We start from the raw sequence: 57,671 nt of genomic DNA, 5'->3' as shown, positions 1-57,671 counted from the left end.
TGATAATTCATGTGGGGTTTCATCCAATTCATTAAAAGGTAAACTAGAACTCGAAACCGTTTTCCAACCATTTTTTTCGTCAGATTTTATTTGATGGTGTCCCAACCAAGGCTTTTCTGTACTTGCTTTTCGTCCTGCATGCGCTAACTGAATTCCAGGAACACAATTGTATTTTTTAATTTCGGAAGTTAATTTTTGATACACTTCGATATGTTCATCTTTCCAAATTCCTAAATCGCCATACGAAATTCGACCATCTGCAATAACCGCGGTAGCTTCTTGTATAATCGCCGAAACATTGCCAACTGCACGCGAAACATAATGTTGAAAATGCCAATCATTTGGAAAACCATCTTCCGAAGAATATTGACACATTGGCGACATGATAATTCTATTTTTTAATGAAATAGATTCATTTATATTGATTGATTCAAATAATTTGCTCATTACTTGTTTTTTGACTTAATTAATTTGGAATAAAATTCGTGAATTTGATTGATTTCTTAAAACGATTCAGCTTAAAAATTGTTTAAATTCTAATCTTTCAACAAAATTAAAAAAGCTTAGAAATACATGAAATCACAAATAATTTTAACAATTTATTTAAAACTGACAAAAAACATAAATTTAAAAAAATCTAATAATCAATCCGATATCATAGTAAATATCTAAGGTTCAGAATAATTTTTAATAAATCTTTCATTGTTTCTTAGTTTGTTCGTAATTTTACAAAAAAGTGAATTTTGGAAAAGAAAAAGATTGTCATTTTAGGTGCTGGATTTGCCGGACTTAAATTAGCCCGTAAATTAAATAATAACCCACACTTTTCTGTTACACTTATTGACCGTTATAACTATCATCAATTTCAACCTCTTTTTTATCAAGTTGCTACAGCAGGAATAAACGCTAGTGATATTTCGTTTCCTATACGAAAAGTATTTCAAGGAAGTAAAAATGTCAGCGTACGATTAGCTGAAGTAACAGCTATAAAAAAAGAAGCTAATATTGTTGAAACCACAATCGGAGATTTTTCTTACGATTATTTGGTTATTGCCATGGGATGTACCACAAATTTCTTTGGTAATAAGCAAATTGAGGAATTATCATTCCCAATGAAATCCACAAACGAAGCTTTAACGCTAAAAAACAGATTGTTAACAAATTTTGAAAGTGCTTATTCTGCTGAGTCAGAAGAAGAATTAGAAGAAATTTTGAACATTGTTGTTGTTGGTGGTGGACCAACTGGAGTAGAACTTTCTGGTGCAATTGCGCACATGAAAAAACACATTCTACCAAAAGATTATCCAGATTTAGATTTCTCTAAATTGAATATTTATTTGATTGAAGGAAGTTCTAATTTATTAGGACCTATGTCTGATTTAGCTCATAAAAAGTCTCACGAATATTTGACAAATATGGGAGTACATATTTGGACAGAAGGACGAGTTACAGATTATGATGGAAAAACTATTTCCTTAGCTGACGGACGCACAATCAAAACAAAAAATTTAATTTGGTCTGCTGGTGTTACAGGAAATATTCCTGAAGGAGCTGTGTCTCAAGAAGAGTTACAAAGAGGTAACCGTTTTAAGGTAGATCGTACAAGTAAAATTATTGGAACTGATAACATATATGCTATTGGTGACATTTCTTGTATGGAAACACCTAAATATCCTCATGGACATCCTCAATTAGCACGTGTTGCTGGGGATCAAGCTATGAATTTAGCTAAAAATTTCAATAAAATTGGACAAGGTTTATCAGAAGATAAATTAACTTTATTTGAATATCAAGATCCAGGATCTATGGCTACAATAGGAAAACATAAAGCTGTTGTTGACTTACCTAAATTCTCTTTCTCTGGGCGTATGGCATGGTTTACATGGATGTTCTTACACTTAATGTTAATCTTGACTGTTCGCAACAAACTGGCAATTTTCTTTAATTGGGCTCAAAATTATTTTACAAATGATTCATCATTACGTATTATTGTTCGTCCAACGAAAAAAGATTTTAGATTTAATTTGAAAGGTTATCGTCGTTTTCCAAAGAATCGTGATAAAGAAGTAGAAGCTTAATCAAAAAAGTATATCAATAAAAAACTCCGCTAAATATTTAGCGGAGTTTTTTGTATCTATAAATTGAAATTTTATTTTCTTGCCGAAGGTGTTCTCACTCCTGTTTTTACTCTTTCTGTTGATGCAGATTTTGCACTTACAGCATCTTTAGCAGATTTGCTGTATAATTGGATAAAATCAAATAATCCATCAAAATCACCAGTCAATGTTTTATCATTCGAAACTCTCAATGCAAAATTTGTAGATAATAAACTTCTGTTATAAGGGTCAAAATAATTTTTTAGATTAATAGATCCAGAAGAAAAATCTGTATCTAACAAAGCAAACGTTCCAGAATTAAGAACTGGTACATAATTTTGCATAACAGGATCTTCGTAATATTCGATATAATCCAATCCTCTATCGTTATTTTCTGTTACGTAAGTTCCATTAAAACTTAAATCACCTCTTTGGAAAATTTCTAAATACAAATAAGCTCCATTTAATTTACCATTCTTAGGAACTGGATTTGTTGATAATTCTACACTATAATAAAATCCACCATCAGCCTTTTTTATATCTGCAACAACTGCATTTCGAAGCGGAAATGATACACCATCATAATTGATTTGTCCAACATTTACAATTTCAGGTTCATAATAGCCATCATCATTATTCACACAAGACATTAATGAAATACACGAGACAGCCAACATTGCTAAAAATATAATTTTTTTCATAATTTCTAAATTTTCAAACTAATTACTATTGCGGTAATACAAATAGCGTGCTCAAAAATAACAACAACTAGTTTTAGCATAAAAAAAGTGTCACACAATCGTGTAACACTTTGATATTAAATAAAATATTTTTTAACAGAAAATTATCCTTTGATAATGATTTCCATTATTTCTTGCTCTTCTAAAGCTAGTTCCAAATCAACTAAGATACGTCCTGAATGTTCGTCAGCGATAATTTTTTTACGTTGAGCGATATCCATTTGTCTTTGTGGTGGAATTGTAAAGAAAGATCCCGCAGAAGCTCCACGTTGTACAGGAACAACAGCTAAACCATTTTTCACAGAATTTCTGATACGGGTGTAAGCGTCTAATAATCTTTGTTCGATTTTAGCAGAATATTCAGAAGATAATTTCAATAAATTACTTTCTTCTTTTTCTGTATCTTTTACAATTGTATCCAACTCAGCTTGTTTGTGAGATAAATGCTCTTTCATTGAATTTAATTTTGCATTAAATTCTTCAACTTGTGCATTTTTTTGAGAAATTTTAACTGTAAACTCACGAATACGTTTCTCAGATAACTCAATTTCCAAACCTTGATACTCTACTTCTTTCGCTAAAGCATCAAATTCTCTATTGTTACGTACGTTATCTTGTTGTTTCGTGTATTTTTTAATTAAAGCTTCAGCATTTTTGATTGCTTCTTTCTTCAATTTAATTTCTTCATCCAAACCTTTAGTTTCGTCAACTATTTTTTGGATTCTCGTTTCTAATTGTGCAACATCGTCGCTCAAATCTTCAACTTCTAAAGGTAATTCACCTCTTGTATTTCTGATTTCATCTAAACGTGAATCAATTAATTGCAAGTCGTATAACGCGCGAAGTTTTTCTTCTACGCTTAGTTCTTTAATATTTTTTGTTTCAGACATAGTTAACAATAATTAACAGGATTGGTATTAATTCCAGAATTAAAGACCACAAAATTAGTAAATTTTTCTTTAAGATACGAAGTTATTAAGTTTTTTGTAAACTGTTCCGATTCAAAATGCCCAATATCTGCCAAAACAAGCTTATTTTCAGCAGTAAAAAAATCGTGATATTTCAAATCTGCCGTGATATAAATGTCCGCTCCAACCGAAATTGCATTTTTTATTCCAAATGCACCAGAACCTCCAAGTACAGCAACCTTCTTTATTTTTTTGTTTAATAATTTCGAATGACGAATAACGGGTGTATTCATTTGAGTTTTTAGATAATTGAAAAAATCGAGTTCTTCCATTTCATTTTCTAACTCTCCAATCATTCCAATTCCAATATAATTGTTTTGATTATTCAACGAAATAACAGAATATGCAACTTCTTCGTACGGATGATTTTTGAACAAAGCATTCATCACATCACCTTCCAAATGTTGCGGAACCACAACTTCTATTCGCGTTTCGTTTACTGTTTCCAGCTTACCAACTTCTCCAATAAAAGGATTTGCGCCATCAATTGGTCGAAAATTTCCTTTGCCTTCTATCGCAAAACCGCACGAATCGTAATTCCCAATTTTCCCTGCACCCGCTTCATACAACGCAGATTTCAATTGCTCAGCATGTTCTGTTGGAACATAAGTTATCAATTGTTTGATGGTTTGAGACTTTGGAATAAGAATTTTAGTATTCAATAATGATAATTGTTCAGAAATTTTGAAATTAACACCAACTTTCGAATTATCTAAAGCCGTATGCGTTGCATAAATATTAATTCCATTTTTGATCGCCGTCATCACTGCTTTTTCAACATAATTTTTTCCGTTTAATTTCTTTAAACCTGAAAAAATAATTGGGTGAAAACTCACAATCAAATTACAATTTTTCTCAATTGCTTCTTCTACAACTTCTGGTGTTGTGTCCAACGTTATCAAGATTCCTGTTACCTCATCATTGTAATCACCAACAAGCAATCCAACATTGTCAAAATCCTCTGCATACGCCAAAGGCGCTACTTCTTCCATCGCCAAAGCGACATCTTTTATTCGTATCATTTCTCTTTTAAAAGCAATTTTTCTGTAGGCAAATCATTTTCGATACCTTTCCAATACGATTCAAAATTAAACTTTTCTAACAACTTTCTTGAAGCAACATTATCAGGATCGATGACAGCCATTACTTGCAAATCAGGAAATTTTTCTTTTGATTCTGCTAATAAATGTTTGCAAATCATTGATCCAAAACCTTTTCTCCAAAATTCTTTTTTCAATAAATAACCTATTTCAAGTGAATTTTCGATGTGTTTGTTATACACCAATTTACAATCACCTAAAAGTGTGTCGTTTTCGTCATAAACCTTAAAAAAACCAAGGTTTTCGTTAGCGCTACCTTTTTCTAAGATTGATGTAAATTTGTGATTTGCTTGCTCTTCGTTCAGACCTTTACCAGAAATGTATTTCATCACTTCGTCGTCCTGAACAAGCTTGAAAAAGTTATTAAAATCTGTAGGTTTATATTTCTCGAACCGAATTTTCTTCATGAAATTTTGTTAATGCTTTTAATAAATTGATTTGATTAATCGTACGATTTAGATTTTGTTTTGGATAAGAAATCGAATAATAAATATCGTTTTCTAAATAATCTGCCAAAAATCTAACCGCCTGAATATAAATCACAATATACGCAACAAAATCCATATTTTCGATCTCTATTGGTTGTAAATCATATTTTAAATGTTCTAAAAACCCATTTTTAACCGCTTTATAATAATCAGGTTCAAACAATTTTTCAGGATTAGGATCATCTTCTGCTTTCAGATTTGCGTATGTACGAATCATATCTCCAAAATCGCACAAAATATTTCCTGGCATTATTGTATCCCAGTCTATCACAGCAATTGCTTGCGAATGATTATCATTATTAAATAAGAAATTACTGATTTTCGCATCGGCATGAACGACACGTTTTGGGAAATCTATTTCTAAATATTTTTCAACTTGATGCAGATTATCTAAAATATAAGCAACTTCTTCTTTCGTTTCTTCTATACGCTCTGTTGACGCATTTTTCAATGCATTTTTAAAATCATTTACACGTTTATGATAATCTAAAAACCCGACAATTGAAGGATGAATTTCATCAACATTAACATCTAACAAATACGAATGGAATTCACTAATTGTTTTCGCAGCTTCGTATGCTTGTTCCGCAGATTCTACTTTCTCAAAACAAATAGAATTTGGAATAAAAGAAGTCATTCTCCAGATTTCTCCATCTTCTTTTGCTAATAAATTTCCTTGCAAATCTTTTACAATTTCGATTATCGAATTACCATAACTCTTTGCTTTTAGATGACCAGAAATGATGTCAATATTATTCGAAATTACTTCTGGTTGAGGAAAAACATGCGTGTTTATTTTTTGTAAAATATATTTTTTTCCTTCGTACTCAACTTCATAAGTAGAATTAATCCAACCAGAACTGATTGGATTAATTCTAACTTGATCTATATTTTCGAAATAATGTTTTAATATTTTCTCCATTATATTTTATGTCCAAAGTGAATTTGGATATTTTTGATCATTGATTAAATTTTGAATAGAATTTACTACAACTTCTCTGTCTTCTGGATAAGTCATTCCGAACCAATTGTCATCCGATTTTTCTACAATCACTTCCAATTGATCTTCTTTGATCATATCATTTACAACTTTTGGCAAGAAAAATTCTGCTTTCAATTGAGAAGCATTTTCGAGAAGAAATTCCTCAAATTTATCTTCTAATTTTCTAAAAATAGAAGGATGTAAAACGAAGAAATTCATCGAAACAGCCGTATCTCCGTCCAATGGTAAAACGTTATCATCTTCTTCGAAAACAATTTCTTTATTTTCGTTAGAATAGATATTTGTACGCTCTACAACATTCTCCAAATGACCGTTTGTTACAGTACAAACTCCACGAGAAACAGAACCATTTTCGCTAATCGTATTGGCCAATTTGTACGCAACCATACCATAAGTATTTGCTGTAATTTTTTCGTTTTGAACCAATTCATTTGCTTTCTCAAATGCTTTACGACCATAAAAATCGTCTGCATTAATCACAATAAATGGATTGTTTAAATGATTTTTTGTAATCATTAAAGCATGTCCTGTTCCCCAAGGTTTTTCACGTTTTTCTATTGTATCGTAAATTCCTCTCGGAACAGAAGTATATGTCGTTTGAAGAACAAACTCAGCTGAACCTCCATTTTTTTCAATTAAATTTTGAAAATATTTTTTGGTTTCAACATCAAGTTGATCATTAATAATGAATACAAAATGTTTTATTCCGCAAGAAAAAGCATCGAAAATTGAATATTCCATCAACGTCTCTTTACTTGGTCCAATTGGATTAATTTGTTTTTGTCCTTTGTAGCGGCTTCCCATTCCACCTGCTAAAATGACTAATGATAAGGTTTTAGATTCCATAATCTTCTGTACCAAAAACTGGTTTTCTTGTTCTATATTTTCCTCTTGTAAAGTCTGGCATTTCTTGAGAAGCACCATTTCCTTCGATAGATTTTTCACTTAATGGTGTTACTGCATACCAAGTTGCTAAATCGTATACATCGAATGGGAATTCTTTGTTTGCTTTAATACACTCGATAAAATCATTCATTAAGAAGAAATCCATTCCACCATGTCCAGCACCTTCAGCTTGAGCTTCATATTTTTTCCAGTACGGATGATCATACGTTTTTAAATGATCTTCTGAACTTGCCCACTTGTGTGAATGTTTCATTTCATCTTCAAAATAAATAAACCCTTGGCTAAATCCGCCCGAACCGATATCTTGCCAAATACCATCCGTACCTTGTAGACGGAAACCTAAGTTATATGGGCGTTGTAAAGAAGTGTCGTGTGTTAATAAGATGGTTTCTCCATTTTCACACTTTAACATAGTTTGAACGATATCTCCTAATTTAAATTCAACTTTCGCATTTGGATGATCGGCACCGCCATTTTTAACGATATAATCCGTCAATCCCGCTTGTTTAGAAGCCATTGAAGTAATATGTGTAATTCTATTTCCACGGTTAACATCCATCATTGTTCCGATTGGTCCTAATCCATGTGTCGGGTATAATTCTCCATTGCGTTTCACATAATGATTGGTACGCCAAGCAGCTTCAGAGAAACCTTTCTCTCCAAATTCAACGCCACCTCCATAGGCTTTGACACCGTCATTAAATAATACATTTCTCAAATCATGTTGATATCCACCTTGTCCATGCAAAATTTGACCAAACATTCCTTTACGTGCCATGTTCATTACAGCCATAATATCACGACGGTAACATACATTTTCCATCATAAATACTGGGACTTTAGTTTTTTCGTATGTATCTACATAATTCCAGCATTCTTGTAAATTCATTGCTCCACAAACTTCTAAACCAACAATTTTACCAGCATTCATCGCTGCAATGGTTTGTTCTTCATGAAACTCCCAAGGCGTAGAAATAACTACTGCATGTATTTTTTTATCTGAATATAATTTTTTGTAACCATCTAACCCTTTAAAATACGTTACAGGCTTTTTATTATGTTTTGCAAAAATCTTATTACAACGATCTATCATTCGTTGGTCTGGTTCAGCAATTGCAACAACTTCTACATCATTTCTTTTTAACAGCTCATCCAAATGCACCTGTCCTCTCATTCCACAACCAACTAAACCTACTCTCACTTTATCGATTTTTGATGAAAAATCAAACAAAGAGTCAGGTGATACTAATGCGACTGTTGAAGCAGCTGCAGTTGATTTAATAAAATTTCTTCTGTCCATTGTATTTTTATTTGTTTACTTCAAATTTAGAAGATGCAAAATATTAAAAAAAATCAATAAACTACGCTGTGATCAATTAAAATTAATAGCTTTTTGGTGAGTCTTTAAGAAAAACTATAATAAATTCTGTTGTAGTAATATTTTCGTTTTTGGATTTGATTACTGATAATTTTTCATTTAAATCAGCTGTTTCCAGAATTTCAATTACTGCAATTTTCAGATTTGGTCGAAAAAATTTCAAATACCAATAAATTCCACCATAATTTTTCGAATGATAATCTCCATTGTAATGAAGAAAGAGAGCGTTTTCGTTCCAATTATTTAAAATAGATTCTGCCATCGTTGCATCTTTTAATGCTTGTGCCGCTACAAATTGTTTCGCTTTTATACCAGCATGATCTCCCATCATTTTTATCATTTCCGGATAACCAGGTGCTTCATAATCTATCGTAATTGGAAGTCTCGCTAAAAGCAATTTTTCATTTGTTGATATGGTATCCAACGATTCTAAACCATTTTTTGACACATAGGATGCATATTGACGTGTTACATTTGTTGCAATAAAATCTAAATTCTTCTCTTTCGCAAAATCTACTAATGGCTTATAATCCGTTTTATAATTACTCCAAAGTTTTGTGTTTTTCTGAAATTCAATGTCCGAAATAGTACCTTTCAGATAATTTGTTAATTGATTTTGTTGATGTCGTTCAAACATTTCCGCACCAAGAATCAACTGATTTCCTTTTACTTCGTACAACGCTTTTGTTGTCTGCAATTGTAACCAATGATTAACCGCATTATTATGATGTTCACCAAAAAGAACAACATCATATTTCGATAATTCTTTGATCATTTTACCAAAATCAGTTTTTCTTTCGTTCTTATTATAAATTTGATAAACTTTTTTGTCTTGCGCATTTAACTGTATCGAAACAATTATAAATAAGGTGTATAAAATGGTTTTCATATTATTTAAATTAATTCTAAATTGTAACAAATTAACGAAAAACTATACCAATAAAGATAAACAAATTCAACTACGATGAATAAAGTTCTTGAAATAACTCAACTAACTAAAAAATTTGGCAGTTTTACAGCTGTCAACGACGTTACTTTTTCTGTCGAGAAAGGAAACGTGTATGGACTACTTGGACCAAATGGAAGTGGAAAATCGACAACATTAGGAATGATTCTTAACGTAATTAACCCTACAGCAGGCTCTTGGAAATGGTTCGGAAAAGAACCAGACAACGATTCGTTGAAGAAAATTGGTGCTATTATCGAAAGTCCTAAATTTTATCCTTATTTATCAGCTCAAAAAAATCTTGAAATTGTAGCCGATATCAAAGAAGCAAATTATGCGAAGATTGATGAAAAACTTGAATTAGTTGGCTTACTTTCTCGTAAAAAAGATAAATTTCAACAATATTCTTTAGGAATGAAACAACGTTTAGCAATTGCTGCAGCCTTATTAAATGATCCTGAAGTTTTGATTTTAGACGAACCTACCAATGGTTTAGATCCACAAGGAATTATTCAAATTCGTGAGTTGATTATTAAAATTGCACAGCAAGGAACAACTATTATTTTGGCAAGTCATTTATTAGACGAGGTTGAAAAAGTATGTTCGCATGTAGTGGTGCTTAATCAAGGAAAAATGTTGTATGCCGGTTCTGTAGACCAAATGAATTCGAGTTTTGGAAGTATTGAAGTTGCTGCACAAAATATGGAAAGTTTAGAATACACCTTAAAAACTTTCTCTTTTGTTTCGAAAGTAACCAAAGAAAATAACAAACTTTTAGCTGTGCTTGCAGAAGAAAAAGAACCTGCAGAAATTAACAAAATGCTTTATGAACAAGGAATTGTCGTGAATCATTTAGTAAAACGCAAAGAATCTTTAGAGCAACAATTTTTCCAACTTATCCAAAAACAAAATTAACATGATCAGATTATTCAACATAGAATGGAACAAATTATTCTACAACAAAGGAACGAGAATCTTCATCATTTTATATTTCTTGATGATTCTTTTAATGGGAATTACACTACCTAATTTCAAACCAATGATGAATGGAGTTGAAATAGATTTCATTAAACTTGGTGCATTAGAGTTCCCAGTAATTTGGCACAATATCACATGGTTAGTTGCATTCGGAAAATTCTTTTTAGCCATTATTGTTATTAATAATATTACCAATGAATATTCTTTCGGTACATTCAAACAAAACACAATAGACGGTTTATCTAAAACAGAATTTATCAATTCAAAAGTCTTAATGAATGTTGTTATTTCATTGATTTCAACTTTTTTAGTTGGTGTATTGGTTTTTGGATTAGGCTCTTATTTTAGCGAAAAATTTGATTTCGTGAACGGTATTGAGTTTTTAGGTGGATATTTTATTGAAATCTTCGCTTATATCGTATTTGCCATGTTTTTATCATTTTTATTAAAGAAAAGTGCTTTTGCAATTTTATCTTTAATTGTATTAAACATCGTAGAATCTGTTGTAAAAGCTATCGAATTTTTAGTTCGATTTGGAAAACAACCACCAAGTAATCCTGAAGAAATAAAGCTATTATCAAATTATTTACCTTTAAATTCAAACGGAAAAATCATCGATTATCCATCAGTAGATATACAACAAGCCTTGATGAAAAGTAAATTATTTGTTCCAGATTCTATTCAATGGGAATATTTTGGAATCAATGTTTTTTACATCATTTTATTTTTAGGTTTATCTTTATTGATTATTAAAAAAAGAGATTTGTAAATCATTTCTTAACTCAAAAATTCAAAAATCCTATTCAACTCGAATAGGATTTTTTATTTCACTTCGCACTTCCACTTTTTAAGTTGTTTGTTTATCTTTGCAACTATGCAAATGACAAATTTCGAAGAGCTAAAAGTTCTTTTAAAATCAACACCAAAGAAAATTGCAATTCTACCGCACAAAAATCCTGATGGAGATGCGATAGGTTCTACATTGGCGATGTATCATTATTTGAACAAATTGGGACATATATGTAATATTGTATCTCCTAATGATTTTCCGAAGTTCCTAAAATGGATGCCTTCAGCAAAAGATATTGTAATTGCAGATTACCGACCAAAAGTTGCCGAAGCAATTATACATCAAGCTGAGTTGATTTTTATCTTAGATTTTAATACCGTAAAACGAATTGACGACTTAGGAAACTGGGTTGAACGTTCAAAAGCACCAAAAATATTAATCGATCATCACCGCGAACCAGATACATTTGATTTTATGTATTCGGATATCGAAATGCCTGCGACTTGTCAAATGGTTTATAATTTTATCGATACGATGAATGATTTGGATAAAATTGACAAAGGTATTGCTGAATGTATTTATACTGGGATAATGACCGATACAGGTGGATTCCGTTTTCGTAATACATCGGCAGATACGCACAGAATTGTAGCAGAATTGATTGATAAAGGTGTAGAAGTTGACAAAGTGACTTCTTATGTAAACGATTCGCAAACGCAAGGACGTTTAAAATTGTTATCCTTAACCCTAAATAATCTAACTTTTTTACCAGAACATCGTACAGCTTTCATGTTTTTAAAACGTGAAGATTTGTTAGCAAATGGTTTTCAGAAAGGAGATACAGAAGGTTTTGTAAATTATGGTTTGAGTGTAGAGAATTTTATCTTTTCTGTAATTTTTATTGAAGACACACATCATAATTTCATTAAAATTTCGTTACGTTCTAAAGGTGATTTTGATGTGAATGAATTCTCTCGTAAACATTTTAATGGCGGTGGTCATATGAATGCGGCTGGAGGTCGTTCGGATATGAATATGGAAGAAACAATTGCTTATTTCCAATCACTTTTACCAGAATATCAAGAAAAATTAGCTAGTATCGTTATCTAATGAAAAAAGTTATTTTATTCACTTTCGCTGTTTTTGCGTTAATGAGTTGTGATCAAAAAGTGATACAATATCCCGTTTCATATTCTAATGATGATTTTATGAAACGTTCGCAAGAGCGCGGAAAATTATTGCATCAAGAAGAATTGCAATGGTTTGATGATTATATGAAAACATCTGACCTAAAATTTGTTAAAACGAGTTCGGGATTTTGGATTTCGAACAGTGGTCAACGAACAGCTCAAACAGCTAATAATGGAGATTATATCGAATTTGAATACCAAGTAACTGATCTCGAAAACAACATTTTATATTCGTTTCACGATAATAAAGTTCAGAAAATAATTTTAGGAAAAGCTGATATTGTGAGAGGTTTACAAGCTGGTTTACAATTAATTCCTGAAGGTGAAACTGCTAAATTATTGTTACCTTCGTTTTTAGCTTATGGAGGTTATGGCGATACGCAAAAAATTGCGCCAGACTCGCCTATTATTATGGATGTAAAAGTCTTAAAAATTAAAAAACACTAATAAACACAAAGACTGTCAAGTTAAAATGAGAAAAATATTATTAATCTTAACTGTCATCACTACCCTTGTTAGTTGTGGCGTTAAAATTCCAAAATCGATGAGTAAAGAAGAATTTAAAAGTTTAGAAGACGGATTGTATGCAAAAATGACAACAAATCATGGTGCAATGACAATCAAATTATACGAAGAAGAAGCGCCAATGACGGTTGCTAACTTTGTTGGATTAGCAGAAGGTACAAAAGAAAATAAAGCAAAAGCAAAAGGAGTTCCTTTTTATGATGGAATCATTTTTCACCGTGTGATCAAAGATTTCATGATTCAAGGTGGTGATCCAGATGGTATTGGTACAGGTGGACCTGGTTACGATTTCGAAGATGAGTTTGAACCAACTTTAAAACACGACAAAAAAGGTGTTTTATCTATGGCAAATTCAGGACCAGCTACAAACGGTTCTCAATTCTTCATCACAGAAGTTCCTACACCATGGTTAGACGGACGTCACACTATTTTCGGACAAGTTGTAGAAGGTTTAGACGTAGTTGATTCTATTGCAAATGTAGAAAAAACGCCAAGTGATAAACCAGTTGTTCCAGTTGTAATTGAGAAAGTAGAAATCGCTCGTAAAGGTGATAAATATGCTAAATACAACGGAGCTGAAGCATTTGAAGCTGCAAAAGCTAATCACGCAAAAAAACAAGCTGAAGCTGAAGCGAAAGCAAAAGCAGAAAAAGACGCAGAAATTGCTCGTCAAAAGGAATTAGAAGCGAAAGCATTGTCTACTCCATCTGGTTTAAAATACGTTATTTTAGAAGAAGGAAATGGAGCAAAACCAATTCAAGGAGATCCAATCCAAGTACATTATACTTTACGCTTAAACGATGGTGAAAAATTAGATTCATCTTACGATCGCAATCAACCATTAGACGCAACAGTTGGTGTAACAGGATTAATCCAAGGTTGGATGGAAGCATTAACAATGTTCAACAGAGGTTCTAAAGTTTTCTTAATTATCCCTGCAGAATTAGGATATGGTTCAAGAGGTGCTGGAGGTGTTGTTCCACCAAACGCAACTTTATATTTTGATATGGAAGTTTTAGATAAATAATTTATCTATTCAAAATAAGTAGAAAAGCCACTCAAATTGAGTGGCTTTCTTTATTTATTCTCTATAACAGTTTCATTCTCTGCTTCAACTTTCTTCTCGTATTTTTTTCGGATATACTCTGCTACCAATGTCACAGCAATCCCTCCAATTATTCCATAAATAGACCTTTTTCCTAGAAATTTAGCAACGGTTACGCCTGTTGTAGCTGCAGTTGTTAAAAGACCTATTTTAGTTCCTTTCTCTGTGTGATTTTTTGTTAATGCTTCTAAAATTTTCATAGCTTTTTATGTTTAGTTTTATAAATACTAACAATTATCAAACCAATTTTATTTAATAAAATCTTCTACTAATTCTTTTGGACGACCTACTACTCCATTTTTTTCATCTGTTACAATCGGACGTTGAATCAATTTTGGATATTCAACCAAAGCATTCAAAACTTCATCATCAGAAAGTTCTTTTCCTTTAAAATTTGCTTTCCAATCTTCCTCATTTGTACGCACAATATCAATCGGTTTTAAATTTAGTTTAGTCAAAATTTCCTTCAATTCATTCTTCGTTAAAGGTTCTTTCAAATATTCTCTTACTACAAAATCTTTTCCAAATTCTTCTAAAATTTTCATCGCATCTCTACTTTTACCGCAACGCGAATTATGCAAAATCGTGTACATATCGTTATTTTTTAGTAAATTTAACTAAATTAAAGATTATGAAAAAGCTATTTTTATTTATCAGCGTTTCTCTCCTATTCTTTGCTTGTACAACCAATCAATCTACACAAAATTCAGTTCCGAATAAAGATGAAAATTCATTAAAATTCGAACCAAATGAAGATGGTGATTATGATATTGTAGTATTTGATTCTCAATATGATATTTATTTAAAAACAACTGCATTACCCAAAGAACATTATTCAAAAGAATATTACGAACAAAAAAATCGCCAATATGTAATGATTTGGAATCAACGACATATGCAACCAATGACATATAATCCAGATTTGTATGCAGTAAGTATAGATTTAGATCCTTCTATTGACTATGGTTATGATTTTGAATACAAATTATTTAACTTTTTTCGATTTATTGAACATAAATATCGTGTCAGAATTAGATAATATCGTTTATTTTTGCAAGCTAATTTTAGAAAGATGAACGATTTTTCAATCAAAATATACAATCAAATCATTGAAGCAATTCCAGATTTTACAGGGCTTCACAAGAAAGATACCAAATTATTAGAATTTCATATCGAGAATGAATACAAATCGACTTTTGGAGATCTTTATATTCAGACTTCGGATGATGATAAGATTTGGATCAAATCTTCTTTTCCTTTTACAACTTACGAAGTAGATTCTGTGGAGGAACTTTTGTATATTTTGGAAGGTTTGTTGTTCAACCAATTATTCTGGGTAATTAGTTATGATGATGGCGATTGGGACGATACTTTTTTGATGCTGAAAGACCAAGAAATTAAAACAGAAGAAGGTTTTACTTATAAAATTCTTTCTTGGAACGGAAAAGATGATAAAGTGATTAATGCTTAACCTCCTATTTTTATACATTTGCAATTATGTTTAACAACGAATTACTAAAAGACATCCAAAAACGTACACAAGCTTTGCACGAATATTTGGAAATCGAACAAAAAGAAATCGAAGTTCAAAATGAAGAAGAACACGCTGCTTCACCTGAATTTTGGAACAACCCGAAAGAAGCCGAAGCTTTTATGAAAGTTTTACGTGGTAAAAAGAAATGGATCGATGAATACCAAACGATTGCAAATGCAGTAAATGATGTCGAAGTTTTAGTAGAATTTAACCGCGAAGGCGAGGTAAGTGACGAAGAAGTTATGGAACAATATAATGTTGTTGCCAAACTTTTAGAAGATATAGAATTCAAGAATATGCTTTCAGAAGAAGGAGATAATCTTGGTGCAATTCTTCAAATTACTGCGGGAGCTGGAGGTACAGAATCTTGTGATTGGGCTTCTATGTTGATGCGTATGTATTTGATGTGGGCCGAAAAACATGGATATAAAGTAAAAGAATTAAACTATCAAGCGGGTGATGTTGCGGGTGTAAAAACGGTAACATTAGAAGTGGATGGCGAATTTGCTTTCGGTTATCTAAAAGGAGAAAATGGTGTACATCGGTTGGTACGTATTTCGCCTTTTGATAGTAATGCAAAGCGTCACACAAGTTTCGTTTCGGTTTATGTTTCGCCAATTGTGGATGATACAATCGAGATTGAAATCAATCCTGCTGATATCGAATTACAAACGTCTCGTTCTGGAGGAGCTGGAGGGCAAAATGTAAATAAGGTTGAAACGAAAGTTCAGTTAACACACAAACCTACAGGAATTGTGGTTGTTTGTCAGGTTGAACGTTCTCAGTTAGCCAATCGCGAACGTGCAATGGAGATGTTAAAATCTGAATTGTACAAGATTGAGTTAGAGAAAAAAATGGCTGCACGTAATGAGATCGAGGCAAATAAGATGAAAATCGAATGGGGTTCTCAAATTCGTAATTATGTGATGCATCCATACAAATTGGTAAAAGACGTCAGAACAGGAACTGAAACAGGTAATGTGGATGCTGTAATGAACGGTGATATAGACGAATTCTTGAAATCGTTCCTTATGCTAATGGGACAAAAAGAAACGTCAAAATAGTTTTATCCTAAATTTCTTTCATGAAAATATTAATCGGAGGTGCTGGAGAAGTTGGTTTTCATTTGGCTAAATTACTTTCTAATGAAATGAATGACATCGTCATCATGGACATGGACAAGGACAAGTTGTTGATGATCGAAAACTCATTAGATGTAATGGCTTATCGTGGTGATATCACTTCTTTCAAAGCTTTGCGAGAAGTTGGAATTGATGATACAGATATTTTTATATCGGTCACTCATCTTCAAAACACAAACCTTACAAGTGCTTCGATTGCGAAAGATTTAGGGGCAAAACGCACATTAGCTCGAATTTCGAATCCTGAGTTTCTTTACAAAGAAAATCAATTTTGGGTTCAAGGAATGGGAATTGATGCATTAATTAGCCCTGAGAAATTAGCGGCTGATGAAATTTATTCTCTGGTTCAACAATCTGCTTTCAATGCGATGCATCCGTTTGCAAATGGTCAGCTTTTTATGGTTGGAACTGTTTTGGATGCGGATTGTAAAATTTTGGATAAGCAGTACAAAGACATGTATTTGACGACGAAAGGTGGCGAAGACAATCTTTTGATCCCAATTGCAATAATTCGTAGCAACGAACGTGGCGAGTATCAAACCATTATTCCTGAAGCCGAAACTGAATTTAGAATAGATGATCACGTTTATTTTATTGTCAAAAAAGCTGGAATTTTAGAAGTTTATAAAATCCTTGGAAAGAAACAAGAATATTTCAAAAATGTAATTGTTTTGGGAGGAGGAAGTATTGGTGTCAAAGTTGCCAAACTTTTGAAAGATAATAAGCACAACGTTAAGCTATTAGAAATCAACAGAAACAAAGCTTTTGATTTAGCTGATGATTTAAATAACATTTTGATTATCAATGGTGATGGTCGCGATGGAGAATTGTTATTGGAAGAAGGTATTTCTGATTCGGATGCTTTTATCGCTGTGACAGGAAGTTCGGAAACGAATATTATGTCATGTCTTTTAGCAAAATCAAAAGGTGTTAAAAAAACAATTGCTTTGGTCGAAAATATCGATTATATTCATCTTAGTCAAGAAGTTGGAATTAACGCTTTTATAAATAAAAAACTCTTAACCGCAGATAGTATTTTCCGTTATATTCGACAAGGTTCTGTGATGGATGTAACAGGAATTTCTGATTTAGATGCTGAAGTTTTAGAATTTCGTATTCACGAAAATTCCGAAATCGCGTTCAAAAAAGTAAGCGATTTTCCGTTTAAAGAAGGTGCTATTATTGCTGGAATTGTTCGTAGAAATGATGGATTTATTCCAACAAAAGATTTTATTATCGAACCAAAAGATCACGTTGTGGTTTTTAGTCAAGCGAATTTAATTCCAAAAGTGACCAAATATTTTAAATAATGAAATCACTTAACATCAAAGTAATCCTGAATCTTTCGGGTGTTTTATTACTATTAAATGCGCTCTTTATGTTTATTGCAACATGTGTCAGCATTTATTTTAATGATCATCTACTCTACCCTTTTTTAGTTTCGGGGAGTTTAGTGGGATTGTCGGGAGCTGCAATGATGTATTTTACGCGTGACAGAAGAAAACACATCAACAAACGCGAAGGTTATATCGTGGTTTGTGTCGGATGGCTTTTCTTGATTCTTTCGGGGTGTTTACCCTATGTTACCTCGTTAATATTTCTACCAAACGATCATATCATCAATGAGAATTTTAGTTTTGTTAACATTATTTACGAAACCGTTTCTGGTTATACAGCGACTGGGACATCAATTTATGATGATGTAGAAAGTCTCCCAAAAAGTATATTATTTTGGCGAAGTACAACCAATTGGATTGGTGGAATGGGGATTATCGTTTTGACGATTGCAATTTTACCGTTTCTTGGAATTGGTGGTCGACAACTTTTTATGGCAGAAGCACCTGGTATTTACACGGATAAAATTCACCCTCGAATTACAGAAACAGCGAAAAACCTTTGGTTAGTTTACTTAGGCTTAACTGCTTTTTTTGCGATATTACTTTATTTTGGTGGAATGAATTTATTTGATGCTGCAAATCATTCGATGAGTGTGATTGCAACCGCAGGTTTTTCCACTAAAAATGAAGGTTTGATGTATTGGAATAACAATGTTTTTATTCAATATGTATTAATCGTGATGATGTTTTTGGGCGGAACAAACTTCGCTTTAATTTATTTATTGATTAAAGGACAATTCAAAAAAGTATGGAAAAATGAAGAATTCCGTTGGTGGGTTGGTTTACTTGCTGTCGTTACATTTATTGTTTTTGTCGTATTATTTTTCAATATTTACCCTACTTATTCCGTCGAAACCTATTCATGGTTCAATTTCGAACATTCATTTAGAAGCTCATTATTTCACGTTGTATCTATCGCATCTACAACCGCTTTGGCAATGGAAGATTACACAAGTTGGTTAACTGTAACCACACTTATTTTCTTCTCTTTATTCTTTATCGGAGGTTCGGCAGGTTCTACATCTGGAGGAATTACAGTTATTAGACACGTCATATTATTAAAAAATAGTTGGATCGAATTTAAACGTATTTTACATCCAAACGCAATTATTCCAGTTCGTTACAATAATCGTTCGCTGAACCAATCTATCGTTTTCCACGTCATGGCATTCTTTGTCATGTTTATGTTTACATGGATTGTGAGTTCTATTTTGTTTGCGCTTTTGAATTATGGTATAACAATGAGTTTCCAAGATATTTTGGCCTCTTTAACATTAACTGCTTCCACTTTAGGAAACGTAGGTCCGGGAATTGGCGAATTTGGTCCGGGTACCTCAATGAATTCTTTAACGGATAGTGCAAAATTATTATGTTGTTTTTTAATGGTTTTAGGACGATTAGAGCTTTATACAATCTTAATTTTATTTACGCCAGCATTCTGGAAAAATAATTAATGAGACGCTTCTAAAATTACTTTCTGAATGATTTCTTCAGTTTGATCTGGGAAATCTTTCTCAATAATTTTATTCGAATCCACCCAACATTGCAATTGTTGGACATTCAAATCATATGAATAATCAACGCCAATCATTTTTAAAGCTTCGCAATTACATAATTGTTCGTATTGACCTTTGATCGGAATCACAAAAAGCTTCTTTTTAAGATAAATACTTTCGGCAGGCAACTCGAAACCAGCACCGCACAAAACTCCTTTACAGTTTTCGAGCGCTTTTATAAAAAGACGTTCATCAATAGGATAAATTTCAACATTAAATTGACGTATTACCTCTTTCACAAAAGGTGAAAAAACTTTCCATTTTGAGTCTTTAATCAATGATAATTTCTCCATAATTTCGGTTGGATGAAAACTTGGTAAATACGCCAAATAGTAATCTTTTTGTTTTGGATGCAATGCTCTAATTTTATCTCGAATGATTGGTAAAAAAATAGCATCATTATATTCTTCGAAATGAAAACCGTAATGTTTAGAAGTCGGTGCATAATATTTTAAAATCGTCTCGCACGTTTTATTTTTCACTTTTGGCGTTTCATCAAATAAAAGCGAAGCTTGATGACTCAAACCTATAATATTTATCTTTTTCTTTCGAGCTGCATGTGCCGTAATTGGTTCAAAATCATTGATAATCAAATCATATTTTTCAATTGGAAAATGATTCACTTCATTCCAAAAAGATTTAAAACTATTCTCCTTAAAAATTCGTTTATACGAAACTTTTCCTAGCTGATTATAAAATAATGACAATCCTTTATGATGTTTAAATTGAAAACTATCGAGTTGTAATTGTGAATTAGAGCCACTTACAAAAACATCCAAATCTCCGTATTCTTCTAGGATTGGTAACATTTTTTGCGCACGAGCCAAGTGTCCATTTCCCGTTCCTTGTAAAGCATATAAAATTTTCATTTACTTCTTATTGAGAATTGAAACGATCAGTTCATCCAATGAATAATTGAACTCGATTTCTTCTAAATTTTGCATCAAAGTATGTTTGTGTTCTTCAAAATAAAACACTGACCAATTTCCGTCTACACATTCTAAAGCCGATAAATTTTCAATCCAATCGCCCGAATTCATATACACACAAGTTCCTTTATCCGTTTTTACTTTTCGCAATTGTGGCTGATGAATATGTCCACAAACCACGTAATCATATTCATTTTCGATAGCTAATTCGGCAGCAGTTTGTTCAAAATCATTGATATGCTTCACTGCTTTTTTAACTGAGTTTTTAATCTTTTGAGACAACGAATAACGCTCTCTTCCAAAAAACTCTAAACATTTATTGATAAAATAATTCAACTGAATTAATTTATCATAACCCCAACCTCCTAATTTCGCAATCCATTTCGAATGTTGAATTGAGGCATCAAACACATCTCCATGAAAAATCCAAGCGACTTTATCATTTTGTTTCAACATATATTTATCCGTTAAAAGAATATTTCCAAAACGCATTGTGGTAAATTTACGTAACAATTCGTCATGATTTCCTGTTATATAAACGATTGGAATTCCTTGTTCTGAAAGATTTAACAAATAACTAATAATTTGAAGATGCGTTTCTGGGAAATAACTTTTCTTAAAATTCCAAATATCCACAATATCACCATTGAGAATAATTTTTTTTGGATTGATTGACTGTAGATAAGCTAACAGCTCTTGTGCTTTGCAACCAAAAGTTCCTAAATGCACATCCGAAATAACAACAACATCAAGATTACGCTTCATTGATTTTTATTTAAATTTCGAAATCAAATATTACTTGAACATTTTTTTAATCTTATGAAATCTTTATAAATTTGAATTTAAATTGTAAAATTATGAACGAAATGAAATTCAAAACAAATATAAATTGTGATAGTTGTATCAAATCTGTGAAACCTTTTTTAGATGAAGCTGTTGGAGAAAATAACTGGAAGGTCGATACGACTGACGAAAGAAAGGTATTAACTGTAAATACGACTGAGGACGAAGAAGAAATTGTGGAAGCTGTAACCGATGCAGGTTTTAAAATTCAGAAAATAGAGGAATAAAATAAAAAGGGATTCAGTGAAGTACTGAATCCCTTTTTTATTAATTGAAGAATATTAATTCTTATTTTTTAACTACTTTTTGAGTAGCTGTTTTCCCATTAGAAGTTGTTTTAACAATGTAAATTCCTTTTGCTAAAGAAGACACATCAACTGTTTGAACTCCTTTCACTTCAAAAGATTTTACTAATTGTCCGTTCATGTTGTAAACTTCTACAACCGATTTTTCTTTTACATTAAAAGAAGCTGTATTTGTCCATAAAGTATTAGAAACTGCTTTCGTTGAAGTTAAATCATAAACATTCATATTAACATCCCATAATTGGATATTGTCTATATCAAGAGCATAATCAACATCTTTACCTATTTTTAAAGAAAAAAAGTCTTTCTCTATATCAGCAATATTTAAATCTGTTTTATCCGTTAAATCTAATGTTACTTTAACCCAATTTCCATTTGTATCAATTAAACCACCATATTGATTATTTTCAGAAGAAACAACTTTTAAATCCGAAGTTAAATCTCCTACATTATACGCATAATAACCCGATCCACTCTTATAAACATTCAATGACAATGATTTTCCAGCTGTCCCTTTCACCCAAAACGTAATTTCTTTAGGTTGTGCAGAAACAGTATTTCCTAATCTTGAAGTAAAAACATAATCATTTTTACTAGTATTTGTAGTAATATTTAAAGAATTAGATCCATCTACCCCTTTACCAACTCCTTGAACAGCATAAGATTGTAAACCATATGAATTTACTCCACTTGTAAACTCAGTCCAATCTTCAAAATCAGCTCCTGGTATAGCGTTAACTTGAGCGTAAGATAAGGTAGATAATGCAGCAACTGCTACTAAAGAATAGAATTTTTTCATATTTATTATTTTTAAATTATTTTAACGCAAAGGTACTTAAAAAAAGTAAATTAATCTCAATCTATAATAAATTAACAATTTAGTAATAATAAAAAAAGCAGCTTTATAGCTGCTTTTTAACTTATATTATTATTTTTCGTTTTAGATGTGAATTGCATGTCCATAAGCATCTTCAACAGCTTCCATTATAGCTTCTGCCATTGTAGGGTGAGCATGTACAGATTTCATAATCTCGTGTGCTGTTGTTTCTAATTTACGTGCAACAACTGCTTCTGCAATCATTTCCGTAACACCATCACCAATCATATGACAACCTAACCATTCTCCATATTTCGCATCAAAAACAACTTTTACAAAACCATCAGCAGCACCATTCGCAACAGCTTTTCCATTTGCTGAGAATGGAAATTTACCAACTTTAACTTCGTAACCTGCCTCAATTGCTTTTGCTTCTGTCAAACCAACAGATGCAATTTCTGGTGAACAATATGTACAACCTGGGATATTTCCGTAATCAATAGGTTCTACTTTTTCACCTGCAATATGCTCCACACATAAAATTCCTTGTGCTGATGCTAAGTGTGCTAAATCTGCTCCTTTTACAACATCACCAATTGCGTAATACCCTTTTACAGACGTTTCACAAAAATCATTGATAACAATTTTACCTCTTTCAGTTGCAATACCAACTTCTTCAAGACCTATATTTTCTGTATTTGGAACAACACCAACAGCAGATAAAACAACTTCAGCTTCGATAATTTCTTCACCTTTAGCCGTTTTAACCGTTGCTTTTACTAAATCTCCAGTTGTATCAACTCCTGTAACTTCTGCATTTGTTAAGATATTGATTCCAGATTTTTTAAGAGATAATTGTAATTGTTTCGAAATATCTTCATCTTCAACATTTACAATACGTGGTAAAAACTCTACAATTGTCACTTCTGTTCCTAATGTATTGTAGAAATGAGCAAACTCAACTCCAATCGCACCAGAACCTACAACAATCATAGATTTTGGTTGTTTTTCCATTGCTAATGCTCCACGATAACCAATTACTTTTTTACCATCTTGCGGTAATGCAGGTAATTCACGAGAGCGTGCACCAGTTGCAATAATTATATTTTCTGAAGATAATTCGCTAACAGAACCATCTGCTGCAGTAACTTTTACTTTTTTTCCTGGTAAAACTTTTGCTTCACCTTGAATTACTTCAATTTTGTTCTTCTTCATCAAGAATTGAACACCTTTACTCATACGATCTGCCACTCCTCTACTACGAGAAACTACATTTCCAAATTCGAACGAAATATCTGAAGGTAAGTTAATTCCAAAATCTTCTGCATGATTTAAGTATTTGAAAACTTGTGCAGATTTTAATAAAGCTTTTGTAGGAATACATCCCCAGTTAAGACAAATACCACCTAACTCTGCTTTTTCTACGATTGCTACTTTTTTACCTAATTGTGCTGCTCTAATTGCCGCTACGTATCCACCAGGACCACTTCCAATAACTATAATGTCGTAACTCATTTTTTCCATAATTTGAAATGCTAATTTAATCATTCTAGACCGAAAAAAAAGGAATTCCTTAAAATAGATTAAAATTTCTTACTTTTGCACTGTGAAAATATTCTTTGAAAATTACGCTGACGACTTACAAGTTGAAACTGAGCTACCTTTAGAAGGTAGTTTATCACAAGCTATTGAGATTTTTCATAACCTACCGGATTATGACGGAAGTTATATAGGCTTGGTTAATCGAGATGGGAATACTGTTCAGATTTCGAAGTATGATCGATTTTTATTTTTAGTAGAAATCCCTGTATATCAAGAACAAGCTTCATATTCAGTATTATTTACTTATTTTCAAGTAATGCAATTATTAGAAGATTTATACAAAGGATTTGATCCGTATAATATAAAAGGATTGAAGTTTGAACAGTATTTAACAAAAAAAGCAACGAAATAATCGTTGCTTTTTTATTTTAATATTATGTATTAATTCGCTAAATCCGTATATTTTTTTCTTGACTTTTTCAAACGAATTAATACATAAATTAAAGAGATTACAGAAATTGTAAACGTAGTATTCAATAATAAATCTGCAGATTCAAATTCTAAAATCTTAGTAAAAACCAGCAATCACAACTAAAATTAAACTAAATATATAAATAAAAAATGGGTGTCTAACATTCATTTCTATTATTTTTTAACTTAAACTTAACATTGATAAAAATAAAAATAATTTTATAATTTCCAAATTATTTATCATCAATCAAATAAAATTTAACATAACTTAGTTCCATGAACCTTTTTAACGATTTATTTGAGGAACAAGAAAATCTACTTCCTAAAGATGGAACTGTAAATTATTTTGGGCAAATTATGACCGATGAAAAAGCGCATCATTATTATTCTATATTATTAAATGAAATTGAATGGAAAAACGATCAAGCAATAATATTTGGAAAATTGATTGAAACTAAACGAAAAATTGCTTGGTATGGAGATTTTCCATTTGCTTATACCTATTCCAAAATCATGAAAACAGCTTTGCCATGGACTGATGCTTTACTTGAATTAAAAAAATTAGCTGAGGAAAAAACTGGCGAAACTTATAATTCTTGTTTGGTAAATTTATATCACGATGGTTCCGAAGGGATAGCTTGGCACAGTGATGGTGAAAAACAATTGAAACGTCATGGCGCAATTGCCTCGCTAAGTTTCGGCGCTGAACGTAAATTTGGTTTTAAACACAAAGAAACCAAAGAAGTAATTGCTTTAAATCTTGCAAGTGGTAGTTTATTGGTGATGAAAAATGAAACACAAGATTATTGGCTGCATCGCTTACCTCCTACTAAAAAAGTAAATTCGCCACGAATTAATCTAACATTCAGAACAATAGATTTGGAACAATAATTATTTTTGCTTGGAGATTTCAGCTTTATAAAAAGTCAAACTTTGTTGATTAAATTTATTCAGAAATGCATCATTAAAATCATTCAAAGAAATAACATCCAAATCAATTTTAGTTTTTAGCGTTGGTAAAGCAATCACTTTATTTGATGATTTATCCAAACTATTCCATTTCGCAATAAACTCTTTTGTAGCTGTAATAAAAGTTGATTCGCCATTTTCTTTCGAATAATCATCCGAAACTATTGAACGTTTTATGGCAGATAATTCAATCTTTTTTGTCTGACGATTGTATCGAAAATAAGATGTAAACAAAACATCTCCTATTTTATTGATAATCTTAAAACCTTTCTTTGTTTTCTCAATCTTCGTATTACGATCCAATTCATTAAAAGCTAAACTACTCTGCTTTTTATATTCAGTATCAGAAAGTAAAAACTCTATTTTATTCGTTTCAAAATTAATCGAAACCTTGTCAAACTTTCCATCGCCGTCCAAATCTTTCACAATAGATTGTTTGGCAAAAGTTAGTAAACTCATGCTCAAAAACAACGATATGAAAAATGTTAACCTCATCAGAAAGTATAATGTTTTATTTTTCATCTAAAGATACCACAAAAAAAGCTCCAAAAAGGAGCTTTAACTATTTAATAACAGGATTTATATCAAGTATATTTTCTTTTCGATATTTTTCGATAAAATCATCTGTAAAATTTTCGCTTCCTAACAATTTATTTTCTTGTAAAACCTTTTTAATATCAAGCTTTTTATAAGCTTGTAACATCGGTTCAGAAATCGCTTTATACGTAAAATGCCACGGTTCATATTTGAATCCTTTTCTCGCTGAATTATCCGTGTACACCAAATAAAAACCATATTTAGATGCATTTTCATCTAACCAAAGTTTAAATTTATGCATTGATCCTCCTTCGTTAAAATGTTTCTCATTCAACGGATCTGCTGGTATTCCGCGCGTTCCGTCTATAATATCCAAATCAGTTCCCCAATGGTGACGAGAAGTTCCTGGAATGGTAGAATATTCAATAATCTTTTCGATGTTTTCTTTCGCTGCAATTTTCTTCGCTTGATTTGCTTTATACTTGCGCTCCCAAATTCCGTTTTGATACGTATAATTTCTATAGCTCGAAATCACTTGTATTTTAAAACCTGCTTTTAGCGCATCAGCTTTCATTAATTCTAATTGTTTTGCAACTTCTGGCAACAATTTATACCCATTCCCCACCATCGTAGGATTTCCTTTACCAATCAATTCAGCGGTTGTAAAAGTAGGTAAAATAGTATCTGTTTCTTCTGGTGTTTGATCGCTACTACCGAAAGCACAACCAGCATTTAGCATAAAAGCAAGTAAAATTAAATAAGAAAATTTCATAATATTAAATTGAGACATTATGGTAAGTATTAGATTTTGGTTTATTTTTATCAAAATTAAAGAATAAAAGTGGAGATTGTTATAATAGTCGTATTGATTTTATTGAACGGAATTTTTTCCATGTCAGAAATGGCACTTGTTTCGTCAAGAAAATTCAAATTAGAAAATCAAATGAAGAAAGGAAGTTCTGGTGCTAAAACAGCTTTAGAACTTGCTGAGAATCCGAACAAATTTTTATCAACCGTACAAATCGGAATTACCCTTATTGGTATCTTGTTAGGGGTTTTCTCGGGTGATAAATTAACTGCAGATTTAACAGAATTTTTAACATCTATTTCTTTCATTGCACCTTACGCCAAAACACTTTCTCCAATTATTATGGTAGTAATCATCACTTATTTTTCGATTGTATTTGGCGAATTATTACCAAAACGTTTGGGAATGAAATTTCCTGAAATGGTTTCTACTATTGTTTCGAAACCGATGAAATGGTTATCTATCATCACTTCTCCATTCGTTTGGTTGTTAACAATTACCAATAATTTTTTCTTAAAATTGTTTGGTATTAAAGACGATAGCAGCGAAGTTGTTTCGGAAGAAGAAATTAAAAATATCATCAAAGAAAGTACAGAAGGTGGTGAAATTCAGGAAAAAGAACACGAAATCTTGGAACGTGTTTTCGAGCTTGGAGATCGCCGTGTGAATACGTTAGCAACGCATCGTTCAGAAATTGCTTCATTAGATATTTCGGATGATTATGAGAAAGCCCGTGCAAAAGTCAAGAAAAATAAATACTCAGCATATCCCGTTACCAAGAACAATAATTTGGATGAAATCGTCGGTATCTTGAAACTAAAAGATATGTTTGGTGTAAGTAAGGAAGATTTTAGCCTGAAAAAATTTATACACAAACCTATTTTTGTCAATGAAAATTCGTTTAGTTATCCTTTGTTGGAAATGTTACAGAATTCGCAAGCACATTTCGCCATTATTTTAGACGAATATGGTACGACGGCTGGAATTGTAACAATAAATGATATTTTGGACGAATTGGTTGGTGATACACCAGAGAACCAAGACGAAGATTACGAAATCGTAGAACGTGAAGATGGTACATGGTTGATAGATGGACAATTTTCGATCTATGAATTCGAGAAGTTTTTTGAGATTGATATCGACGAAGACATCGAAAATAGATATGTTACCGTTGCTGGAATTTTCTTAGATAAATACGAAACCATTCCAAATGTCGGTGACAAAGTAGAAGTAGAAGATTTGACACTAGAAATTGTAGACAAAGACGGTAATCGTATTGATAAGATATTGGCATATCGAAAATTTAATTGAACTTTTTTAAATTAATAGGATAACATAATTTGAATTTGTTTCTTGAAATTCAGTTTTATTTGTGCAACTCATGATTTAAACAGAAAGTAAAACTATTGAACCTAATAATAAAGGTGTGATTATTTTTTTCATTGTAATAGATTTTGAGAAATAGTTTTATCAAAAATCTATCTGAATAAATTCTGAAGATTAAAAATTTATTTAAATCCATTCTCAATAAAATTGTATTAATTAATTCTCTATAAAAATTTAAATTTGTTATTTTTTATCACCTTATTTTTAATAGTACATAATTTTTACGTTAAAAAAATAAATTTATACGATTTATTAAATAAGTTTTTCGGAGATTGTAAGCAATTGTAGATTTAATGCTACAATTTATAATACTATGACAAATCACTTTATAGGAATAGGAAAATATATTCCAACCGAAACAATTTCAAATCAATTTTTTGAAGAGCATCAATTTTATAATGAACAAGGAGAAATTTTAGACCAAAATAATGCTACAATTTCGCATAAATTAAAACAAATAACAGGAATAGAAGAACGTCGATATGCTAGAAAAGATCAAGTAACATCAGACTTAGGCTATATGGCAGCTGCTGCGACTATCACAAATGCAAACATCGACGCAGAAACTATTGATTATATTATATTCGCTCATAATTTTGGAGATGTAAAACACGATACGATTCAGTCTGATATGGTGCCAAGTCTTGCTGCAAGAGTAAAAAATTTATTGAAAATTCAGAATCCTTATTGTGTTGCTTACGATGTTATTTTTGGTTGTCCTGGCTGGGTAGAAGGTGTTATACAAGCCAATGCATTTATGAAAGCTGGATTAGCAAAAAGATGTTTGGTGATTGGTGCGGAAACGCTTTCGAGAGTTGTCGATGAACACGACCGAGATACGATGATTTATGCAGATGGCGCTGGAGCTGTAATACTAGAAGCTTCTACAAACAATAAAGGAATACAAGCCCATTTATCTGCTTCTTATGCAAACGAAGAAAAAGATTATCTGTTCTTTGGAAAATCATATAATTCAGAAAAATGTCCGAATACCAAATACATCAAAATGTATGGTCGAAAAATCTATGAATTTGCTTTATCCAGAGTACCGTTAGCAATGAAAAAATGTGTTGATGATAGTACATATAACATTGACGATATCAGTAAAATAGTGATTCATCAAGCTAATGAAAAAATGGACGAAGCAATTGTAAAACGCTTTTATAGTTTATATGATCAGGATGTGCCAAAAAATATTATGCCAATGAATATTCATAAACTTGGCAATAGTAGTGTGGCAACAATTCCAATTCTTTTGAAAATGATTATGGATAATGATTTGGAAAATCACCAAATAAATGAAGGCGATGTTGTATTATTTGCATCTGTTGGTGCAGGTATGAATATCAACACATTTATTTATCAATTTTAACGATATCAATCATAATAAGATCAAATTTCTAATCACATTTAGGTTAGAACTTTTTTGTCATATCGAATTCTGTAGAAATTAATACCATTTAATTCATTAAAACTTATTACCTTTGCAACGTACTTAAGAAGATATTTTGTCTTAATAGTTTACAATTGTATTCTTTATTTTACTTTTTTTAATTCACTAATTGACCTAGTCAATATAATTTTAACTTCTGTTTTCTAAAACGTATACTTGTAAGTTTTACTTCATTATAATATAAATGTTGTTGGATAATTAATTCATGTTTTCTTAGGTTTTATGAGTATTAATAATAAAAAATCTATACAAACATTTATGGCAGATTCTACATCTAAAAAAGAAAATAGCAAAAAGAAAGCTTTAAAAAAATTAGAGAAATTAAACAAAAGAGAGAACAGAAAAGAGAATAACAACAAAGGAAAATCATTAGAAGATATGATTGTCTATGTTGATGTACTTGGTAATTTTACAGATGTACCACCTCATTTACAAGACAAAGAAGCCGATTTGCTGAATAATAAAAGATTAGAATCTGATAACAGAGATGTTTTTATTGAAGGTATGGTTGATATCTACAACGATTCAAAAGGGTTTGGTTTTATTAAAGTACCAACTTCTAACGATAAAATCTTCTTCCACTTCAAAGAATCAAAAGAATTACTTAAAGTAGGAGATCAAGTGCAGTTCAAAAAAGAAATGTCTGAAAAAGGATTCAGAGCAATTCAAATATCAAAAAAATAAATTAATTAAATATACAACTATGCAAGAAGGAACAGTAAAATTCTTCAACGAATCAAAAGGTTTTGGTTTTATCTCTAACGCAAAAGGAGGTGAAGATGTTTTTGTACATGTTTCTGGATTAATTGACAAAGTAAATGAAAATGATCAAGTTACTTTTGATATTGAAAAAGGAAAAAAAGGTCTTATGGCTGTTAATGTAAAAAGAAAATAATTGAACATATAATTATTTCTTATAAACCAAAAAGTCCTTATGTAAACAAGGACTTTTCTATTTATAAGAAATTCTAAACCAATTCGACTAAAGCTTGACGAATCGTATCATAAATATAATTTAGATCATCAGTCGAAATACAATAAGGAGGAACTAAATAGATGATATTTCCTAATGGACGCAATAATACAACTTTCTCTAAAAAGAAAGAATACAGCTTTTCTTACATATCACTAAAATAAGATATTTGTTCGTCTTTATTCCATTCCAACGCCAACATAGTTCCTCATTGTCTTATCACTTTTACTTTAGGATGATCTTGAATAGACGTAACAAAATGTTGATGTTGATGTACAATATTTGCTATTTGCTGTTGTGTAGAAGTCTGTAATAACAAATCAAGACTTGCTAACGCAGCGGTACACGCTAATGGACTTGCGGTAAAAGAATGCCCGTGAAATAACGTCTTATTCAAATCATCTGCATAAAAGGCTTGGTAAATTTCGTCTGTACAAGTTGTAACGCCCAAAGGCAAAGTACCACCTGTTAAACCTTTCGAAAAACACATAATATCTGGAACTTCTGTCAAATGATTTGCTGTAAATAATTTACCTGTACAACCAAATCCTACAAAAATCTCGTCTTGAATCATTAAAATATGATGTGTTCTACAACACCTCATCAATTGATCTAAATATTCAGCCTCATGCATCAACATCCCCGAAGCTCCTTGAACCAAAGGTTCGTAAATAAAACACGCCACTTTAGGTGCAACTTCTTTTATTTGTGCTTTAATTGCTTCTATATTTTCTGCATTCGGCGTATCAATAAATATCACATCAAAAAGCTTTTCACTAAAAGGTTCTGTCCAAATTCCTCTTCCACTCACCGACATCGCGCCAAAAGTATCGCCATGATAAGCATTTTTGAACGCTAAAATCACAGGTCTATCTTCTTTTTTATTGAAATGATATTGTAAACACATTTTTAGTGCTACCTCAATCGCTGTTGATCCATTGTCGCTATAAAATGCTTTCTTTTGATTTTGAGATAAAAGAGCCAACAAACGTTCAGACAATTCAATTGCAGGTCGATGCGTAAATCCTGCAAAAATAACATGTTCCAAAGTTGTTAGCTGTTCGTGCATTTTTTGTGCAATATACGGATGCGCATGTCCATGCAGCGTTACCCACCACGATGAAACCTCATTAATATATTGTTTGTTATTTTCATCGTAAATTTAACTTCCTTCTCCTCTTACAATTGCAATAATATTATTGGCTTTTTTCATCTGCGTATAAGGATGCCAATTCACCAACTGATCGCGTTCTTTTAATGTGTACATGTCTGAGTTGTTTCTTGTTTAACCATTGGTACTAAACCTAAATTTTCAAACATTTTCATATCCTCTGTTACCCCAGGATTAGGCGTCACCAATAAAGTTTCACGCTCTCCTGTAAAAATCGAATTCGCTCCAGCCATAAAACACCAAGCTTGTTCAACTTCCGTCATTTCTATTCGACCAGCACTTAACCGAACAACCGAAGAAGGCATCACAATACGAGCTGTAGCAATCATACGAACCATATCCCAAATATCTACTTTCGGATTATTTTCTAAAGGTGTTCCTTTTACTCTTGCTAAAGCATTTACAGGTACAGATTCTGGATGTTTTAGCATTGTTGCCAAAGTTAATAGCATAGAAATTCGATCTTGATGCGTTTCTCCTAAGCCAATAATTCCACCCGAACAAACTGTAATCCCAGCCTTTCGCACATTTTGTATCGTATTGACTCGATTATCAAATTTACGTGTAGAAATAATCTCATCATAATAAGCTTCGGAAGTATCTAAATTATGATTATAAGCGTGTAAACCTGCTTCTTGCAAACGAATTGCCTGCTCTTCTGTCAACATTCCTAATGTACAACACACTTCTAATCCCAACTCATTTACACCTTTCACCATTTCGATTATTCGATCAAAATCTCGATTATTTCGTACTTCTCTCCAAGCAGCTGCCATGCAAAAACGTGATGAGCCAGCTTCTTTTGCTTTCTTTGCATGTGCTAATACTGTTGCTGTTGGTAACAAAGCTTCTACTTTAATATCGGTATGGTAGCGCGCTGCTTGTCCGCAATATGAGCAATCCTCGGGACAACCACCTGTTTTTACAGATAACAAGGTGCATACTTGTACTTCTCTTGCGTTGTGCCATTCTCGATGTGTTTTGGATGCATGATATACTAAATCTAATAATGGTTGATGATAGATTTTTTCGATTTCTTCTTTCGTCCAATCATGGCGTGTTTCGTTTGATACTTTCATTGTATTTAAATATTAAATTGATACTTAATTGTTTTTTGCTATATTTCTCACTTCGCTTGAGTTTATTGAATTGAGTTTTGGTATAATGATGATAGAAATATCCGGACTACTGGGAGATTAAACTGCTGAATAAGATCAATCATAAAATCTTCTTCATTAATAGGAACAAATAATCCGCCTGCTCCTTCAACAATAAGAGAATTGGTTGTTTTGGGAAGTTCAAAATCATTTAGATTGATTTCAATATCTTCTTCTTTTGCAGATTGATGTAGCGAAGCGGCTTTTTGCAAACAATAACGTTCTTGATGAATTTTCAGTTCTAGAGAAGTTAACGATTTTGCCAACAAACTATCTGATGAATCTAAATCTCCCAATTGTATTGGTTTGCAATAATCAGCTTGTAAAACTTCAGTTAAAATTGCTGAAACAATCGTTTTCCCAGCTCCTGTCCCAATTCCTGTAACAAATAATTGTTTAGACATTTTCTTTTATCTTTTCCATTAATTGATTAATTTCTTCTTGTGTGTTAAAAGCATGCAAACAGATTCTTAAGCGCTCTTCTCCTTCTCCTACTGTAGGTTGAAAACCGCAAAAGTGTTTATTTCCACCAACTCCAATTGATTTTTGATTTTGGTTAATTGGTTTGTTGACTCAAACTTTAGAATTTGAATTGGACTATTTTTATTCGAAGAACTCGTGAAGCCACTATTTCTAAAATGTGATATATTATATTTTAAACTCTCTTGAAGCGATTTATTTTCTTTGATAAACTGATAACCTTTACGTAAACCTGTCACATGAAAATCAGCAATAGCTGTGGTGTAAATAAAAGTTGAAGCATAATTAATGAGATAATCAATCACTAACTTATTAGCTAAAATCTCGGCACTGCTCATTCCCATCGCTTTTCCATAAGTTACAACTGTTGCAAATACTTTGCATTGTAAACCCAATTGATGACCCAATCCATAACCCAAAACACCAAAATCATGAGCTTCATCTACCACTAATGCAGCATTGTATTTATTGGATAATTCAACCAGTTCATTTAATGGAGCATAATCTCCATCCATCGAATACAAACTTTCTACCGCGATAAAACAATGCTCTTCTACTCTTTGCAATAGTTTCTCTAAATAATCTAAATCGTTATGTTTAAACTTTAACTTTTTTGCGTTGGATAATTTAATCCCATCATGCATTGATGGATGTATATTTTCATCAACTAAAGCAATATCATGTTGAGTTAAAAGCGCAGAGAAAAGTGCCAAATTAGCATTATATCCAGATGAAAAAAGTGTTACAGCTTCTACTTTATGTTCTTTCACAATCATCTCTTCCGTTTCACTTAGATAATCAGAATTCCCACTAATCAAACGTGCTCCAGTAGAACCATAAAGTAAAGATGGTTGCACTATAAACTCATTTAAAATCTGCTGATGTAAGATTTCATTTTTAGCTAATTCCAAATAATCATTACTATAAAAATCAATTCCAGAAGAACGAACTTTTAATTCCTTTTTGTTCCTTTTTGTTCTTTTTCGAATAGAGATAGTTGCAATGGAATAAAAAATTTCGATATTATTCAGTTCATTTTCAATTGCAGAAATCCAATTCATAAATAACACTTCTTCTAGTTGTATCACTTGATTTAAATAGATTTACCATTCAGTATGAATTTTTTTTAATTGTGAAATCATTTCTTCAAGATGACCTTCTTCTTCGACAATAATAGATTTCACCATCACTTTTTGTTGATGCACCGTCAAAATATCTTGATATATTAGATCCAACTCATCGGCCCTCACTTCTATAGCATAAGTCACAAACAAATAGGTTGCGTATTTTAAATCTACTCCATCAAAATTAAATTCTTTCTTCTACAAACGACAAACCTGAATATCTAATTAATGTAAATAATAAATTGTTTCTTTTGGTGCTAAAACATAAATAGGCTCATAATTGACACAATTATCTGGAATTAATTTTTTAATTTGCTTTTTCAAATAATAAGCATGACAATGTTCCTCTGCTGCATGTTTCAATTGGATAAGATTCACAAAAGTTTTGTGTTCACATGCCGAAATTTTTCGTGCTCCTGCATTTTCCATATACGAAAGTGTATTAAGCCACTTTACATGTAATTTTGGTTCTAAAACAATATGATTTAATAATTTTTTCAATTGATTTTATTTTTGACCAAAATTATAAGTCAAACGGATCACATATATACTCCACTTTTATAATAAATGATAGTCCGGATATATTAAACCTATTTTGAATCTCTGAAAAAGGTTGTAGAATCATCACTATAAAGAAGTTGAGTAATAAAAACTATTATTACAGAAAAATTCATTATTCATGTATTAATTCTATCTTTTACGATTAGACTTTTCTAAATAGCTACATTAATCTTATTTTTACAAAAACTTTTAAATTGAGTACTCGAGAAAATTGGATAAGTTGCAAGAATTGTAATGGACTTGGAAAAAAAAGTCAAGGAGTTTCGAAAAGAAAACTATCACGTTATGAATCAGCTGTTGCTCAATCTAAAAAGAATGAAAATTTTATTACTCCAAATAAACCAAAAAGTTCAATGCAGATCTGTACTATTTGCTCAGGAACTGGTTTGATTACTACAAATGAACGCCCATTATCTAACGAAAAAAAATATCCTCATGTTGCAATTGTCGGAGCTGGAATTGGTGGAATTGCATTTGCATTAGCGTGTTTACATCGTCAAATTCCTTTTACTCTTTTTGAGCTTACTCTCTTTCAAACTCCTTTATTTTTTCTTCATCATGCTTTATATCATATTTATAATCGACAATAAACTTTTCTTGCCCAAAACCAAAATTCGAAAAAAGTAAAAATCCAGCTAATAATAATTGTTTCATTATATTGTAAATTTTTAATTATTACTCTAAAATAATTTTTATTTTTTAATTCTACAATAATAGAATACATAATTAACACAACATTGTGAAAAGAAAAAAAATTCAACCTAAGTTGTTTTTTTTCTATATAAATTAAAATAAGTTTCTAAATTATCTCAAAGTGTTTCAGCGCATTCCATATTCCGTGATTATCTGCAGAAGTTGTATAATAATCAGCCGCTTCACGAACATTCTCTTTCGCATCGCCCATTGCTACGCCTATTTTACAACCTTTCAACATACTAATATCGTTACCACCATCACCAAAAGCCATTGTTTTAGTTAAATCTAAATTATCGCGTTCAGCCATTCGCTCTATTCCACGCATTTTACTAATATTTTTCGGATTTATATCAGCAAAATATTCTATCCAACGTGTTCCTACACTGTTTGTCAACACATTTTTCATCAAATAATCTTCTTGTTCTTCGTTCACAAAAAAATTCATTTGCATAATATTATCTTTCGGCAAAGTTCGAGGATCAACTACTTCTGGAAGTTCCATTCCAAAATAAGCAAACGATTTTTCTACATTCTCATTCACACGATTGATACTAAACGCTTCTTTCGTCATATACGAAAATGAGAAAGGATTTTCATCATCGTATTGCAACAAAGCCTCTATATCATTAGGATTGATGTAATCTACAAAAAATGATTGACGGTTTTCGTCGGAGCACATTCCTCCATTATTATTGATGTAACCATCAAAACCATAATCAAAAATATGTTCAGGCATATCCACCATATTTCGTCCTGTTGCAATATATATTTTTTTGTTTTTTTGTTTCAATAATTTCAACGCTTCAATTGTCGAATCACTGATTTCGTGTTTTTCAAAACCTTGTAATGTTCCGTCAAAATCGAAGAAAAAAGAATCTATCATACTTTTATTTTATCTTTTACAAAATTAAAAAAGCAACCTTTGTTTGGTTGCTTTTGCTGTTTATTTTAATGCTAATTTAATAATTTCTATTGCTTTATTGGTATCTTCTTCGGAAATATTGAGATGAGGACGCATTCGCACCGAGTTTTCACCACAAGGAAGAATAATCATATGATTTTCGAAACATGTTTTGATGAATTCTGAACGATCCAAATCTGATGAAAAATCAAACGCAATGAACAATCCTAATCCACGAAGCGAATGAATTTTCTTCGTTTCTTTTGCGATTTCATTCAATTTTGATAAAATATATTTTCCTTTCTCTTCCGCATTTTCAACTAATTTTTCTTGTTCAATCACTTCTAAAATTAATTTGAAACGCAACATATCGATATAATTTCCACCAAAAGTCGAATTAATACGGCTTGATTCCTTGAAAACATTATTCGGAATTTGATCTAACTTTTCTTTATTCGCTAAAATTCCACAAACTTGTGTTTTCTTTCCAAACGAAATCACATCAGGAATCACATCATAATGCTGAAAAGCCCACATTTTACCAGTCATTCCCATTCCTGTTTGTACCTCATCAAAAATCAATAAAATCTCTTCTCTATCACAAATTTCTCTCAATTTCTGAAAGAATTCTTTTCGAAAATAATTATCTCCTCCTTCACCTTGAATCGGCTCAATAATAATACAAGCAACTTTATTTTTGCGTGTTTCTAAAGCATTTTCAATTTGTTCAATCGCACGTTTTTCAGCCTCAACAACCTTGCATAAATTATCTTCTGTAACAGGATAAATTCGTTTTGGATTTTCAATTCTTGGCCAATCAAACTTTGGAAAATATTCGTATTTACGAGGATCTTTCGTATTCGTTAGCGATAATGTATAACCAGAACGCCCATGAAAAGCTTGTTTAAAATGAATAACATCACTTGCTTCTTTTTCAATTCCTTTCAAAAAATTTAATCTTGTTTTCCAATCAAAAGCCGTTTTCAATGCATTTTCTACTGCCAATGTTCCTCCAGAAATAAAGAATAAATATTGCAATTCTTTCGGCATCGCAACACGCTCAAATGTATCAATTAAATCGGCATAATCTTTTGTATAAATGTCTGACATTGCAGGTTTATTGACAGCATTTCGACCTAAAAAATCTATTTTCGACATCAAATGTGGATGATTATAACCAATCGCCGTCGAAGCAAACATTGAAAATAAATCCAAATATTCAATGCCATTTTCGTCTACAACATAGGATCCATGCGACTTATCCATATCCATTACAATCGGATATCCATCTGCCAATATATGTTTTGCTAATCTTTCGTGTACTGTACTCATCTCTGTAAATTTTTAAAAATCAAACTTAATTCCTTGCGCCAATGGCACTTCTGTCGAATAATTAATTGTATTCGTTTGTCGTCGCATATACGCTTTCCAAGCATCAGAACCTGACTCGCGTCCACCTCCAGTTTCCTTTTCTCCACCGAAAGCGCCGCCAATTTCTGCTCCAGAAGTTCCAATATTTACATTTGCAATTCCACAATCAGAACCTTGCTGACTCAAGAATAATTCAGCTTCACGAAGATTATTTGTCATGATAGAAGACGATAAACCTTGTGCCACATTATTCTGAATTTCAATTGCATTTAACACATCTCCAGAATATTTGATTAAATATAAAATTGGAGCAAAAGTTTCATGTTGAACAATTTCGAAATGGTTCTCAACCTCAGCAATTACAGGCTTTACATAGCAACCGCTTTCAAAACCATTTCCTTCTAAAATTCCTCCTTCAACGATAATTTTTCCTCCTTCTTCATTAATTTTTTCTAATGCTTTTGAATACATTTCAACCGCATGTTTATCAATCAACGGACCAACATGATTTGTTGTATCCAACGGATTACCTATTTTTATTTGTTTGTAAGCATTTATCAACGATTCTTTTACCTTATCATAAATAGATTCGTGCACAATCAATCTTCTTGTTGTTGTACAACGCTGTCCAGCCGTACCAACTGCACCAAAAACAGCCGAAGTCAACATAATTTTTAAATCTGCATTTGGCGTAACAATAATCGCATTATTTCCACCTAATTCTAAAATTGTTTTACCCAAACGAGCCGCAACCACTTTATTCACTTCAATTCCCATTCGCGTTGAACCTGTTGCAGAAACCAAAGCCACACGAGCATCTTGTGCAATCAATTCTCCAATTGTTTTATCGCCCATCACCAAAGAAGAAACGCCTTCTGAAATATTATTTGCTTTTAAAACTTCTGCTAAAATATGTTGACATGCAACCGCACACAAAGGTGTTTTTTCGCTTGGTTTCCAAATAACAACATCGCCACAAACCATCGCTAAACACGTATTCCAAGACCAAACAGCAACTGGAAAATTGAACGCAGAAATCACCCCTACAATTCCAAGCGGGTGATATTGATCGTACATGCGATGCAAAGGTCTTTCCGAATGAATTGTCGAACCATATAATTGACGAGATAATCCAACTGCAAAATCACATATATCAATCATTTCTTGTACTTCACCCAAACCTTCTTGATAGGATTTTCCCATTTCGTACGAAACCAATTTTCCCAAGGAAGCTTTTTTCTCACGAAGTTTATCTCCAAATTGACGCACAATTTCTCCACGTTTCGGAGCAGGAACCATTCGCCATTCTTTGAAAGCTGTTTGTGCTTTTTTTATCACTTCTTCATAATCATCTTTGGTTGATGACTTAACTTTTCCAATCAATTTTCCATCTACTGGCGAGTAAGAAGAAAGCTCTTCACCTTTTCCAAACCAAGTATTTCCTGTCGATGTTCCGAGATTTTCGGAAGAAATACCTAATTCTTTTAATTCGTTTTTTATCATTTTTTTGTGTTATTTTGTGATTTTAACTTTTACCTAAATTAGTCAAAAGTTTCATAAATTAAAATTTTTAATAAATATTATTCAGAATAATTTTTAATTTAATGAATAATCGTTAGATTTAATAAAATAAAACCGCATAAAATGAATTCAACTACAGATTATTTTAAGATTGATGATTTATTAACCGAAGAACATAAATTAATTCGTCAATCTGTTCGAGATTTTGTGGATAACGAAATAAAACCTGTGATAGATGATGCCGCGCAACATCATAAAGATATTCCAGATTTAATGAAAAAATTAGGTGCAATTGGTGCTTTAGGACCTTATATTCCTGAAGAATATGGAGGTGCAGGCTTGGATCAAATGTCGTACGGATTAATCATGCAAGAATTAGAACGTGGCGATTCGGCTGTTCGTTCTGCTGCATCAGTACAATCTTCGTTAGTGATGTATCCAATTTTTTCTTTTGGATCAGAAGAACAAAAACGCAAATATTTACCAAAATTAGCTTCAGGAGAATTCGTTGGAAGTTTTGGATTAACTGAACCAAATCATGGTTCAAATCCAGGCGGAATGGAAACTCGTTTAACAAAAAATGGTGATCATTATATCTTAAATGGAGCAAAAATGTGGATTACAAATTCACCAATTTGTGATATTGCAGTTGTTTGGGCAAGAGATGAAGAAGGAAAAATTCGTGGTGTTATTGTAGAACGTGGAATGCAAGGTTTTACAACACCAGAAACTTTGAATAAATGGTCATTAAGAGCTTCAAAAACAGGTGAATTAGTTTTCGAAAATGTAAAAATTGAAGCATCTCAAATTTTACCAGAAGTGAGTAGTTTACGGGGACCACTATCTTGTTTAAATTCGGCTCGATACGGAATTTCTTGGGGTGTAATTGGTGCTGCAATTGATTGTTACGAATCAGCTTTGAAATATTCATTAGAACGAACACAATTTGGAAAACCGATTGCTTCTTATCAATTACAGCAGAAAAAATTAGCTGAATTTATTACAGAAATTACGAAAGCTCAGTTGTTATGTTGGCGATTAGGAACGTTGAAAAACGAAAATAAAGCAACTCCTGAACAAATTTCTATGGCAAAACGCAACAATGTAAAAATGGCTATTGATATTGCGAGAGAATCTCGTCAAATTATTGGAGCAATGGGAATTGTAGGCGATTTCCCTATGATGCGACATGCTGCAAATCTTGAATCTGTAATTACATACGAAGGAACGCATGATGTCCATTTATTGATTACTGGAGCAGATGTGACAGGTATTAATGCTTTTGTATAAGATATTTTTTCATACAATCAGATATTTTTATAGGTTTACAATTCGTTTGTAAACCTTTTTTATTTATCACACATGAAATTGAAATCAATTCTACTTATAATTTTTTGTATTCAGGCTATTGTTCTTGATGCACAGGAAACCTACAAAATTACGTATGAACGCTTTTCGAACGGAAAGAAAGTCGAAGAAAATAACCCCATACAAGTTATTGCGAATACAAAAGAAACAATTATTGGAAAGCAACAAAGCTTTAATTCTTCGACAAATTATCCTGATGAAATGTTTTATTATTCCAAAACAAATCCATCAATCATCTCAATGATTACGCAATTTGACCCGACTAATTCTATTATTACAAATGATTCTGTCTCGTTTAATAAATCTGTTTTCACGATTTCTAAAGAAACAAAACGAATTTTAGGTTTACGTTGTAAAAAAGCAACAACAAATATCAATTCGAATACAATAGACGTTTGGTTTGTGGACAATATGGAATTGAATGCCTCTCCAACAATGATTGGAATGAATTTAGGTTTTGTCTTAGAATTTACTCGAAATAATAATTCAACTATTCGAGCTTCGAAAATAGAACGCGAAAAAGATTTGATTCCAAGTCAATTTATCCAAAAAGAATTGCTTCAAAATCGAGTTGATTTATTGACATATAAAGACATTATTTGGAAAAGTAAATTCGTTGATATTCCACTTTTATCACATCAACAAGTTAACTTTAGTAAAGATTTTTCGTCAAATGATTCAATTTATCGCTTTGCTAATGGAACTGTTGTGGTTCGAAAAATTAAAATTCCTCAAATTAAAGTAGGAAGCCAAGTTTTCTTAAATGTTTCGCAACAATCAAATGGTGATGCTTACGACAGAACTGGTTCTGTGTTTTTGATTCCCCGTGATTCTAAAATTACATTTATGGATGGTTTACAAAAAGGAATTAATCAATTACCGATTTTTACATCTGCAAATAATAAGAAATATCAAGGTTATTTTTTGACAGAAAATTATTCGCCAACTATTGAATTAATGCGCTTTTTCACACCTTTTGGAATTAAAAAATTCAATCATATTCAATTAAAAAATCAAACATGGGAAACCGAAGCAAAATATCGTCAAGAAATCACAGAATTTCAAGGTTTATTATCTGATCAAGAAGTTTTGATTGGTTTCTTCATTGGAAATTATGATCAAGGCGGACATATTATTTCTGCCAATATTTCTGTTCATCCATCAGGTTCTACAACAATGCCAATTAAAAAGGCTTTACCAATTTTCAATACTGCAAATGTGATGGAAATGGCTGGACAAGAATACTCTACTTTGTTCGAAAATCCGAATGGTTTTACAGTAGAATTCACGTTGAAAGAAGATTACAATAATGCTAAATTACGTTTTACAACAACTGGACATGGCGGTTGGGAAAATGGTGATGAATTTGTTCCGAAAGAAAATAGTATTTTTCTTGATGGACAAAAAGTATTTAATATAGTTCCTTGGAGACAAGATTGTGGTTCTTATCGCGCTTACAATCCAGCTTCTGGTAATTTTGACAATGGTTTATCATCATCTGATTATAGTCGTTCTAATTGGTGTCCAGGAACAATTACAAATCCTTATTTTATAGATTTGGGCAATTTAAAAGCCGGAAAACATAGTATACAAATAAAAATTCCGCAAGGAAAACCTGAAGGAAATAGTTTCAGTTATTGGAATGTTTCTGGTGTTCTTTTAGGAGAATAATTTTTTTTGGAGCAAAAAGATTTATTAAACGTCTTTTTGCTCTATTTTTTTATGATTTATCAAAACCGTTAACCAATCTACAATATCTTGATATACTTCATCTTTGATAGATTCATTCAATATTTCATGTCTCAAGTTTGGATATAGTTTCATTGTTACATATTGAAATCCATTTTGCTTTAAATCTTTATACGATTGCAAAACTCCTTTACCAAAATCACCAATTGGATCATCTGCTCCACTCACAAAATAAATAGGTAAAGATTGCGGTATAGCTTTTGCCCAATTCTTTTTTGTTGCTTGTATATTTAAATTAATCAAAGTACAAAAACCGTTAACAGTGAAAGGTATTCCGCAAAGAGGATCTTTCAGAAAATTTAAACGATTTAACTCATCTAAACTAAGCCAATTAGTCTCCTGAAAATTTTCTTCATTTTTAAAATATTTATTATTCGATTTTGAAAAAATAGTATTAAGTAATTGACTTCTTTTATGAGGAATCAATTTATTTAGAAGATTTAAAAAACTACTCAATAATTTAATTCCAGGAATCCTACCTCCTGTTCCCATAATTATAGCACCATCAAAATGATTTCCATATTCTTGAAGTAGGCAACGTGTTATAAACGATCCCATTGAATGTCCCAAAATAAAATGCGGTAATAAAGGGTATTTATTCTCTAACAAATTAGCTAAATCTTTTGCCGTATTTATTAAATTTTCTTTTGGATTATCTAAGCAGAAAAAACTGTAATCTTCTTCTATTTTCGCTGTTTTTCCATGCCCCAAATGATCATATAACAAAACTAGAATTCCTTTGTCAGCCAAATACTTTGCAAAATTTTCATATCGCCCACTATGTTCTTGCATACCATGGACAATAAGTAAAGTAGCTATAATCTCATCGTCTGGAAGAATTACTCTATAATAAATATTCTCTGGTGTTGACATTTTTATTAAGATTTAATTATTAATTTACAGTTTTACTTATTCAAAATCAAAATTTTTTATAAATAAACCATTGACTTTTTCAACAAATTTCAAGCCGATAAATAAGATCTAAAATTTCTAATTTTTATAACTAAAAAAAACGAGGTAAGTAAAAATTCATCTCGTTTTTTTATAATGTATGATAATTTTACTTTTTAGTTTTAATTGTATTCTTATAAATCTGACCATCTTTAATAATGACTAAAAAGTTTTTATCTGGATTAGCGATTAACGATAAATCTTTCAAAGGATTTCCATCAACCAAAATCAAATCTGCTAAAGCTTGTTCTTCTACAACACCTAATTTCCCTGGATATGGACTTCTTAAACCAGATAACTGTAATAATTCACCATTATCTTGAGTAATCATTTTCAGAATTTCAGCATTTGTAAACCATTTTTGAAGACGTAAAATATAACTATTTTGCTCATCATTCAGCTCAGGTTCAAACAAGAAATCCGTTCCCCATGAGAGCTTCACACCAAGTTTTTTGGCTAATGGCCAAACTTTATCTTGACCATCCAAAACTGGTTTACGTTTTTCTTTTCGCTGCTCGTCCATGTTTTCATTATTATCCATCAAATTCTGAAGACTCAACCAAACGCCTTTTTTAGCAAGAATTTTCAATGTTTCTTCATCTAACATTTGACCATGCTCAATTGACTTCACTCCTGCTTCCACAGCGCGTTGCACAGCTCTCGGCGTATAGGCATGCACCATTACATAGGTTCCCCAATCTTCAGCAGCATCAACAGCCGCTTTCATTTCGTCAAAAGTATATTGCGTAACATCAATCGGATCATAAGCAGAAGACGTTCCTCCACCTGCCATCAATTTGATTTGACTCGCACCAAAACGTAAATTTTCTCTTGTTGCTGTCAAAACTTCATCTCTTCCATCAGCAATAAAAGTAGCTCCTAATTCCTCTGCACGAGATGCTTTACCAAAAAAACGACGCGAACGTTCTTCAGGAGTTCTAAAATCTCCGTGACCAGCCGTTTGACTAATCGTTGCGCCTGAAGGCCAAATTCTAGGCCCTGCAACTTTACCTTTATCAATGGCTAATTTCAAAGGAAAAATTGGCCCTCCAGCATCACGAACACTTGTAAAACCGCGCATCAACATTTTGTGGGAAGCTTCGCCAACTTTATTCATTAACATTTCTTCTGACATATCTGGCGACATCATTTGCGTCATCGTCAATGAACCAAATACCATATGTACATGAACATCAATTAAACCTGGCATCAATGTTTTTCCTCCTCCATTAATTTTTACAACATCTTGAGTAGGTGATGAAATTTTTGCAGAACTAATTTTTTCAATTTTTTGACCAGAAACCAAAACATTCATTGGTAATGTTAATGCTTGAGTTTGATGATCTAAAATTCTAACATTTTCAATCAGGATCTGTTTTGTTTGAGCAAAAGTAAAAGTGGTAGCGAGAAAAAAAAGTGCTATTATCGACTTTATTTTCATAATTTATTGTTTAATTGCCCTAAAGATACGTTGAAAGTGTGTATTTGAGGATAAAAAAAGATGATTTCTTAATTAAATGAAAACAATCCTTTTCTAAATCTATTCTATCTCCTAACCTTTAGCTAAACCTATTAATTTCTTAACTATTGTGACAAGTACCACAACCAATAATCCTGCAACTAATGAAATCAAAGCTTCGTTAATCATCATTGGAATTGCTGTAGGTAAATGATGATGAATATAATCGATGTTGTGAACAAATATTCCGCCTGACACCAATAAAAGCGCAACAGTCCCTACAAATCCTAAAATTTTAATCACAAAAGGCAATGCAGCAACTAAAAAGTGCCCTAATTTAGAAACAGCTCCTTTGTCGTGTGATGCTTTTATCAGTTTAAAACCTGCATCATCCATACGAACAATTAAGGTTACAATCCCATAAACGCCAATAGTTGCTAAAATTGCAATAAACGAAACTGTAAAAACTTGTGTCAACATTGGTTGTTCCAAAACTGTACTCAATGCAATAATCACAATTTCTATCGAAAGAATAAAGTCTGTAATAATCGCAGATTTCACTTTTGATTTTTCCGAAACTTGTTTCTTATCATCTACTTTATCTTCATGAATAACTTCTGAACCTTTTTTTGGACGGTGAAAAATAAACTCGATTATCTTCTCTACACCTTCAAAAGCTAAATAAAAACCTCCCAAAATCAAAACATATTTTATGATCTCTGGCATGTAATGATTTAGTGTCAAAACAATTGGAACAATAATCAATTTATTAATAAAAGAACCTTTTGTAATTGCCCATAAAACTGGTATTTCGCGAGAAGATAAAAATCCCGTTGCTTTCTCAGCATTTACAGCCAAATCATCTCCTAAAATCCCTGCTGTTTTACTCGCTGCTACTTTACTTGTAACCGCTACATCATCCATCAATGCTGCAATATCATCTAAAATTGCAAATATTCCTGAAGCCATATTATTGTTATTTTTTGGTTCATAAAAGTAAAAAATAATGTCAAATCTTTATAGATTATTTTTATGTTATTTCGACAATTCATTTCAAGCAAATTGCACTCCAAATTCTGACTATAAACCTGATTATTTTAAACTAAATTAAATCCTTTCGGAAACTAATCATTAATTTTAAAGAGAAATATATTAAGCTTATAAAATGGAAAATTCTTTCGGTCAGTTAAAGAAACATATTCAAATTTTCACTTCAATTTCTGAAGAAGAATTTCACGATTCAGTCCAATATTTTAAAAAGTTTTCGGTGAAGAAAAAAAGAAATGATTCATAAAGCTGGAACAGTTTGTACGTACAATTATTTTATTATTTCTGGATGTATTCGGTTATTTTTCATCAATGAAAAAGATGTAGAACAAACCATTGATTTCGCTATAGAAAATTGGTGGTTGACAGATTTGTTTTCTTACATTAATCAACAAAGTTCTGAGTTTTATATTCAAGCTGTAGAAAATGCAATTATTATGAAAATGAGTAAAACGAACAAAGAAATTTTATGCGAAAAAAATCCTATTTTCAATTCGTATTTCAAACAAATTTATCAAAAAGCAAATGCTGCTGCTCAAATGCTTTCCAAATATTTGAAAGAGTTTTCGAAAGAGGATTTTTATCTTCACTTCAAGAAAAATTTTCCTGAGTTTTTACAACGCGTTCCTCAATATTTATTGGCTTCTTATTTAGGTTTCACACCCGAATATTTAAGCGAAATCCGAAAGAAAGAGTTTTCTTAAACCAGTTTAATTTTATTGAATAAATAATCGACGAACTTTGTAAAAAATTAGGAAATGAAATCACGATTAAATATTCAAAAATTAGAACCAAAAGCTTACGAAGCGATGTATGGGTTTAGAGAATTATTTAGCAAATTCTGAATTAGATAAATTATATTTAGAACTTATTAAAACCAAAGCTTCACAAATCAATGGTTGTGCTTTTTGTATTAATATGCACACCAAAGAAGCGATGATATTAAGCGAAACAAATCAACTTATTTTTTTGTTGAATGCATGGCGATAAACAACACTTTTTACAGAAGAAGAGCGTGTGATATTGTAGATGACAGAATAAATTACAAATATTAGTCAACATGGTTTATTAGGAGAAACTTATCAAAAGGCATTGACACTTTTTTCTGAAAATTATATTGCGATTATCATTATTGCAATTACCACGATTAATGCTTGAAATACAATTGCAATAAGTTATCATATGATGGTTTATAATTTTAGCTTCAGAAATCTGAAGCTTTTTTTGTACTAAAAATCTGCTTTCGGATTAAAATAGTTTAATTTTGAGTCTTGAAGTAAAATTGATATGAATATTTACGATTTAATTGTTGACGATAAGGAAGAAATTTCTTTGAATGATGTTTTTTTGGATGATCAAAATCTTGTGCAAGTAAAACAACTTATCAAAGAACATCGATATATAGAGGAATTGAGCAAATATAATTTACCTGTCAATAATAAAATTTTGTTACATGGATTTTCGGGTTGTGGAAAAACAACAACTGCAAAAGCAATTGCAAATGAAATCGGAAAACCTATATTGATTCTGAATTTAAGCAATATTGTTTCGTCAAGAATTGGTGAAACTTCGAAAAATATAAGAATGCTTTTTGATAAAGCTGCTCGTGAAAAAGCAATTCTATTTTTGGATGAGTTTGACCAAATCGGAAAAGCGCGTGGAAATGATGACAAAGACGTTGGCGAAATGCGTCGTTTAGTGAACACAGTAATTCAATTAATTGATTATTTGCCACAAAACTCATTGTTGATTGCCGCTACAAATCACCCACATATTATTGATGTCGCATTGTTGAGAAGATTTCAGTTAAAAATTGATTTCAAAATGCCAACTTCTGAAATGTTAGATGTTTATTATGATAAACTTTTAAACGATTTACCAAAAGATATGCAATCACTTAAACGAAAATATAACGTTTCATTTGCAGAAGCTAAAGATTATGCGCTTACAAACGCAAAAGCATTATTGATTGAAAAATTAGAACGTCAAGCAAATTCTTAAAACCAAAATATGGAAGACGAATTAATTTATTTCAGAGAGCTTTTAGACACTGATGTAGCTAGACTTTTCGAAATTTATTCGAATGCAAAAGCCATGAAATATCGCGAAACCGCACCAATGAAAACGATCGAAGATGCATACAAAATGCTGGAAAGAGATAAAGAAAAAAAGAATTCTGGATATGAATTTCGCTTTGCTGTTATCGAAAAATCTTCTGAAACATTGATTGGTACTGTGATGTTTCAACCTTTTCACGACAAAGCGATTATTGGTTATTCGATTGATGAACAATTTTGGAACAGAGGTTACGCAACACGAATCATCAATCTGATTTCGAAAGAGTTGAAATCGAGAAAATATATGCTGATTGAAGCTTGGGTGAAAAAAGAAAATATCGCCTCGTCTAAAGCCTTATTAAAAAATAATTTTCAGCAAATTTCGCAAACAATTTATCCGAAAAATCATCTTTTTCAATTAAGATTTACTTATTCTTAAGTTTTACTTAAGATAAGTCTTTAGACATTTATTTCTAAAATCATTGTCCTAATTTTGTAACAGAATAAAATTTCTGATTATGATTTTTACTATTTTTCTCCTATTTATTGGAGCAATTTTAGCATTTTGGATAAGTGCAATTTGTGGCGGTGGCGCAAGTTTAATCTTAATTCCAATACTCAATCTTATTATTCCGACTTCGTTAGTTCCTTTTTCATTAACAATTGGAACATTTACAAGTTCTGCCTCTCGAATAGCGGCTTTCAGAAAATCTGTACATTGGAAAATCTTCTTTTGGTTTGTGCCATTTTCAATTCCAGCAGTTTTAATGGGTGCTTATTTAATCAAATTTATCAACCCAATTTATTTGCAAATTATTGTAGCTTTATTATTGATTTCAAATGTTCCACAATTATTTCAAAACAAAAAACAACAAGACAATGAAGAAAAACCTTCACCAAAATATATTTTGGCCATTGTAGGTTTTTTAGCTGGATTTGTATCTGGAATAACAGGAGCAATTGGCTTATTATTCAATAGATTTTATTTAAAATATGGATTAACAAAAGAAGAAATTATTGCAACACGAGCTGCCAACGAAATTATACTTCATATCATAAAATTAATCATTTATATTGTTCTTGGTTTATACTCAAAAAACGCTTTATTACTTGGATTGACGATTGCAATTGCCTCAATTATTTCTTCTTATACGGTCAAATATATTTTACCTTATTTTAGCGATTTTATTTTCAGAAAAGTTGGTTATGCAGCGATGGTTATTTCTGGAATTACACTTTTTTATACAAGTTCCCAAAAAATCATTCAAGAAGATAAAGTTCAACTTACAACAACAAGTAAAGGTGACGAAAATGAAACAACTTTGAAATGGCGAAACAGCGATTTTGTGATGGAATATTCGTTAGATGGTGAATTTGAGATTGAACGTCCAATTCAACCGAATGAGCTACCTGAAAATTTATTAAAAAAATACAATGAAATTTTACCTAATTACGATAAAATCCATCTCGAAAAAGTATTCAGAATTGGAGAAGATAGTTATGAATTTTATTGTTACAAAGACAATAAACTGACCAAATTTGAACTGAAAGAATAGAAGATTGAACAATTAATTTTTACGAAACATTATTTTTGATAAATTATTCTTAAGTTTAACCTACATTACTATAAAAATTTATGAATACAAAAGATAATCCCAAACTAATACGAGCTTGGATTTCTTACGATTGGGCAAATTCTGTTCATTCTTTAGTTATTGCCTCTGCTATTTTTCCGGTTTATTACACTTTAATGACCTATGATGCGAACGATCAACCAATTAAATTCTTAGGATTATTACCAGAATCCGCATTCAATTTTTCATTAGCAATTGCTTTCTTTTTTGTGATTGTTTTGTCTCCTGTTTTATCTTCAATTGCAGATTTAATCGGAAATAAAATCAAATTTCTTCGCTTTTTTTGCTACTTAGGATCGTTCTCATGTATCGGAATGTTTTTCTTTACATCAAGCGATTTAGTTTGGTTAGCTTTATTACTCAATATCACTGCAAGCATAGGTTTTTGGGGAAGTTTAGTTTTTTACAACGCCTATTTACCAGAAATTGTCTCAGACGAAAAAATGGACAAAGTTTCGGCACAAGGTTATATGTTTGGTTACATTGGTTCTGTCATTTTATTGACAATTTGTTTGGCGATGATACAATTCGCTCCAGAAGAACAACAAGCAATGTTTACTCGAATAAGTTTCTTATTAACAGGAATTTGGTGGTTAGGATTTGGACAAATTGCATTAAGTAAATTACCAAATCACAAATATGATCGCGAAATTCCAAAAGATATCATCAAATCTAGTTTTAAAAATTTAAAACATACCTTCAAAGATCTAAATCAATACAAAAATATTCGTGTTTTTTTGGCTGGATTTTTCTTTTACAGTTTAGCAATGCAAACTATCTTTTTGATGGCTGCAATGTTTGGAAGTTCAGAAATTGGAATGGAATCTTCAGAATTGATTATGACTATTTTATTAATTCAAATAGAAGCTGTTTTAGGTGCATGGTTATTCTCTTTTCTATCAGGGAAAATAGGAAATAAGAAAACCTTGTTAATCGGAATTTTTATCTGGATTATTACATGTATTATTGGTTATTTAATTAATAAAAATGATCCTAATGTAAAAACTCAATTTTACGTAATGGCTGCAATGGTTGGTCTTGTAATGGGAGGTTTGCAAGCTTTGTCACGTTCTACATACGCCAAATTATTACCAGAAACAGAAGACACAACAACCTATTTTAGTTTTTATGATGTGTTCGAAAAATTTGCCTTATTTTTAGGTTTAGTTATTTATGGATTATTGATTGAATATTCTGGCGGAATGAAAGCTTCGGCTCTTGCAATGGGCGTTTCGTTTACCATTAGTTTTGTGATTTTATTGTTCTATAAAATGGAGAAAAAGTAAAGTCATTTATAACAAATAAAAAAACAAACCTCAATATTTTAATCAATATTGGGGTTTGTTTTTAACAATTTACAGTCTTCCTTTTTCTGAACTACTTTTTGATTGTTCTATTGTGAATGATTTTCCGAAATTGTATCGAATTCCAACACGATAATAACGAGCAGATTGTCCTGTATAAACAAATTTTGTATCGTTACTAAAACTTTGATCTTGCCAAGCTCTATCTTTAAATACATTGTTCATATTAAACGAAACCTCGAATTTTTTATCCAAAAATAACGCTCTCAAACCAAAAGCTGTACTCCAATTAGCGCGGCTTCTTGACATGGCATCAATTGTTTTTGTTGTATAATTTGTAGTATGATTAAACAATAATGTTTTCGATTTATTCAATTCTAAATTATTTGTCAAACGAAAGTCTCCATTAAATCCATCCAATACATAATTGTATTCTGGAATAATTCCTTTCGTTTTTTTGTAATACAAATCAATCGCTCCATTGACTCTCCACCATTTTTCAAGCTTGAAATTTAGATTTTCACTAATCCCAAAACTCTCCGAATCAGCATAATTATATGGAATCCAATTTTGTGTATTTTCAGTTGGATTTACAACCACAATTTGATTGATTTCATCCGTAGAATTTCTGTAATACAACGTCGTAATTGCCAAATCTTTGTATGCATATTCCAACTCATAATTATACGAATAAGAAGGTTTTAACTTCGGATTTCCTTCTGCAAAAGAATAAGGAGAATAAATGGTACGAAACGGATTCAATTGTCCCATAAAAGGTCTATCAATACGGCGTCCAACATTAATACTTAAAGAATGATTTTCAGCAGGTTTATACATCAAATAAGCGGTTGCAAATAATCCATCATATTTATAGGTATCATGTTGATTTTCTTGCGGAGAAAAACCTTTTGCATCTGTATTTTCGTATCTCAAACCAACTTTTGCAGACCATTTTTCTGAAATATCTTTTTCGATACTCGCATAAAAAGCCAAAATATTTTCGTCATAATAAAAACCATTACTCAACTTTTCATCATAAACAGGCGTTCCCAAAGATGTGTTATAAAATAAATTATCGCTATTATTTTTCGTCCAACTATAGCGTCGACCATAATTTAGTTTCCAAGTATTAACGGGATGTTCCATATCAATATTCAAACTATAATTATTTGCTTTTTGATCGGACAAACTTTTATTTCCTTGATATTCTGTTTTATTTTCAACATCTTCTGAATTAAAAAATCGGTTTGAAGTTACACTTGTATTGTTATTATTAAAATTTACCCAATCAAAATCAAATGTCATTTTTTTTCCGATCGTATCCATTTTATAAATTAAATGATAATTCAGCGTATTGTATTTCGTGTTTCCTTTGCTCCCATTTCGATCATTCAAAATATAACTTAACAATTCGTTCTTATCCAAACTATTTATCGTTGCTTTCGTACCACCAGTTCCTTTTCGATTTCCAGCATATAAATCAACCGTAAAACTAATTGTCAACTTCTCCGAAATTTTATAATCTAAACCTAATTTTCCGCCAATATTTTTATTTTTTCCACTATTTTTTTCTCTTTCGGTCCCATATTGGAACAATAGTACATCGTTTAATTATCGAAAAAATAAATAGACATTAGTCTCTAATATTTTTTGGAGGTTTTGGTGAATATGACGGAATTGGACAATCTGATATTTATTTTACAAAAACCAATGAAGTTTGTTTGTTATAATGTTGCAATGACGACGACAAACTCCCATTCCACGAGTCTTTTTTACCAGATTTTAATACAATATTTAGAATTCCACTATTTCCTATTGCTTGATATTTAGCGGGCGGATTTGTAATTACTTCTATTTTCTCGATATCATCTGCACGAAGTGTTTTTAAATAATTTGTCAATTGATCACCAGACATTTCCAACAAACGATCGTCCACCATCACACGCAAATTACTTTTACCAACTATCGAAACTACATTATTATCAACCTTTACACGAGGCGCCAATTTTAGCAAATCTAATGCCTCTCGCCTTTTGCTCCCTCCGCTAAATCAGCGTTAAAAACAAGTCGATCAACTTTCTTTTCTATTAATTTTTTCTGACTCTTTACAACCGTTTCATTTAATGTAATGTTTTCATTTTTTAGGAAGAATAATAACGCCTAAATCCTGATTTTTTCCACACAAAATTGTTTGTTTATGAAGCAAAACTCCAGCTTTTTCTATTCGAAACGTATAATTTCCTTCTGCTAAATCAACTGTAAAATTGATATATATAATTTAGACATATAAGGTTTGTTTACTATAATAACGTGTGAATTACAGAAAAGTTACATAGAAAATGAATAATAATTAAATTTGTCTTTAAAAAATAAATTAACAATGATTTAATATTTAAAGAATTTTACTACATTTCAAAAAATAATTAAAACTGATTAAAAAATATAAATGAATGGATTTTAATGAATTAAAAAACAAATTAGTGCAATCAACCAAACAAGCCTTTTTGAAAATTTATAACGAAAATCCTTCCCAAGACCTTTACGCTTTTGCCTTGTGCAATAACGACACGAAAATAGCTATTCATCCTTCAGCAAATTCTATCGAACATTTGGAAAAAGTATCGGATGAAGACGATTTTTGTTACTACAAATACGAGCCTTCTGAATGGAAATATGATTATTTAGGAGCTGAAAATTCTTTCCAAGAAATCAATCAAATGTGCAAACAAATAGTTGATGAACACGACGATGACGAAGATTGGTTTTATCAATTTCAAAATAAAATTAACGAAAAATGCATCGAAGTGTTGGAAGAATTAAAGAATGAAAATTTCTTTTCTAAATTAATCGGTAAAGATATTTTCTTGAACTTTTCTGTGATTGATGATGATTTGAATGTAGAAAAACAACAAAAAATTATTACGCAATTGAATGATAATTCATACAAAGAAGATTATTTTGAATGGATGACAACTTGGGGTAAAAACAAAAAAAGAGCTTTATAAAAAGCTCTTTTTTTATTGATTATATTCTAAAAATTTTAGATTTCTTTTCTCAATCTTGCAACTGGAATATTTAGTTGTTCGCGATATTTTGCAATTGTACGACGAGCAATTGGATAACCTTTTTCTTTCAAAATTTCAGTTAATTTTTCGTCTGTCAAAGGTTTACGCTTATCTTCATCTGCAATTACATCTTGCAAAATTCGTTTGATTTCGCGCGTCGAAACCTCTTCACCTTCATCATTTGTTAACGATTCTGAGAACAAATCCTTTATCAAAAATGTTCCGTAAGGCGTTGTGACATATTTTGAATTCGCAACACGAGAAACTGTCGAAATATCCATTCCAATTCTGTCTGAAATATCTTTCAAAATCATCGGTTTGATTTTCGTTTCATCTCCAGTTAAGAAATACTCTTTTTGAAATTTCATAATCGCTTCCATCGTATACAAAAGCGTATTACGGCGTTGCTGAACCGCATCAATAAACCATTTCGCAGAATCTAACTTTTGTTTGACAAACATTACAGCTTCTTTCTGTTGATTCGATTTATTTTCGGTTTTTTTGTATGTATCTAACATTTCTGCAAACGCACTCGAAATTTTCAATTCTGGTACATTACGTCCATTTAAAGACAATTCTAAATCGCCATCGTTGATATGAATCGTAAAATCTGGCGTTATTTGCTCTACAATTTTACTACTACTCGAAAATGATTTTCCTGGTTTTGGATTCAAACGTTCAATCTCCGAAATTGCATCACGCAACTCATCATCATCCGCATCATATTTTGCCATCAATTTCGAATAATGCTTTTTCGTAAATGCATCAAACGATTCTGAAATTAATTTTTCGGCTAATTCTACTGCTTCTGTTTGATTTTTATTTTCTAATTGAATCAATAAACATTCTTGCAAATCTCGCGCACCTACTCCAACTGGATCCATTCGTTGAATATAATTAATCAACAAATTTTCGACCTCTTCTGGCGAAGTGTAAATATTTTGCGAGAATGCTAAATCGTCAACCAACGATTTAATATCACGACGCATGTAACCATCATCGTCAATATTTCCTAATATAAATTCAGCAATTTGAAATTGTTCCGAAGTTAATCGATTCGTATATAATTGCGAAGTCAAAAACTCGATAAAACTCTCTCCTTGTGCGTAAGGAACAGATTTATCTTCGTCATCATCACTATAATTATTCGTATACGTTTTATAATTTGGGATATCGTCATCGCTCAAATAATCATCAATATTGATATCACTTGTATCAATCACTTGTTCGTCGCCAAAATCATCACTCTGATTGTCCCATTCTTCCTGCTCTCCTCCGTAATCTTCATCATATTCAGAAGATTGATCATCCAAAGCAGGGTTTTCTTCCAACTCTTCCTTTACGCGTTGTTCAAAAGCAACCGTAGGAAGTTGAACCAACTTCATTAATTGGATTTGTTGTGGCGATAGTTTTTGTTGTAATTTTAAATTTAATTCCTGCTTTAACATATTTTGGGTTTTGGCTTATATAAAAAACGGATTTAGCTTAAAGTTACAATTTTTAAGCATAATCCGTAAAAATATTTTGATTAAAATTCAGCGTTATTCGGTGTTCTAGGGAAAGGAATCACGTCACGAATGTTACCCATTCCAGTAACGAATAATACCAAACGCTCTAAACCTAAACCGAAACCAGAATGTGGCACAGAACCGAAACGTCTTGTGTCGCGGTACCACCATAATTCTTCTTTATCGATTCCGAATTTTTCCATTTTTTCGTCTAAAACTTCTAAACGTTCTTCACGCTCAGAGCCTCCGATAATTTCTCCGATTCCAGGGAATAAAACGTCCATTGCACGAACTGTTTTTCCATCGTCATTCATACGCATGTAGAATGCTTTGATTTCTGCTGGATAATCAAATAAAATAACTGGCGTTTTGAAATGTTTCTCAACTAAATAACGTTCGTGTTCTGATTGTAAATCTGCTCCCCAACCTTCGATTGGATATTTGAATTTACCTTTTTTATTTGGTTTAGAATCTTTTAAGATATCTATTGCTTCTGTATAAGTTAAACGAATGAATTTGTTATTTAAAACATATTCTAAACGCTCAATTAAACCTAATTCAGAACGCTCTGCTTCTGGTTTTTGTTTTTGTTCTTTGTCAAAACGTTCAGCTAAGAATTTCAAATCATCTTTACACGTTTCCATTGCATAAGTGATAACAGATTTCATAAAATCTTCTGCCAAATCCATATTTTGATCTAAACGGAAAAACGCAACTTCTGGTTCAATCATCCAGAATTCAGCTAAGTGACGAGAAGTATTCGAGTTTTCTGCACGGAAAGTAGGTCCAAATGTATAGATTTTCCCTAATCCCATTGCTGCTGTTTCTCCTTCTAACTGTCCAGAAACCGTTAAGTTAGTCGATTTACCAAAGAAATCTTGTGTATAATCTACTTTTCCTTCTTCGTTTTTAGGCAAGTTTTCCATATCCAAGTTTGTGATATGAAACATCTCTCCTGCTCCTTCAGCATCAGATCCTGTAATAATTGGCGTGTTGATGTAAACGAATCCATTTTCGTTGAAATACTTATGAATACCGAACATTAACGCATTACGAACACGCATAGTTGCAGCAAAAACATTCGTTCTGAAACGTAAATGTGCTTGCTCACGCAAAATCTCTAAACTGTGCTGTTTTGGTTGTAAAATTGTTCCTTTTAAATCATCAGATGGCGCAGTTCCTAAAATTTTGATTTCTTTCGCAACAATTTCAATATCTTGGCCTGCTCCTTCACTTTCTACCACTTCTCCTTTTACTTGTAAAGAAGCCGCTGTAGAAATTTGTTTTATAATTGATTCGTCAAAATTTTCGAAATCTACTACTACTTGAATATTATTAATTGTAGAACCGTCATTCAACGCGATGAAACGATTACTTCTGAACGATCTTACCCATCCATTTACAACTACTTCCTGTAGCAACAAATCCTTGCCTTTTTCTAATAAGGCTTTAATTCCGTACGATTGCATAATTTTTTAATTTATCCTTACAAATTTAGTTATTATTTAAAGTTATAAAAATTATAGGCATAATTTTTGACAATATTTTTCAACCAACCTAAAAATCCTTTACAATTTCAATGAAAATGTAAAGGATTTTTGATTTTAGTTTATTTTTTGAAGTAAAATTATCTTATCATGAGATTCTGAAATAAATTCCTTTAGATTTGAAA

Annotated in this window: 60 protein-coding genes and 1 pseudogene (1 of these 61 running past the window's edge); 28 read left to right on the top strand and 33 right to left on the bottom strand. The window is 31.5% G+C overall.

Annotated elements, in window-relative coordinates; all coding sequences use genetic code 11:
• Positions 1-447 carry the start of an NADH:flavin oxidoreductase/NADH oxidase gene (locus B4G36_RS02060; protein WP_291061602.1) on the bottom strand. Its footprint begins 633 nt before the window's first position, so 447 of the gene's 1,080 nt are visible here — the first part of the coding sequence; it begins with the start codon at positions 445-447; its stop codon lies off the left edge, out of view.
• Between the two features lie 296 nt (positions 448-743).
• Between B4G36_RS02060 and B4G36_RS02055 the strand changes: the two genes are divergently transcribed.
• A complete protein-coding gene (locus B4G36_RS02055; protein ID WP_291061600.1) occupies positions 744-2,078 on the top strand; it encodes an NAD(P)/FAD-dependent oxidoreductase in 1,335 nt (444 codons plus the stop codon).
• Between the two features lie 71 nt (positions 2,079-2,149).
• Here B4G36_RS02055 and B4G36_RS02050 read toward each other — a convergent pair whose 3' ends face one another.
• The 8 genes from B4G36_RS02050 to B4G36_RS02015 form a co-directional block, all read right to left on the bottom strand.
• Positions 2,150-2,797 (bottom strand): hypothetical protein, encoded by a 648-nt coding sequence (locus tag B4G36_RS02050; protein WP_291061598.1) that lies wholly within the window; start codon positions 2,795-2,797, stop codon positions 2,150-2,152.
• 143 nt (positions 2,798-2,940) lie between these two features.
• The gene (locus tag B4G36_RS02045; protein WP_291061596.1) at positions 2,941-3,726 is read right to left on the bottom strand and encodes a zinc ribbon domain-containing protein; all 786 of its coding nucleotides are present in this window, start codon (positions 3,724-3,726) and stop codon (positions 2,941-2,943) included.
• A gap of 2 nt (positions 3,727-3,728) precedes the next feature.
• Positions 3,729-4,826 carry a Nif3-like dinuclear metal center hexameric protein gene (locus tag B4G36_RS02040; protein WP_409410933.1) on the bottom strand — a complete coding sequence of 366 codons (1,098 nt, stop codon included), beginning with the start codon at positions 4,824-4,826 and terminating at the stop codon, positions 3,729-3,731.
• Positions 4,823-5,311, bottom strand: coding sequence for a GNAT family N-acetyltransferase (locus B4G36_RS02035; RefSeq protein WP_291061594.1), 489 nt, complete (start codon positions 5,309-5,311; stop codon positions 4,823-4,825). Before B4G36_RS02035 ends, B4G36_RS02040 begins: the two co-directional genes overlap by 4 nt.
• A complete protein-coding gene (locus tag B4G36_RS02030) occupies positions 5,283-6,314 on the bottom strand; it encodes a phosphotransferase enzyme family protein (protein WP_291061592.1) in 1,032 nt (343 codons plus the stop codon). Before B4G36_RS02030 ends, B4G36_RS02035 begins: the two co-directional genes overlap by 29 nt.
• A 6-nt stretch (positions 6,315-6,320) precedes the next feature.
• On the bottom strand, positions 6,321-7,241 hold the full coding sequence (locus B4G36_RS02025) for a nucleotidyltransferase family protein (protein ID WP_291061590.1): 921 nt from the start codon (positions 7,239-7,241) through the stop codon (positions 6,321-6,323).
• Positions 7,231-8,601, bottom strand: a complete 1,371-nt coding sequence (locus tag B4G36_RS02020; RefSeq protein WP_291061588.1) for a Gfo/Idh/MocA family protein — start codon at positions 8,599-8,601, stop codon at positions 7,231-7,233. Before B4G36_RS02020 ends, B4G36_RS02025 begins: the two co-directional genes overlap by 11 nt.
• A gap of 82 nt (positions 8,602-8,683) precedes the next feature.
• Entirely contained in the window at positions 8,684-9,568 is an 885-nt protein-coding gene (locus B4G36_RS02015) for a ChaN family lipoprotein (protein ID WP_291061586.1), read from the bottom strand.
• Positions 9,569-9,643: 75 nt separating this feature from the next.
• Between B4G36_RS02015 and B4G36_RS02010 the strand changes: the two genes are divergently transcribed.
• The 5 genes from B4G36_RS02010 to B4G36_RS01990 all read left to right on the top strand — a co-directional run bounded on the left by B4G36_RS02010 (position 9,644) and on the right by B4G36_RS01990 (position 14,135).
• The gene (locus B4G36_RS02010) at positions 9,644-10,540 is read left to right on the top strand and encodes an ABC transporter ATP-binding protein (protein WP_225539001.1); all 897 of its coding nucleotides are present in this window, start codon (positions 9,644-9,646) and stop codon (positions 10,538-10,540) included.
• Between the two features lies 1 nt (position 10,541).
• A complete protein-coding gene (locus tag B4G36_RS02005) occupies positions 10,542-11,372 on the top strand; it encodes an ABC transporter permease (RefSeq protein WP_171621676.1) in 831 nt (276 codons plus the stop codon).
• A gap of 105 nt (positions 11,373-11,477) precedes the next feature.
• Complete coding sequence (locus B4G36_RS02000; protein WP_291061581.1) at positions 11,478-12,503, top strand: DHH family phosphoesterase; 1,026 nt, start codon at positions 11,478-11,480, stop codon at positions 12,501-12,503.
• A complete protein-coding gene (locus tag B4G36_RS01995; RefSeq protein ID WP_291061579.1) occupies positions 12,503-13,030 on the top strand; it encodes an FKBP-type peptidyl-prolyl cis-trans isomerase in 528 nt (175 codons plus the stop codon). Before B4G36_RS02000 ends, B4G36_RS01995 begins: the two co-directional genes overlap by 1 nt.
• Positions 13,031-13,055: 25 nt before the next feature.
• Complete coding sequence (locus B4G36_RS01990) at positions 13,056-14,135, top strand: peptidylprolyl isomerase (RefSeq protein WP_291061577.1); 1,080 nt, start codon at positions 13,056-13,058, stop codon at positions 14,133-14,135.
• 50 nt (positions 14,136-14,185) lie between these two features.
• Here the strand turns inward: B4G36_RS01990 and B4G36_RS01985 are convergent, their stop codons facing one another.
• Together B4G36_RS01985 and B4G36_RS01980 are read right to left on the bottom strand one after the other, a co-directional pair.
• Positions 14,186-14,413 (bottom strand): hypothetical protein, encoded by a 228-nt coding sequence (locus B4G36_RS01985; protein WP_291061575.1) that lies wholly within the window; start codon positions 14,411-14,413, stop codon positions 14,186-14,188.
• Between the two features lie 48 nt (positions 14,414-14,461).
• Entirely contained in the window at positions 14,462-14,806 is a 345-nt protein-coding gene (locus tag B4G36_RS01980; protein ID WP_291061573.1) for an arsenate reductase family protein, read from the bottom strand.
• A gap of 38 nt (positions 14,807-14,844) precedes the next feature.
• Here B4G36_RS01980 and B4G36_RS01975 point away from each other — a divergent pair, with 38 nt between their 5' ends.
• Genes B4G36_RS01975 through B4G36_RS01955 form a run of 5 tightly spaced genes read left to right on the top strand, consistent with a single transcriptional unit; the run spans position 14,845 to position 19,740 of the window.
• Positions 14,845-15,252, top strand: a complete 408-nt coding sequence (locus tag B4G36_RS01975) for a DUF6146 family protein (protein ID WP_291061571.1) — start codon at positions 14,845-14,847, stop codon at positions 15,250-15,252.
• Between the two features lie 33 nt (positions 15,253-15,285).
• The gene (locus B4G36_RS01970; protein ID WP_291061569.1) at positions 15,286-15,684 is read left to right on the top strand and encodes a hypothetical protein; all 399 of its coding nucleotides are present in this window, start codon (positions 15,286-15,288) and stop codon (positions 15,682-15,684) included.
• Between the two features lie 26 nt (positions 15,685-15,710).
• Complete coding sequence (gene prfB / locus B4G36_RS01965) at positions 15,711-16,811, top strand: peptide chain release factor 2 (protein ID WP_291061567.1); 1,101 nt, start codon at positions 15,711-15,713, stop codon at positions 16,809-16,811.
• Positions 16,812-16,831: 20 nt separating this feature from the next.
• Positions 16,832-18,199, top strand: a complete 1,368-nt coding sequence (trkA, locus tag B4G36_RS01960) for a Trk system potassium transporter TrkA (RefSeq protein ID WP_291061565.1) — start codon at positions 16,832-16,834, stop codon at positions 18,197-18,199.
• Positions 18,199-19,740 carry a TrkH family potassium uptake protein gene (locus B4G36_RS01955; RefSeq protein ID WP_291061563.1) on the top strand — a complete coding sequence of 514 codons (1,542 nt, stop codon included), beginning with the start codon at positions 18,199-18,201 and terminating at the stop codon, positions 19,738-19,740. The genes trkA and B4G36_RS01955 overlap by 1 nt, the downstream gene beginning before the upstream one ends.
• Here the strand turns inward: B4G36_RS01955 and B4G36_RS01950 are convergent.
• The gene (locus tag B4G36_RS01950; RefSeq protein WP_291061562.1) at positions 19,737-20,711 is read right to left on the bottom strand and encodes a glycosyltransferase family protein; all 975 of its coding nucleotides are present in this window, start codon (positions 20,709-20,711) and stop codon (positions 19,737-19,739) included. The two genes, B4G36_RS01955 and B4G36_RS01950, sit on opposite strands and share 4 nt — an antisense overlap.
• The gene (locus tag B4G36_RS01945) at positions 20,712-21,536 is read right to left on the bottom strand and encodes a UDP-2,3-diacylglucosamine diphosphatase (RefSeq protein WP_180906653.1); all 825 of its coding nucleotides are present in this window, start codon (positions 21,534-21,536) and stop codon (positions 20,712-20,714) included.
• A 92-nt stretch (positions 21,537-21,628) separates the two neighbouring features.
• Here B4G36_RS01945 and B4G36_RS01940 point away from each other — a divergent pair, with 92 nt between their 5' ends.
• Positions 21,629-21,841, top strand: a complete 213-nt coding sequence (locus B4G36_RS01940) for a heavy-metal-associated domain-containing protein (RefSeq protein WP_171622240.1) — start codon at positions 21,629-21,631, stop codon at positions 21,839-21,841.
• Positions 21,842-21,902: 61 nt separating this feature from the next.
• On the opposite strand, the gene B4G36_RS01935 is transcribed toward B4G36_RS01940, so the two are convergent.
• Entirely contained in the window at positions 21,903-22,718 is an 816-nt protein-coding gene (locus tag B4G36_RS01935) for a T9SS type A sorting domain-containing protein (protein ID WP_291061557.1), read from the bottom strand.
• A gap of 141 nt (positions 22,719-22,859) precedes the next feature.
• Positions 22,860-24,251 (bottom strand): dihydrolipoyl dehydrogenase, encoded by a 1,392-nt coding sequence (lpdA, locus tag B4G36_RS01930; protein WP_291061672.1) that lies wholly within the window; start codon positions 24,249-24,251, stop codon positions 22,860-22,862.
• Positions 24,252-24,342: 91 nt separating this feature from the next.
• On the opposite strand from lpdA, the gene B4G36_RS01925 reads away from it, so the two are divergent.
• Entirely contained in the window at positions 24,343-24,690 is a 348-nt protein-coding gene (locus B4G36_RS01925; RefSeq protein WP_291061555.1) for a hypothetical protein, read from the top strand.
• 335 nt (positions 24,691-25,025) lie between these two features.
• Complete coding sequence (locus tag B4G36_RS01920; protein ID WP_291061553.1) at positions 25,026-25,640, top strand: alpha-ketoglutarate-dependent dioxygenase AlkB family protein; 615 nt, start codon at positions 25,026-25,028, stop codon at positions 25,638-25,640.
• On the opposite strand, the gene B4G36_RS01915 is transcribed toward B4G36_RS01920, so the two are convergent.
• Together B4G36_RS01915 and B4G36_RS01910 are read right to left on the bottom strand one after the other, a co-directional pair.
• On the bottom strand, positions 25,641-26,177 hold the full coding sequence (locus B4G36_RS01915) for a hypothetical protein (protein ID WP_291061551.1): 537 nt from the start codon (positions 26,175-26,177) through the stop codon (positions 25,641-25,643).
• A gap of 103 nt (positions 26,178-26,280) precedes the next feature.
• Complete coding sequence (locus tag B4G36_RS01910) at positions 26,281-27,027, bottom strand: M15 family metallopeptidase (RefSeq protein WP_291061550.1); 747 nt, start codon at positions 27,025-27,027, stop codon at positions 26,281-26,283.
• Positions 27,028-27,096: 69 nt separating this feature from the next.
• On the opposite strand from B4G36_RS01910, the gene B4G36_RS01905 reads away from it, so the two are divergent.
• From B4G36_RS01905 to B4G36_RS01890, 4 genes are all read left to right on the top strand, one after another.
• A complete protein-coding gene (locus tag B4G36_RS01905; protein WP_291061548.1) occupies positions 27,097-28,374 on the top strand; it encodes a hemolysin family protein in 1,278 nt (425 codons plus the stop codon).
• A gap of 388 nt (positions 28,375-28,762) precedes the next feature.
• Complete coding sequence (locus tag B4G36_RS01900) at positions 28,763-29,821, top strand: 3-oxoacyl-ACP synthase III family protein (RefSeq protein ID WP_291061546.1); 1,059 nt, start codon at positions 28,763-28,765, stop codon at positions 29,819-29,821.
• 303 nt (positions 29,822-30,124) lie between these two features.
• A complete protein-coding gene (locus B4G36_RS01895; protein WP_291061544.1) occupies positions 30,125-30,586 on the top strand; it encodes a cold shock domain-containing protein in 462 nt (153 codons plus the stop codon).
• Positions 30,587-30,605: 19 nt separating this feature from the next.
• The gene (locus B4G36_RS01890) at positions 30,606-30,797 is read left to right on the top strand and encodes a cold-shock protein (RefSeq protein ID WP_291061542.1); all 192 of its coding nucleotides are present in this window, start codon (positions 30,606-30,608) and stop codon (positions 30,795-30,797) included.
• 73 nt (positions 30,798-30,870) lie between these two features.
• Here B4G36_RS01890 and bioA read toward each other — a convergent pair.
• The 6 genes and pseudogenes from bioA to B4G36_RS01860 form a co-directional block, all read right to left on the bottom strand.
• Positions 30,871-32,142, bottom strand: a pseudogene (bioA, locus tag B4G36_RS01885) (adenosylmethionine--8-amino-7-oxononanoate transaminase).
• Positions 32,130-33,125, bottom strand: a complete 996-nt coding sequence (bioB, locus tag B4G36_RS01880) for a biotin synthase BioB (RefSeq protein WP_291061540.1) — start codon at positions 33,123-33,125, stop codon at positions 32,130-32,132. The pseudogene bioA and the gene bioB overlap by 13 nt, the downstream one beginning before the upstream one ends.
• 62 nt (positions 33,126-33,187) lie before the next feature.
• The gene (gene bioD / locus B4G36_RS01875) at positions 33,188-33,607 is read right to left on the bottom strand and encodes an ATP-dependent dethiobiotin synthetase BioD (RefSeq protein ID WP_291059946.1); all 420 of its coding nucleotides are present in this window, start codon (positions 33,605-33,607) and stop codon (positions 33,188-33,190) included.
• 87 nt (positions 33,608-33,694) lie between these two features.
• Positions 33,695-34,744, bottom strand: a complete 1,050-nt coding sequence (locus B4G36_RS01870; RefSeq protein WP_291061538.1) for an aminotransferase class I/II-fold pyridoxal phosphate-dependent enzyme — start codon at positions 34,742-34,744, stop codon at positions 33,695-33,697.
• A gap of 42 nt (positions 34,745-34,786) precedes the next feature.
• Positions 34,787-34,918 (bottom strand): hypothetical protein, encoded by a 132-nt coding sequence (locus B4G36_RS01865; RefSeq protein WP_260509648.1) that lies wholly within the window; start codon positions 34,916-34,918, stop codon positions 34,787-34,789.
• A 114-nt stretch (positions 34,919-35,032) separates the two neighbouring features.
• Positions 35,033-35,308, bottom strand: coding sequence for a hypothetical protein (locus B4G36_RS01860; protein WP_291061535.1), 276 nt, complete (start codon positions 35,306-35,308; stop codon positions 35,033-35,035).
• Positions 35,309-35,562: 254 nt separating this feature from the next.
• On the opposite strand from B4G36_RS01860, the gene B4G36_RS01855 reads away from it, so the two are divergent.
• The gene (locus B4G36_RS01855) at positions 35,563-35,958 is read left to right on the top strand and encodes a hypothetical protein (RefSeq protein ID WP_291061533.1); all 396 of its coding nucleotides are present in this window, start codon (positions 35,563-35,565) and stop codon (positions 35,956-35,958) included.
• A 209-nt stretch (positions 35,959-36,167) separates the two neighbouring features.
• Here B4G36_RS01855 and B4G36_RS01850 read toward each other — a convergent pair whose 3' ends face one another.
• Genes B4G36_RS01850 through B4G36_RS01840 form a run of 3 tightly spaced genes read right to left on the bottom strand, consistent with a single transcriptional unit; the run spans position 36,168 to position 39,839 of the window.
• Complete coding sequence (locus tag B4G36_RS01850; protein WP_291061531.1) at positions 36,168-36,947, bottom strand: HAD family hydrolase; 780 nt, start codon at positions 36,945-36,947, stop codon at positions 36,168-36,170.
• A 60-nt stretch (positions 36,948-37,007) separates the two neighbouring features.
• Positions 37,008-38,297, bottom strand: coding sequence for an L-lysine 6-transaminase (lat, locus tag B4G36_RS01845; RefSeq protein ID WP_291061529.1), 1,290 nt, complete (start codon positions 38,295-38,297; stop codon positions 37,008-37,010).
• A 12-nt stretch (positions 38,298-38,309) separates the two neighbouring features.
• Positions 38,310-39,839 carry an aldehyde dehydrogenase family protein gene (locus tag B4G36_RS01840; RefSeq protein ID WP_291061527.1) on the bottom strand — a complete coding sequence of 510 codons (1,530 nt, stop codon included), beginning with the start codon at positions 39,837-39,839 and terminating at the stop codon, positions 38,310-38,312.
• 141 nt (positions 39,840-39,980) lie between these two features.
• Between B4G36_RS01840 and B4G36_RS01835 the strand changes: the two genes are divergently transcribed.
• The gene (locus tag B4G36_RS01835) at positions 39,981-41,147 is read left to right on the top strand and encodes an acyl-CoA dehydrogenase family protein (RefSeq protein ID WP_286477688.1); all 1,167 of its coding nucleotides are present in this window, start codon (positions 39,981-39,983) and stop codon (positions 41,145-41,147) included.
• Positions 41,148-41,219: 72 nt separating this feature from the next.
• Entirely contained in the window at positions 41,220-42,896 is a 1,677-nt protein-coding gene (locus tag B4G36_RS01830; protein WP_291061525.1) for a PNGase F N-terminal domain-containing protein, read from the top strand.
• A gap of 24 nt (positions 42,897-42,920) precedes the next feature.
• Here B4G36_RS01830 and B4G36_RS01825 read toward each other — a convergent pair whose 3' ends face one another.
• From B4G36_RS01825 to B4G36_RS01815, 3 genes are all read right to left on the bottom strand, one after another.
• A complete protein-coding gene (locus B4G36_RS01825; protein ID WP_291061523.1) occupies positions 42,921-43,847 on the bottom strand; it encodes an alpha/beta fold hydrolase in 927 nt (308 codons plus the stop codon).
• A gap of 187 nt (positions 43,848-44,034) precedes the next feature.
• Positions 44,035-45,366: a metal-dependent hydrolase family protein gene (locus B4G36_RS01820; RefSeq protein WP_291061521.1), complete on the bottom strand. Its 1,332-nt coding sequence runs from the start codon at positions 45,364-45,366 to the stop codon at positions 44,035-44,037.
• A gap of 111 nt (positions 45,367-45,477) precedes the next feature.
• A complete protein-coding gene (locus B4G36_RS01815; RefSeq protein WP_291061519.1) occupies positions 45,478-46,353 on the bottom strand; it encodes a DUF808 family protein in 876 nt (291 codons plus the stop codon).
• Positions 46,354-46,667: 314 nt separating this feature from the next.
• Here B4G36_RS01815 and B4G36_RS01810 point away from each other — a divergent pair, with 314 nt between their 5' ends.
• The 6 genes from B4G36_RS01810 to B4G36_RS01785 all read left to right on the top strand — a co-directional run bounded on the left by B4G36_RS01810 (position 46,668) and on the right by B4G36_RS01785 (position 51,408).
• Complete coding sequence (locus tag B4G36_RS01810; protein ID WP_291061517.1) at positions 46,668-47,135, top strand: Crp/Fnr family transcriptional regulator; 468 nt, start codon at positions 46,668-46,670, stop codon at positions 47,133-47,135.
• A gap of 109 nt (positions 47,136-47,244) precedes the next feature.
• A complete protein-coding gene (locus B4G36_RS13950; protein WP_312192984.1) occupies positions 47,245-47,421 on the top strand; it encodes a carboxymuconolactone decarboxylase family protein in 177 nt (58 codons plus the stop codon).
• Positions 47,422-47,718: 297 nt separating this feature from the next.
• Positions 47,719-48,432 (top strand): AAA family ATPase, encoded by a 714-nt coding sequence (locus tag B4G36_RS01800; protein ID WP_291061515.1) that lies wholly within the window; start codon positions 47,719-47,721, stop codon positions 48,430-48,432.
• 9 nt (positions 48,433-48,441) lie between these two features.
• Positions 48,442-48,927 (top strand): GNAT family N-acetyltransferase, encoded by a 486-nt coding sequence (locus B4G36_RS01795; RefSeq protein WP_291061513.1) that lies wholly within the window; start codon positions 48,442-48,444, stop codon positions 48,925-48,927.
• A gap of 79 nt (positions 48,928-49,006) precedes the next feature.
• Positions 49,007-50,044, top strand: coding sequence for a sulfite exporter TauE/SafE family protein (locus tag B4G36_RS01790; RefSeq protein ID WP_291061511.1), 1,038 nt, complete (start codon positions 49,007-49,009; stop codon positions 50,042-50,044).
• Positions 50,045-50,124: 80 nt separating this feature from the next.
• Positions 50,125-51,408: an MFS transporter gene (locus B4G36_RS01785; protein ID WP_291061509.1), complete on the top strand. Its 1,284-nt coding sequence runs from the start codon at positions 50,125-50,127 to the stop codon at positions 51,406-51,408.
• A 69-nt stretch (positions 51,409-51,477) separates the two neighbouring features.
• Here the strand turns inward: B4G36_RS01785 and B4G36_RS01780 are convergent, their stop codons facing one another.
• A complete protein-coding gene (locus B4G36_RS01780) occupies positions 51,478-53,022 on the bottom strand; it encodes an outer membrane beta-barrel family protein (protein WP_291061507.1) in 1,545 nt (514 codons plus the stop codon).
• 97 nt (positions 53,023-53,119) lie between these two features.
• Positions 53,120-53,440, bottom strand: coding sequence for a hypothetical protein (locus B4G36_RS01775; RefSeq protein ID WP_291061505.1), 321 nt, complete (start codon positions 53,438-53,440; stop codon positions 53,120-53,122).
• A gap of 436 nt (positions 53,441-53,876) precedes the next feature.
• Here B4G36_RS01775 and B4G36_RS01770 point away from each other — a divergent pair, with 436 nt between their 5' ends.
• Positions 53,877-54,431: a DUF4303 domain-containing protein gene (locus B4G36_RS01770; RefSeq protein WP_291061503.1), complete on the top strand. Its 555-nt coding sequence runs from the start codon at positions 53,877-53,879 to the stop codon at positions 54,429-54,431.
• Positions 54,432-54,466: 35 nt separating this feature from the next.
• On the opposite strand, the gene rpoN is transcribed toward B4G36_RS01770, so the two are convergent.
• Positions 54,467-55,939, bottom strand: a complete 1,473-nt coding sequence (gene rpoN, locus B4G36_RS01765) for an RNA polymerase factor sigma-54 (protein WP_115000980.1) — start codon at positions 55,937-55,939, stop codon at positions 54,467-54,469.
• Between the two features lie 80 nt (positions 55,940-56,019).
• Positions 56,020-57,468, bottom strand: a complete 1,449-nt coding sequence (asnS, locus tag B4G36_RS01760) for an asparagine--tRNA ligase (protein ID WP_180904648.1) — start codon at positions 57,466-57,468, stop codon at positions 56,020-56,022.
• Between the last annotated feature and the right edge of the window lie 203 nt (positions 57,469-57,671).

Origin of the sequence: Empedobacter sp. UBA3239, from assembly GCF_002362875.1 — a bacterium.
GTDB lineage: Bacteria > Bacteroidota > Bacteroidia > Flavobacteriales > Weeksellaceae > Empedobacter > Empedobacter falsenii_B.
The sequence above is the reverse complement of the archived record's forward strand: the minus strand, read 5'-3'. Positions and strand labels throughout refer to the sequence as shown.

Excerpts from the sequence above, each read along its gene's own strand:
- B4G36_RS02050 (WP_291061598.1), bottom strand. The coding sequence starts at position 2,797 with ATGAAAAAAATTATATTTTTAGCAATGTTGGCTGTCTCGTGTATTTCA.
- B4G36_RS02045 (WP_291061596.1), bottom strand. The coding sequence starts at position 3,726 with ATGTCTGAAACAAAAAATATTAAAGAACTAAGCGTAGAAGAAAAACTT.
- B4G36_RS02040 (WP_409410933.1), bottom strand. The coding sequence starts at position 4,826 with ATGATACGAATAAAAGATGTCGCTTTGGCGATGGAAGAAGTAGCGCCT.
- B4G36_RS02035 (WP_291061594.1), bottom strand. The coding sequence starts at position 5,311 with ATGAAGAAAATTCGGTTCGAGAAATATAAACCTACAGATTTTAATAAC.
- B4G36_RS02030 (WP_291061592.1), bottom strand. The coding sequence starts at position 6,314 with ATGGAGAAAATATTAAAACATTATTTCGAAAATATAGATCAAGTTAGA.
- B4G36_RS02025 (WP_291061590.1), bottom strand. The coding sequence starts at position 7,241 with ATGGAATCTAAAACCTTATCATTAGTCATTTTAGCAGGTGGAATGGGA.
- B4G36_RS02020 (WP_291061588.1), bottom strand. The coding sequence starts at position 8,601 with ATGGACAGAAGAAATTTTATTAAATCAACTGCAGCTGCTTCAACAGTC.
- B4G36_RS02015 (WP_291061586.1), bottom strand. The coding sequence starts at position 9,568 with ATGAAAACCATTTTATACACCTTATTTATAATTGTTTCGATACAGTTA.
- B4G36_RS02010 (WP_225539001.1), top strand. The coding sequence starts at position 9,644 with ATGAATAAAGTTCTTGAAATAACTCAACTAACTAAAAAATTTGGCAGT.
- B4G36_RS02005 (WP_171621676.1), top strand. The coding sequence starts at position 10,542 with ATGATCAGATTATTCAACATAGAATGGAACAAATTATTCTACAACAAA.
- B4G36_RS02000 (WP_291061581.1), top strand. The coding sequence starts at position 11,478 with ATGCAAATGACAAATTTCGAAGAGCTAAAAGTTCTTTTAAAATCAACA.
- B4G36_RS01995 (WP_291061579.1), top strand. The coding sequence starts at position 12,503 with ATGAAAAAAGTTATTTTATTCACTTTCGCTGTTTTTGCGTTAATGAGT.
- B4G36_RS01990 (WP_291061577.1), top strand. The coding sequence starts at position 13,056 with ATGAGAAAAATATTATTAATCTTAACTGTCATCACTACCCTTGTTAGT.
- B4G36_RS01985 (WP_291061575.1), bottom strand. The coding sequence starts at position 14,413 with ATGAAAATTTTAGAAGCATTAACAAAAAATCACACAGAGAAAGGAACT.
- B4G36_RS01980 (WP_291061573.1), bottom strand. The coding sequence starts at position 14,806 with ATGTACACGATTTTGCATAATTCGCGTTGCGGTAAAAGTAGAGATGCG.
- B4G36_RS01975 (WP_291061571.1), top strand. The coding sequence starts at position 14,845 with ATGAAAAAGCTATTTTTATTTATCAGCGTTTCTCTCCTATTCTTTGCT.
- B4G36_RS01970 (WP_291061569.1), top strand. The coding sequence starts at position 15,286 with ATGAACGATTTTTCAATCAAAATATACAATCAAATCATTGAAGCAATT.
- prfB (WP_291061567.1), top strand. The coding sequence starts at position 15,711 with ATGTTTAACAACGAATTACTAAAAGACATCCAAAAACGTACACAAGCT.
- trkA (WP_291061565.1), top strand. The coding sequence starts at position 16,832 with ATGAAAATATTAATCGGAGGTGCTGGAGAAGTTGGTTTTCATTTGGCT.
- B4G36_RS01955 (WP_291061563.1), top strand. The coding sequence starts at position 18,199 with ATGAAATCACTTAACATCAAAGTAATCCTGAATCTTTCGGGTGTTTTA.
- B4G36_RS01950 (WP_291061562.1), bottom strand. The coding sequence starts at position 20,711 with ATGAAAATTTTATATGCTTTACAAGGAACGGGAAATGGACACTTGGCT.
- B4G36_RS01945 (WP_180906653.1), bottom strand. The coding sequence starts at position 21,536 with ATGAAGCGTAATCTTGATGTTGTTGTTATTTCGGATGTGCATTTAGGA.
- B4G36_RS01940 (WP_171622240.1), top strand. The coding sequence starts at position 21,629 with ATGAACGAAATGAAATTCAAAACAAATATAAATTGTGATAGTTGTATC.
- B4G36_RS01935 (WP_291061557.1), bottom strand. The coding sequence starts at position 22,718 with ATGAAAAAATTCTATTCTTTAGTAGCAGTTGCTGCATTATCTACCTTA.
- lpdA (WP_291061672.1), bottom strand. The coding sequence starts at position 24,251 with ATGAGTTACGACATTATAGTTATTGGAAGTGGTCCTGGTGGATACGTA.
- B4G36_RS01920 (WP_291061553.1), top strand. The coding sequence starts at position 25,026 with ATGAACCTTTTTAACGATTTATTTGAGGAACAAGAAAATCTACTTCCT.
- B4G36_RS01915 (WP_291061551.1), bottom strand. The coding sequence starts at position 26,177 with ATGAGTTTACTAACTTTTGCCAAACAATCTATTGTGAAAGATTTGGAC.
- B4G36_RS01910 (WP_291061550.1), bottom strand. The coding sequence starts at position 27,027 with ATGAAATTTTCTTATTTAATTTTACTTGCTTTTATGCTAAATGCTGGT.
- B4G36_RS01900 (WP_291061546.1), top strand. The coding sequence starts at position 28,763 with ATGACAAATCACTTTATAGGAATAGGAAAATATATTCCAACCGAAACA.
- B4G36_RS01895 (WP_291061544.1), top strand. The coding sequence starts at position 30,125 with ATGAGTATTAATAATAAAAAATCTATACAAACATTTATGGCAGATTCT.
- B4G36_RS01890 (WP_291061542.1), top strand. The coding sequence starts at position 30,606 with ATGCAAGAAGGAACAGTAAAATTCTTCAACGAATCAAAAGGTTTTGGT.
- bioB (WP_291061540.1), bottom strand. The coding sequence starts at position 33,125 with ATGAAAGTATCAAACGAAACACGCCATGATTGGACGAAAGAAGAAATC.
- bioD (WP_291059946.1), bottom strand. The coding sequence starts at position 33,607 with ATGTCTAAACAATTATTTGTTACAGGAATTGGGACAGGAGCTGGGAAA.
- B4G36_RS01870 (WP_291061538.1), bottom strand. The coding sequence starts at position 34,744 with ATGAATTGGATTTCTGCAATTGAAAATGAACTGAATAATATCGAAATT.
- B4G36_RS01850 (WP_291061531.1), bottom strand. The coding sequence starts at position 36,947 with ATGATAGATTCTTTTTTCTTCGATTTTGACGGAACATTACAAGGTTTT.
- lat (WP_291061529.1), bottom strand. The coding sequence starts at position 38,297 with ATGAGTACAGTACACGAAAGATTAGCAAAACATATATTGGCAGATGGA.
- B4G36_RS01840 (WP_291061527.1), bottom strand. The coding sequence starts at position 39,839 with ATGATAAAAAACGAATTAAAAGAATTAGGTATTTCTTCCGAAAATCTC.
- B4G36_RS01835 (WP_286477688.1), top strand. The coding sequence starts at position 39,981 with ATGAATTCAACTACAGATTATTTTAAGATTGATGATTTATTAACCGAA.
- B4G36_RS01830 (WP_291061525.1), top strand. The coding sequence starts at position 41,220 with ATGAAATTGAAATCAATTCTACTTATAATTTTTTGTATTCAGGCTATT.
- B4G36_RS01825 (WP_291061523.1), bottom strand. The coding sequence starts at position 43,847 with ATGTCAACACCAGAGAATATTTATTATAGAGTAATTCTTCCAGACGAT.
- B4G36_RS01820 (WP_291061521.1), bottom strand. The coding sequence starts at position 45,366 with ATGAAAATAAAGTCGATAATAGCACTTTTTTTTCTCGCTACCACTTTT.
- B4G36_RS01815 (WP_291061519.1), bottom strand. The coding sequence starts at position 46,353 with ATGGCTTCAGGAATATTTGCAATTTTAGATGATATTGCAGCATTGATG.
- B4G36_RS01810 (WP_291061517.1), top strand. The coding sequence starts at position 46,668 with ATGATTCATAAAGCTGGAACAGTTTGTACGTACAATTATTTTATTATT.
- B4G36_RS13950 (WP_312192984.1), top strand. The coding sequence starts at position 47,245 with ATGGGTTTAGAGAATTATTTAGCAAATTCTGAATTAGATAAATTATAT.
- B4G36_RS01800 (WP_291061515.1), top strand. The coding sequence starts at position 47,719 with ATGAATATTTACGATTTAATTGTTGACGATAAGGAAGAAATTTCTTTG.
- B4G36_RS01795 (WP_291061513.1), top strand. The coding sequence starts at position 48,442 with ATGGAAGACGAATTAATTTATTTCAGAGAGCTTTTAGACACTGATGTA.
- B4G36_RS01790 (WP_291061511.1), top strand. The coding sequence starts at position 49,007 with ATGATTTTTACTATTTTTCTCCTATTTATTGGAGCAATTTTAGCATTT.
- B4G36_RS01785 (WP_291061509.1), top strand. The coding sequence starts at position 50,125 with ATGAATACAAAAGATAATCCCAAACTAATACGAGCTTGGATTTCTTAC.
- B4G36_RS01770 (WP_291061503.1), top strand. The coding sequence starts at position 53,877 with ATGGATTTTAATGAATTAAAAAACAAATTAGTGCAATCAACCAAACAA.
- rpoN (WP_115000980.1), bottom strand. The coding sequence starts at position 55,939 with ATGTTAAAGCAGGAATTAAATTTAAAATTACAACAAAAACTATCGCCA.
- asnS (WP_180904648.1), bottom strand. The coding sequence starts at position 57,468 with ATGCAATCGTACGGAATTAAAGCCTTATTAGAAAAAGGCAAGGATTTG.